This is a genomic window from Agromyces sp. NDB4Y10 (assembly GCF_001620055.1).
Lineage (GTDB): Bacteria > Actinomycetota > Actinomycetes > Actinomycetales > Microbacteriaceae > Agromyces > Agromyces indicus.
The window spans coordinates 1-57,671 of sequence record NZ_LQGY01000024.1 but is presented as its reverse complement, the minus strand read 5'-3'; the positions used below and the strand labels follow the sequence as shown (position 1 = coordinate 57,671).

Genomic DNA, 57,671 nt, shown 5'->3' with positions numbered 1-57,671 from the left:
AGGAGAACGGCTGATCATGGCCGCCCTCAACGTGAGCGTCGTCTCGGCGGACCAGGAGGTCTGGTCCGGCGAGGCGGCCATGGTGGTGGCGCGCACGGTCGAAGGCGAGATCGGCATCCTGCCGGGTCACGAGCCGATGCTCGCGATCCTCGCCGGCGGCGAGGTGCGCGTCACCCTGCCCGGTGGTGAGAAGATCACCGCCAACGCGGAGGACGGATTCCTGTCCGTGCAGTCCGACGCCGTGCAGGTCGTGGCCTCGCGGGCCGCGCTCGCCTGAGAGGCTGCGGATGCAGGGGGAGCAGCCGTTCGACCGCCAGTTCGGTGACCTGAGCGTCACCCAGCTCATCGTGATGGCCGGGCTGCCGGGCGCGGGCAAGTCGACGATCGGTGAGATCGTCGGCGCCCGCCTCGGCGCCACGGTCGTCTCGGTCGACCCGATCGAGTCCGCGATCCTCCGTGCGGGGATCGACGCCGACCAGCCGACCGGCCTCGCCGCGTACCTCGTGGCCGAGCAGATCGCCGAGAAGGAGCTCGAATCCGGGCGCACGGTGATCGTCGACGCGGTGAACGCCGCGGAGTCCGCCCGACTGCAGTGGCGGGACCTCGCCCAGCGCAACGACGTCCGCCTTCGCGTGATCGAGGTCGTCTGCTCGGACGAAGCGCTGCACCGGCAGCGTCTCGAGAAGCGCGAACGACACCTCCCGCACCTCGACGAGACCACCTGGCGTGCCGTGGAGCAGAGCCTCGAGGGGTACGCACCCTGGACGGGGCCGTCTTCGGCGCTGCCGCGCGTGACGATCGACAGCGCGCAGTCGCTCGGCGCGAACGTCGACGCCGCGCTGGCGTTCATCGGCTCGTAGTGCTGCTCCTGCTGCCGCCGTCCGAGACCAAGCGCGACGGTGGGACCCATGGTCCGTTCGAGCCGTCGCAGCTCTCCTTCCCGACGCTCGCGGAGCCGCGGGCCGAGGTGGTGGCGGCGGTGACGTCGCTCGCCGAGGATCCCGACGCGATGATGCGCGCCCTGAAGCTCGGACCCCGCCAGGCCGGGGAGGTGGAGCGCAACCGCACGCTGCGGGAATCGCCGACCATGGCGGCGATCGATCGCTACACCGGCGTCCTGTTCGACGCCCTCGATGCGCCGACCCTCGGCGAGGAGGCGCGTCGGTACGCCGCGTCGCACCTGGCGGTGCACTCGGCGCTCTTCGGGCTCGTCGGCGCGCTCGACCGCATTCCCGCGTATCGCCTGTCCCACGACTCCCGGCTGCCGGGTCTCCGACTGAAGTCGCTGTGGCGGGAACGCATCGCCGAGGTGCTCTCCGACCACGCGGGACTCGTGGTCGACCTGCGGTCGGAGGGGTACGCCGACCTCGGACCGGCTCCCGCGCGCCGCGACTCCGTCTACCTGCGCGTCGTCTCCGCCGACGCGCAGGGGCGTCGGCGTGCGCTGAACCACTTCAACAAGCGCGCCAAGGGCCTGTTCGTGCGGGCGCTGCTCGGCGACCAGCCGGTCCTCCACGACCGGGACGACCTCATCCAGTGGGCCCGTGCCGCAGGCTTCACCCTCGACGCAGGAGCCGCCCTCGACGGGGCTCGGCCGGACGAGCTCGAACTCGTCGCCTGACCGGGGCCCGTCCGTGCCGCAGCGCCCGAGCCGTCAGCGCCGCGGAGCGTCCTCGGCTCCGGCTCCGGCTCTGAAGCATCCGGCCACGTGGTCGTCGACCATGCCGGTCGCCTGCATGAGCGCGTACATCGTCGTGGGTCCGACGAATCGGAAGCCGTGCGAGCGGAGCGCGCGGCTCATGGCGGTGGATTCCGTCGTCACGGCGGGCACCTCGGCGAAGGAACGAGGCGCGCGCCCGCGTCGCGGAGGCGCGAACCGCCACAGGAAGCGGTCGAGGGGCTCGTCGAGGGCGAGCACGGCACGGGCGTTCGAGATGGTCGCCTCGATCTTGCCGCGGTGTCGGATGATGCGGGCGTCGGCGAGCAGACGCTCGACGTCGGCCTCGTGCATCTCCGCCACTCGCTCGGGAGCGAAGTCGTGGAAGACCTCGCGGAACGCGGGACGTCGCCGGAGGATCGTGATCCAGGACAGCCCGGCCTGGAAGCCCTCGAGGCAGAGCTTCTCGTAGAGGCGCACGGGGTCGTGTTGCGGACGGCCCCATTCCTCGTCGTGGTACCGCCGGTACTCGGGATCCGCCGCCCCCCACGCGCAGCGGGCGAGACCGTCTTCGCCCAGGACCACGTCGACGGAGGTCGTCATGCGGCGAACCCGATGCGTTCGTGAGCGAGCAACCACAGCTTGGTGGGGACGCCCTCCCCGCCCGAGTATCCCGTGATCCGCCCGTCGGAGGCGAGCACGCGGTGGCACCCCACGATGATCGGCACGGGATTCGCCCCGACGGCCCCGCCGATGGCGCGAGCCGAACCCGGGCGGCCGACGGCGGCAGCCAGCGCGCCGTACGACGTGGCCTCGCCCCACCCGAGCCGCCCGAGCTCCGACCAGACCGCCTGCTGGAAGGGCGTACCCACCAGCCGGACCGGGAGGTCGAACTCCGTGCGCGTGCCCGCGAAGTACTCCGTGAGTTGGCGGCGTGCCGACTCCAGCAGGGGATTGGGGCGCTCCGGCTCGTCGTCGTGGGGGAGCGTCCCGTCGCGCTCCATGGTGAGCGAGGTCAGGTGCGTGTCATCGGCCTGCAGCTCGATGCGGCCGACGGGGCTGTCGAAGCGAAGGAGGTACGGGGAGGTCATGCTTCGAGGCTAGCCGCGGCATCCGTCATCGACTGGCGGGAATCGGACACTGCTCGTGCGGCGTCCGAGACCGCGGCCTGTGGAGGAGGGGTCCGACCGGTCCTCCCCAGGCGGCCATGGCGCCGCGCCGCCCACCGGCAGGATGCGCCGCCTCCGAGGCGGTCGCCCGTCGCCGACGCTTGGCGCATGACGACGATCATCCGCGCCGGCTCGGCGCACGACTTCCTCGCCCTCGTCCCCGCCCTCGTGGGCTACCGTCCCGCCCGATCCGTGCTCTGCGTGGCGTTCAGCGGCAACCGCACGGGCGGGGTGCTGCGCCACGACCTTCCCGCAGATCCGGAATCGGCCGACGCGCTCGTCTCGACGATGGTCGGCACGATGTGCCGGCTCGCCGAGGCCGATGCCGTCGTCCCCATCGTGTACACCGACCGGGAATTCGCGGAGGACGGCGGCATGCCGCATCGCGACCTGCTCGAGGCGATCGTCCGACGGGCCGAGGAGGCCGGCTTCCTGGTGCGGGACGCGTTGTGCGTCGCCGCGGACGCCTGGGGTTCGCTGCTCGACGACGACCTGCCGTCCGGAGGGCGCGAGCTCAGCCTCGTCGCCGAGAGCGCGCTCGCCGCACGGGCGGAGGAGCACGGGCCGGTCGCGGACTCGCCGTCGACGCTCGCGCGCCTGCCGGAACCGGACCCGCTGGTGAGCGGCGAGATCGCCCGCCTGCTCGGCGAGCTCGACAGCCCGGTCGACGGCGCGGACGAGGTCGTCGAGTGCGAACGGCGGCGGGCGGCGCTCGACGAACTCGAGCGCGAACTGGGCGACGCGCTCGATCCCGTCGTCGCCGCGGAGCAGCTCGCGCGGGGCGAGATCGCCTCGCCTGCCGGCCTCGCCTGGCTCGTGCACCTGCTCGACCGGCCCATGTTCCGCGACGCAGTGCTCCTGCAGGTGGCCTTCGGTGCGGTGATCGGGGAGCTCGCCCTCGACTCCGCCGAGGACGCCGCGCTCCGCGCACGCGACGCGGATGCCAGCCTCGAGGAGCTCATGCGGCGCGAGTTCGACGAGGCCGATGCCGAGTCGGTCGACGCGTTCCTCACCCGCCTGCTGCTCGGCCAGGCCGCCGCCAGGCCCGAGCGCCGACGCATCGAACGGGCGCTCGAGACGCTCACCGTCGCCACCGCGAACGCTCCGGTATCGCACCGCGCCGGCGCGCTGTGCGTCGCGGCATGGCTGTCGTGGGCGCTCGGCCGCGGCTCGGCTGCGGGCGCGCTCATCGAACTCGCCCTCGAGTCGGACGCCGAACACGGCATGTCCCAGGTGCTCGCCCGCCTCTTCGGATCCGGCACGCTGCCGGAGTGGGCGTTCCAGCCGCCGGCGGATGCCGCATGGGAGCGCCGGACGGGTCAGTGACCGGTGAACGGGCCGATCATCCTCGCCAGCATGGAGGGCCGCCTGGTCGCGCGCTCCTCGGCGTCGGCGATCGCCATGCCGGTGATGCCGAGGTTCGCGAGCACCCAGCGGATGGGCTCCGGCTCCCAGAGCGGCGAGCGATGGTTCGCCCACGGCAGCTCGGTGAGATCGCTGCGACGCCCGAGCACGAGGTCGGCGAGCGTGCGTCCGGCGAGGTTGGTCGTCGAGAGGCCGTCGCCCACGTACCCGCCGGCGAAGCCGACTCCCGTGCGCGGGTTGTAGCTGGCGGTCGCATGCCAGTCGCGCGAGATGCCCAGCGGTCCGCCCCAGCGATGGGTGATCGCGGCATCCCCGACGGCGGGGAACAGGTCTCGGAGCGCGCGGCGGAGATGGGTGAAGACCGCGTCCGAACGCTCGAAGCGTGGGTCCACGGCGCTGCCGAAGTGGTAGTGCGCGCCCCGTCCGCCGAACGCGACGCGATTGTCGGCGGTGCGCTGGCCGTAGACCAAGAGGTGCCGGAAGTCGCTGAACGTCTGGCCGTGCTGGATCCCGATCTCGTCCCAGACGGCGTCGGGGAGCGGCTCGGTGGCGATCATGAGCGAGTAGATCGGCAGGATGCGCCGCCGTACGCGGGGGAGACCGGGCCCGTACCCCTCGGTGGCCACGATCACGTGGCGCGCGGTGAGGGTCCCCTCGGCGTCGCTGCCGTCGAGCGCTCGGAACCGCACGCGCCCGGCCGCGAAGTCGACGACCTCGGTGCGTTCGAAGATCGCGACGCCGCGCGCCTCGAGGACACGGGCGAGTCCGCGCACCAGCTTGGCGGGATGGACCCTGGCGGTGGCCGGGTCGAACACCGCCGCCGGGACTCGCCCGTCGAGTCCGACGGCACCGAACCGGTCGGCGACGGCGTCGGCATCCCAGTACTCGAGCGCGTCGACGCCGAACCGGTCGGCCTCGAGCACCTCCGCCCGCGCCGCACCGCGCTGGACCTCGTCACGGGCGAACAGCACCGTCCCGCCCTGGGCGAAATCGCAGTCGATGCCCTCGACGTCGACCACGCGCCCCACCTCGGCGACGGTGTCGACCATCGCCCGACGCATCGCCACGGCCGCGTCGCGGCCGTGCGAGCGTTCGAGCGAACTCGCCGACCTTGGGAACAGCGCCGAACACCAGCCGCCGTTTCGACCCGACGCGCCGAAGCCGGCGATCTCCCGTTCGAGCACGGCGATCCTCAGGTCCGGATCGGCCGCATTCAGCGCATACGCGGTCCAGAGCGCCGTCAGGCCGCCGCCGATGAGGCACACGTCGAATCGCGCGTCCCGCGTGAGCGCCGCGCGCGGGCGGAGGTCGTCCAGCCCGCGCGCGGCGAGGTCGTCGAGCCAGAAGCTCGCGCGGCGGTACCCCGCCGGAACGGCATCCGTCGCGTCGCCGACCGCCGTCATCAGAGGCGGCTCCACGCCTCGGTGAGGACGCCGCGGAGGATCTGCTCGATCTCGCGGAACTCCGACGGTCCGATCGTCAGGGGCGGTGCCAGCTGGATGACGGGGTCGCCGCGGTCGTCGGCGCGGCAGTACAGGCCCGCGTCGAAGAGCGCCTTCGACAGGAACCCGCGGAGCAGGCGCTCCGACTCGTCGTCGTCGAAGGTCTCCCTGGTGGCCTTGTCCTTCACGAGCTCGATGCCGAAGAAGTAGCCGTCGCCGCGCACGTCGCCGACGATCGGCAGGTCGAGGAGCTTCTCGAGCTCGGCGCGGAACAGCGGCGAGTTCTCGCGGACCCGCTCGTTGAGTCGCTCCTCCTCGAAGATGTCGAGGTTCTCGAGGGCGACGGCCGCCGAGACCGGGTGTCCGCCGAAGGTGTAGCCGTGGTAGAACGACGTCGTGCCGGACTTGAACGGCTCGTAGATCTTCTCGGAGACGATCGTCGCGCCGATGGGCGAGTAGCCGGAGGTCATCGCCTTGGCGCACGTGATCATGTCGGGCACGTAGCCGTAGGCGTCGCACGCGAACATGTGGCCCACGCGACCGAACGCCGCGATGACCTCGTCGGAGACCATCAGCACGTCGTACTTGTCGCAGATCTCGCGCACGCGCTGGAAGTAGCCGGGCGGCGGCGGGAAGCATCCGCCGGAGTTCTGGATCGGCTCGAGGAAGACGGCGGCCACGGTCTCGGGGCCCTCGAAGAGGATCATCTCCTCGATGCGGTCGGCGGCCCAGCGTCCGAAGGTCTCGATGTCGTCGGTGGGGCCGCCCATCTCGGCGGCGCGGTAGAAGTTGGTGTTGGGCACGCGGAACCCGCCGGGGGTGAGCGGTTCGAACATCTGCTTCATCGCGGGGATGCCGGTGATGGCGAGGGCGCCCTGCGGCGTGCCGTGGTACGCCACGGCACGCGAGATGACCTTGTGCTTGGTCGGGATGCCGCGCAGCTTCCAGTAGTACTTCGCGAGCTTGAAGGCGGTCTCGACCGCCTCGCCGCCGCCGGTCGAGAAGAAGACGCGGTTCAGGTCGCCGGGGGCGTAGTCGGCCAGGCGGTCGGCGAGCTCGATGGCCGCGGGGTGCGCGTACGACCAGATGGGGAAGAACGCGAGCTCCTCCGCCTGGCGTGCGGCGACCTCGGCGAGCCGACGGCGGCCGTGGCCGGCGTTCACCACGAAGAGCCCGGAGAGCCCGTCGAAGTACTTGCGGCCGTTGATGTCGAAGACATGGTGCCCGTCACCGCGCGTGATGATCGGGACGCCGTTCTCCTCCATCGTGGACTGGCGGGCGAAGTGCATCCACAGGTGGTCCTTCGCCTTCTGCTGCAGCGCGGCGTCGTCGAAGCCGGCCGAACCCAGGCTCGGGGCTGCATCGAGGGTGGTCATCGGATCTCCTTCCGGGCGGCCCGCGGTCAGCGGGTGCCCCAGTTGTAGAACTGCTTCTGCAGCTTCAGGTAGACGAACGTCTCGGTGGTCTGGACGCCGTCGAGGTTGCGGATCCGCGAGTTCAGCAGGGTGATGAGCTGGTCGTCGTTCTCGCAGACGACCTCGGCCATGAGGTCGAAGCTGCCCGCGGTGAGGACGACGTAGTCGATCTCCGGGATCTCCGCGAGCGCCTCCGCGAGCGCGCGCGTGTCACCGGTCGCACGGATGCCGATCATCGCCTGGCGGGTGAAGCCGAGCTGCATCGGGTCGGTCACCGCGACGATCTGCATCACGCCGGCCTCGGTCAGGCGCTGCACGCGCTGGCGCACGGCGGCCTCCGAGAGGCCGACGGCCTTGCCGATGTCGGCATAGGAGCGGCGACCGTCGGCCTGGAGCTGCTCGATGATCGCCTTCGAGACGTCGTCGAGTTGCACCGGCCGATGGCCGGACGTGCGGTTGCCGTTCGACATGCGTCCGATCATGACAGTCGCTTCGTCCATCCACAAGTGATTCCGTCGAGATGTGCGCGATTCGCAACGGATTCCATCGTCAATGCCCTTCCGATCAACGATTCGCCGTGGCACGATGGTGCGCATCGCGAGCGCCGCGCCGGGCACCCCCACGCCTCCGACCGCGGCATCCGCCCCACCCACCGGAGGACCCCGTGACCGAGACCCTGCGCAACTTCATCGGCAACGAGTACGTCGACGCCCGCGGCGAGGAGGTGCTCGACCTCGTGGATCCCGCGACCGAGGAGGTATACGGACGGGCACCCGTCTCGACGGCAGCCGACATCGACGCCGCCTACGCGGCGGCGTCCGCGGCGTTCGACGCCTGGGGCCGTACCACGCCGGCCGAACGACAGCTCGCACTCACGCGCATCGCCGACGCCATGGAGGCGAGGGCCGACGAGTTCGCCGACCTCGAGTCGCAGGACACCGGCAAGCCCCGTGCCACGCTCGTCGCCGACGAGATCCTCCAATCGGTCGACCAGCTGCGGTTCTTCGCCGGCGCCGCCCGCAACCTCGAGGGACGCTCCGCGGGCGAGTACGTCGCCGACCACACCTCGTTCGTGCGCCGCGAACCCATCGGCGTCATCGGCCAGGTCGCCCCGTGGAACTACCCGCTCAACATGGCGGTGTGGAAGGTGGCCCCGGCGATCGCCGCCGGCAACACCGTCGTTCTCAAGCCGTCCGACACCACGCCGCTGGCCACGCTGAAGCTCGCCGAGGTCGCCGCGGAGTTCCTGCCCGCCGGCGTCCTCAACGTCGTCACCGGCGACCGCGCCACCGGCGCGGCCCTGCTGCAGCACCCCACCCCCGAGATGGTGGCCATCACCGGCTCCGTCCGCGCCGGCATGGAGGTCGCGCGCGCCGCGGCATCCGACCTCAAGCGCGTGCACCTCGAGCTCGGCGGCAAGGCGCCCGCGATCGTCTTCGACGACGTCGACCTCGAGCAGGCGGCCGAGGGCATCGTCGCCGCCGCCTACTTCAACGCCGGCCAGGACTGCACGGCCGCGACCCGCGTGCTCGTGCACGAGTCCGTCCACGACGAGCTCGTCTCGGTGCTCGTCGAACGCGCACGTACCCACGCCCGCACCGGCGGCCCCCGCGAGGACGGGGTCTTCTTCGGTCCGCTCAACAACCCGACCCAACTCGCCAACGTCGCCGGCTTCGTCGACCGGCTGCCCGACCACGCCGACATCGCCACGGGCGGCCGACGGCAGGGCGACCGCGGGTACTTCTGGGAGGCGACCATCGTCACCGGGCTCCGACAGGAGGACGAGGCCGTGCAGCGCGAGATCTTCGGGCCCGTGCTGACCGTCCAGCCGTTCCGCGAGGAACGCGACGCCGTCGCCATGGCCAACGGCGTCGACTACGCGCTCGCCGCCTCCGTCTGGACCCGCGATCACGGCCGCGCCATGCGCTTCGCGCGCGACCTCGACTTCGGATGCGTGTGGATCAACACGCACATCCCGTTCGTCTCCGACATGCCGCACGGCGGGTTCAAGCACTCCGGCTACGGCAAGGACCTCTCCCAGTACGGCTTCGAGGACTACACGCGCATCAAGCACGTCATGAGCTTCATCGGCTGACCGGCGGCGCGGTCGGTGGGACACTGGTTCCCATGGTCGAGGGGGCAGTGCGCAGCAGGATCGACCCCGAGGCGCCCCAGTGGGACGTGGTGGGGGGGGCCCGCTTCATCGTCGCGCTCGCGGCGCCGGCGCCCGACCGGGTGACCAGCGCGATGGCCGCCCTGGCAGGCGACGAGTCGGTCGAGGTCGAGGACCTCGTCGCCCGCATCCCGATGGGACCCGCCGGGATCGAGGACCTCGCCCTCGTGTGGTGGCCGCGGGGCGGCGACCCGCTCACGGCGCTCGTGCGCGGCCGAGCCGTCGTCGACCTCGCCTCGCCCGGCGGTGCCCGCCGGCTCGACGCGCGCGGCATCACGCCCTGGCATCTCGCCGAGTTCTCGGCCGTCACGCGGCTGCGGATCGCGGCCGCCGGCTCGCCCCTCGAGGCCGTCCGGCACGCGGCCGTGGCCGGCGAGGGGGTACCGTCGCAGCGCGCCGCGTTCCGGGCCGCCGCGATCGAGTGGGCGTGGCGGGAACTGCCCGAGCGCGCCGACCCGTACGCGCTCGACGCCGACACGGTGCTGGCCCGCCGTCCGCCCGCGGACGCCGCGCCCGATCCCGACACCGTCCGCTCCCTCCGGCACGCGCCGCCGACCGCGCCGATGCCCATCGTCGAGGACGCCGACACGATCCGCTCGCCCGCGCGAAGCGGCTCGACGAGCACCGTCCGGGTGCCGCGCCCCGAGCTCGTCATCGAGGACGACACGGTCGCCGCCCGGGACGACGACGCCGGCGACACCCTCGAGCTGCCGATCCCCGCGACCGCCTACCGCGTCGTGGGCGGTCCGGCCGGGGTGATCGACGCGCCCGTGATCATCGGGCGCAGCCCGAGCCCGCCGCGGATGCCGCAGGGCGACGTCGTGCTCGTCCGCGTCGAGTCGCCCGCCGAGGTCGTGTCAGCGACCCATCTCGAGCTCCGCCGTGAGGGCGGCCGCGTGGTCGCGACCGACCTCCGGTCGACGAACGGCACCATCGTCAACTCCGCCGCGGGCGTCCGGCGGCTCCGGCCCGGGGAGTCCGTGGTCGTGGCCGCGGGAACGACGCTCCAGCTCGGAGGGGATACGATCGTCGAGATCCTCACGGACCTCGGAGGCATCGACGCATGACCTCCACCGGACAGGGGCGGACCAGGTGACGCAGATCGGCAACGGCAACAGCCGGCACCGCGTCGCGCTGCCGGACGGCACGGAGGTGACCCTCTCGTGGGCGGCGGCGACCGACACGGGACTGCGTCGCGCCGTGAACGAGGACAGCTTCGTCGCGCAGGCCCCGCTGTTCGCGGTGGCCGACGGGATGGGCGGCCACGCGGCCGGCGACTTCGCGAGCGCCGCCGTCGTCACGCGCCTGGCCGAGCACGGCGGCAAGCCCGCCGTCGGCACCTCGGACATCGACGCCGCGCTCCAGCTCGCCGTGCAGGACATGGGGCGCGGCGCGGGCGTGACGGACGAGGGCAGCGGCACCACGGTGACCGGCATCGCGCTCGGCGTGATCGGCGACCAGCCCGCCTGGATCGTGTTCAACATCGGCGACTCGCGCGTCTACCGGCTGGTCGGCGGGGTCCTGGAGCAGCTCACGGTCGACCACTCCATCGTCCAGGAGCTCGTGGACGCGGGTCAGATCTCGCGCGAGGAGGCGGACACGCACCCGCACTCCAACGTGATCACGCGAGCGGTCGGGTTCCACGAGGCACCGATCCCCGACTACCGGGCCATCGCGCTCGAGGAGGGCATGCGTCTGCTGGTGTGCTCCGACGGGCTGACCAAGGAGCTGACCTCCTACGGCATCCGCCACTTCCTCATCTCCGGGCGCCGGCCCGAGCAGGCGGTGCACCAGCTCGTCGAGGCCGCGGTCGGCAACGGCGGGCGCGACAACATCACCGTCGTCGTCGTCGACGTGCTGCGGGTCGAGCGCCCCGGCGCAGGCGAGACCGGGACCGCGTGAAGTCACCGCGCCCCGCGGCATCCGCCGACCTACAATAAGGCGATGCACCGGGCGGGAGCCGCGCGCCGGAGATGCTGCCGGTGCCCGAGCCCGCAGGGAGGAACGTGACGAGGCGACTTCCGTCCACGCCGCCGAACCTCCCCGGGTTCTCGTTCATCCGGGTGCTCGGAGCCGGCGGCTTCGCCGACGTCTTCCTCTACGAGCAGAACATGCCGCGGCGCCTGGTGGCGGTGAAGGTGCTGCTCGCCGAGGTCGTGAACGACGACGTCCGGCGGATGTTCCAGGCCGAGGCGAACCTCATGGCACAGCTGTCGAGCCACCCGTCGATCCTCACCGTGTACCAGGCGAGCGTCGCGGCGGACGGACGCCCCTACCTCGTCATGGAGTACTGCTCGGCCACGCTCGGCCAGCGGTACCGGGCCGTGCAGCTCCCGATCGCCGAGGTGCTCTCGATCGGCGTGCGGATCGCGAGCGCGATCGAGACTGCGCACCGGCAGGGCGTCCTGCATCGCGACATCAAGCCGTCGAACATCCTCACCACCGCATACGGCCACCCCGTCCTCGCCGACTTCGGCATCGCGGCCACGCTCGGCCAGGCCGAGGCGAGCGACGCGGTCGGGCTGTCCATCCCGTGGTCGGCACCGGAGGTGCTGCTCGACGAGGTCTCGGGCACGGTGGCGAGCGAGGTGTGGTCGCTCGGCGCGACCGTGTACTCCCTCCTCGCCGGACGGAGCCCGTTCGAGGTGCCCGGCGGCGACAACGGCACGCGGGCGCTCATCGCCCGGATCGAACGGACCAAGCTCCCGCCGACCGGTCGACCCGACGTTCCCCGCAGCCTCGAAGCGGTCCTCGCTCGGGCGATGTCAAAGCGACCCGCGGACCGCCAGGCGGGCGCCCTCGAGTTCATCCGCGACCTCCAGTCGGTCGAGGAGGAGCTGAACCTGCCGCAGACGCCGCTCGAGGTGGCCATGGACGACTGGGCGCTCGCGACCGCCGTCGACCTCGACGAGCGCACCCGACTGGGCGCCGGCAGTTCGGCGGATGCCGCGGCGTCCCGGTCGCGTCGTCGCCGGTCGTCCGCCACGCGAGCCGGCGCGGCGACCGCCGACTCGCGATCCCGGGGGACCGCCCGCGGCTCCGGGGCGCGGCGCGCGACCGCACCGCCGCCGCCTCGTCGGCTCATGTGGGGCGTCGGCATCGCGGCGGCCGTCTTCGTGGGACTCGTCGCAGCGGGACTGCTCACCGTCGCCCGGGGGGCGGCGTCGATCCCGGTCGTCTCCGACGTGCGCGCCGAGGTCGTGGGCGAGAACGTCGTCTTCTCCTGGGATGACCCCGGACTGCGGCCGGGCGACACGTACATCGTGACCGTCGGCGGGAGCGACCGTCCTCCGCAGCGGGAGACCGTCGCGACGGCGCCGGCCGATGCGGGCGCGTCGGTGTGCGCGACGGTGTCGGTGTCGCGCGACGGCCGCTCCGGTCCGCCGAGCGCCGAGCGATGCGTGGAAGCGGGGGCGCCGTGATCGACGTCGCCGAGATCTGGCGGGCCCGCCGCGGGCCGCTCCTGACCGGCACGGCGGTCGGCGTCGTCGTGGCCGTCGTCGCCGGGGTGGCGGTCGCCTCGGGCGGCTACTCGGCGCAGCGCATCGATCTCGGCGACGCTTCGGTGTGGGTGGCCAACCAGACCTACGAGTCCGTCGGCCGGGCCAACACGGCCGTCGGCGAGCTCAACGCCGTCGTCGAGGCGGGCGGCGCCAGTCCCGAGATCGTGCAGCGCGGCGCGACCGTGCTGGTCCTCGACCGGGACCGCTCGAGCGTCGGCATCGTCGATCCGGCCACTGCCGCCGTCGCCGACACCGTCTCGATGCCGCCCGCCGGCGCCGAGATCGCCCTCGCCGGCGACCGGGTCGTGGTCACGGCCGACGGCGACCTGTGGGTCGAGCCGATCGAGCAGTTCGGCGACTTCAGGAGCGAGGACGAACCCGCGTTCGAGTTCGGCGCCCAGTCCGTGACGTCGGTCGACGAGGCGGGACGCGTGTTCGGCTACACCCCGTCCACGGGCGACCTCCGGCAGGTCGACGCGACGGCGCCCGAGAGCCCGGTCGACACGTGGCAGGTCGGCCCGATCGATCGACCCGAGAACGCGCAGGTGACCTCGGTCGGCGGTCGCTGGGCGGTGTGGGACGCCGGTGCGCGACTGCTGCACCTCGACGGTCGGTCGGTGGACCTCTCCGACGTCGCCGCGAGCGGTGAGCGGACGGTCCTCCAGCGGCCCTCGCTCGACGGCGACGGGGTCCTCCTCGCGACCCGCGAAGGACTCGTCGAGGTGCCCTTCGACGGCGCCGAGCCGATGATCCTGGCCGACAGCATGACCGGGAGCCCGGCGCGCCCCGTCCGCCACGGCGAATGCGTCCACGCCGCCTGGGGCGGCGGCACGGCGTGGCGGGCCTGCGACGGTGCGACCGGCCAGCCCACGCCCCTCGGCCGGCGCATCGCCGCGCCCGGTCCGCGCTTCCTCGCGAACGGCGACGCGCTGGTGCTGAACGACCCGCAGACCGGGGCGACCTGGTCGGCCGCGGGCGACTACGAGCTCATCGACAACTGGGCGAAGCTGATCGAGATCGAGCGGGACGAGCGCCGCGTCGAGCAGAACGATCCCGACTCGCCCGTGGCGACCGAGAAGAGCCAGGTCCCACCCGTCGCCGTCGACGACGAGTTCGGCGCGCGTCCGGGGCGGGCGACGCTGCTGCCCGTGCTGCTGAACGATTACGACGCCAATGGCGATGTCCTCGTCGTGCGCAGCACCTCGGGGAACCTCCCGGCCGGCGCGCGGGTCGACCTCGTCTCGAACGGGCAGCAGCTGCAGCTCACGCTCGACGAGACGGTCACGGGCGTTTTCGACCTCCGCTACGACATCGACGACGGTCGCGGCGGCGTCGCCCAGGCGCTCGCGCGGGTCACCGTGCGGGAGCCGGACGAGAACGGCCCTCCGGCGCAAGTCCGTCCGGTGAGCGCAGTGGTCGAAGCCGGCGGCCGGGTGAACACCCCGGTGCTCGGCGAGTGGGTCGACCCGGACGGCGACCCCATGTTCCTCCGCGCCGCCACGGCGAGCGACCCGGACGACGCGACCTCCACCGCCGACGGCGTGGTGGTCTTCGACGAGCGCGGCGGCGAGGGCGACCGTCGCCGCGTCGGTCTCATCGTGTCGGACGGGCGCGACGAGGGCACGGGCACGCTCGAGGTTCGGGTCCGGGCGCCGGGCGAGGCGCCGCTCATCGCGGAGTCGTTCGTGGCGCTCGCCACGGCGGGCGAGGAGATCCGGCTCGAGCCCCTCCGCCACGTCCGCGGCGGTTCGGGAGAGGCCCGGCTCTCGGCGGTTCCGTCCAAGCCCGAGGCCGACCTGGCACCGGACTTCGACAAGGGCACCTTCCGGTTCTCGAGCGCCGCCGTGCGCACCCATTTCCTCGAGTACACCGTGACCGACGGCGGTCAGACCGCGACGGGCACCGTCCGCGTCGAGGTCGCCGCCCCGCCGGAGCGCGACACCACCCCGATCACCGTGCCGCACACCGCGTTCCTCCGCCAGGACCAGCCCGTGGAGGTCGACGTCCTCGCGGGCGACATCGATCCGACCGGCGGGCTGCTCGTCATCACCGGGCTGGGGGAGGCGCCCGACGACCCCGGCGTGCGCGTCGAGGTGATCGAGCACCGGATCCTGCGCGTCAGCCTCACGAGCCCGCTCGAGCAGGGATCGGCGACCTTCGGCTACCGCGTCAGCAACGGGCTGGCCGATGCCGAGGGCACGGTCACGGTCGTGCAGGTGCCGCCGCCCGGCATGCCGCAGCCCCCCGTCGCCGCGCCCGACACGGCATCGGCGCGCACGGGTGATGTGATCGACATCCCGGTGCTCGACAACGACCAGCACCCCGACGGCGAGGCGCTGGAGCTCGACCCCGAGCTGGTGTCGGCGCCGTCGGCCGGTCTGCTGTTCGCCGCGGGCAACCGGCTCCGATTCCAGGCGCCCGGCGAGCCGGGCGTCTTCGAGGCGTCGTATCGCGTCCTCGGTCCGGACGGGCAGAACGCCACGGCATCCGTCGCGATCACGGTGCGCGAGGCCGACCCGGCGACGAACTCCCCGCCCGTCCCGGCGACCGCAACGGCCCGCGTGCTCGCGGGCGACACGGTCCGCGTCCGGATCCCACTGGCCGGCGTGGACCCCGACGGCGATTCCGTGCAGCTGCTCGGTCAGGAGTCGAATCCCGAGCGGGGTGCCGTCGTCGACCGCGGCACCGACTGGCTCGAGTACGAGGCGGGGGAGTACTCGGCCGGCACGGACACCTTCGAGTACTCGGTCGTCGACGCGCTCGGCGCACGTGCGACCGGCGTCGTCCGCGTCGGCGTGGCGCCGGGTCTCGACGGCGTGCGCGCCCCGGTCGCCCTCGACGATCGCATCACCGTCCGACCCGGTCGCTCGCTCGCCGTGCGCGTGCTCGCGAACGACTCCGACCCGGACGGCGCGTCGCTCTCGATCGTGGGAGTCGAGCCGAACACCGGCAGCGCCACCGCCGAGGTGGACGGCGACGTGATCCGCGTCGACGTGCCCGCCGGCGAGGGCGACCACAGCTTCATCTACACCGTCGAGAACGAGCGTCTCGGGGCGACCACGGCCTTCCTCCGCGTCGACGCGCGCGACGATGCGCCCCTGATCAGGCCCGAAGCCGCCGACGTGGTGCTGAGCCTCAGCGACGTGCTCGACGAGGAGCGCGTCGACGTCGACATCCTGGGCGAGGTGTTCATCGCGGATGCCGACCAGCGCGACGCCCCGGTCTCGCTGGTCGAGGGGTACGACGGCGGCGCACGGGTGACCTCGGACGGCTCGATCGAGGTCGAGGTGCAGGACCGGCGCCGCATCATCCCCTACTCGGTCGGCCACCCGGACGACCCCGACCTGCGCGCGTTCGCCTTCATCTGGGTTCCCGGCCGCGACGATGCCCTCCCGCAGTTGCGGCGCGACGCCCCGCAGGTGCGCGTCACCACCGGCGAGGAGGTCGTGCTGGAGCTCGAGGACCACGTCGTCGCGGCGTCCGGGCGGCCGGTCCGGTTGACGGATGCCGCGACCGTGCGGGCCTCGCACTCGGACGGCAGCGACCTGGTCGTCGACGCCGACACCCTCCGCTTCCGCAGCGAGGCGGGCTACTTCGGCCCCGCGTCGATCTCGTTCACGGTCACGGACGGGGCGTCGGCCGACGACCCGGACGGGCGCACCGGCACGATCGTCATTCCGATCGACGTGCGCCCGAACGAGGACCAGCCACCGACGTTCGTCGGCGGCATGATCGACTTCGAACCCGGCCAGTCGCGGACCATCGCCCTGGAACGGCTGACCAACCGACCCGACGACGAGGGCGGCGCCGAGCTGGCGTACCGCGTCGTCGGCGACGTGCCCGAGGGGTTCGAGGCCTCGGTCGACGGCGGAGAGCTCCGCCTGCGCGCCGCTGAGGCGACGCCCCACGGCACGCGCGGCGCCATCACGATCGCGGTCGTCGACGGTGACGTGGAGGGCACGCCCGGGCGGATCGAGCTGCGGGTCGTCCCCTCCACCCGCCCCCTCGCGCAGCCGGCTCCCGACACCGCCGTCGCGCCGCGCGGCCGCAGCACCACGGTCGACGTGCTCGCGAACGACGCCGCCGGCAACCCGTTCCCGGACACGCCGCTGCGGGTGATCGCGGTGCGCGGCCTGGATTCGGGGGACCTCCCGGCCGGGGTGTCCATCACGCCGAACGCGGACCGCTCGCGGCTGTCGATCACCGTCTCCGCCAACGCGGCGCCCGTGAACACCGTCGTCCAGTACCAGGTGGCCGACGCCACCGGCGACCGCAGCCGGTACGCCTGGGGCACCGTGACGGTCTCGGTGCAGGACCGCCCCGACCCGGTCAGCGACGCGCGCCTGACGGGCTTCGGCGACGGCGCGCTCGACGTCGCGTTCGGCGCCGGCGCCTTCAACAACTCGCCGATCCAGGGCTACCGCATCTCGCTCGCCGACCCCCGGGACGGCCGCGAGGTCGCGGCGACCGAGTGCGGCGCGACGACGTGCACGGTCGCCACGCCGGGCAACGGACCCGAATCGGCCGTCCGCGTGCGCATCCAGGCGCGCAACGGCATCGGCCTGTCCGACCCGGTCGAGCTGCCGAGTCCGGTCTGGTCGGACGTGGTGCCCGGGCCGGCGTCCGGCCTGCGCGCCATGCCGCTCGACGGACGGCTCCGCATCGAGTGGGCGCCGGTGTCGACCGGTTCCGGCAGCCCCGTCAGCACCTACGTGGTCACCGTCGCGGGCTCGCCGGTGGAGGTCTCCGCGTCGCGCGTCTGCACCGCCACCCGGTGCGCGACCGAATCGCAGCAGCTCGCGAACGGCAGCAGCGCGGCCGTGTCCGTGAGCGCGCGCAACGGCGCGTTCCCGGCGCTCGCCCAGTGGACCGAGGCGACCACCACCGGGACGCCCTTCGGCGCGCCGATCCCGGGTGACATCGCCGTGGCCGCGGATCCCGCCGCCGGGGCCGTCGTGGTGTCGTGGACGCCGTTCGCCGGCAACGGCGACGCCATCGGCGGCTACTACGTCGAGCGCCTCGTCGAGGGCGAGTCCGGCGTGCCCACCGGCGCGCAGGCGTGCTCGGTCACGCGGCCGGCTCCGGGTACGGTCGTCGCACCCACGGCGGGCGGCACTGTGGCCGAGGTCGTCAGGGTGGGCCCGGATGTCTCGAGCGTGTCGTTCACGGGAACGTCGACCGAGTCCGCGCGGTACTCGTTCATCGTGTGGGGTCACAACCGGGCCGGCTGCGTGCACACCGCCGTCGCCGGGACGGTGGTCCGGCCCGCCCCCGGGGCCGTCTCGGGCGTGGACAGCGCGATGGACTGGCTGAACGCCGAGACGTGGGACCGCTACGTGTCGAACGTCGACGCCGGCACCCGGCGCCTGCAGATCATCGCGGTCGACGCCAACGGCGTGCGCATCGGGACGCCGCGCGACTTCTCCGGCTCGGGGTGGCTTCGCGCCCTGCTGAACCGGCCGTTCGGCGAGACCGCGCGGTTCCAGGTCCGTGCCTGCTCGGTGTGGGGCTCGTGCGGGCCCTGGTCCGAGACGCAGCCGTCCGGCGAGACGCCGTCGCTCACCTTCGCCCTGCCGGGGCGCGCGTACGATCCGGCGAGCGTGACGTGGACGTGGACCGCCGATCCCGCGAACGGCGGGCTGCCGGCCGCGTACCGGTGCGGTGTCGTGGGCGGTTCCGAGAGCCGGGCGGCGCAGTCGCCGACCTCGTGCCAGGTCCCCGGCGCCGCCCCGGGCGACCGCGTCTGGTTGGATGTTGAGGTCGCGGGCGTCACCGCGAGATTCGAGGCCCGATGAACTCGCAGGGAGCAGGAGCACGCATGACCATGACCCCTGAGGACGCGACGCGGTTCGCCGCGGACCTGGACCGACTGGTGGGGGCGGTCGAGGAGGTCCTGCTCGGCAAGAACCGCGTCATCCGCCTCGCCTTCACCGCGCTGCTCAGCGAGGGGCACCTGCTCCTCGAGGACGTGCCGGGGACCGGCAAGACCTCACTGGCCCGCGCGATGGCGCAGTCCGTCGCGGGGTCGAGCAACCGGGTCCAGTTCACTCCCGACCTCCTGCCGGGCGACATCACGGGCGTGTCCGTGTACGACCAGCGCACCGGCGCGTTCGAGTTCCATCCGGGTCCGATCTTCGCGAACATCGTGCTCGCCGACGAGATCAACCGCGCGAGCCCGAAGACCCAGTCCGCACTGCTCGAGGTCATGGAGGAGGGCCAGGTCACCGTCGACGGGCAGACCCACCCGGCCGGCCGGCCGTTCATGGTGATCGCCACGCAGAACCCCGTCGAGCAGGCCGGAACGTACCGGCTGCCCGAGGCGCAGCTCGACCGCTTCCTGATGCGGACCTCGATCGGCTACCCCGATCACGCCTCGACCATCCGGATCCTCGAGGGAACCGACCAGCGCGCCCACGACCACCGCGTCGAACCGCGGCTGGGCGCGGCGGACATCGTTCGGATGGCGGCGCTCGCGCGGACCGTGTACGTCGATCCGACCATCCACGACTACGTGTCCCGACTGGTCGAGTCCACGCGGACCGCGAAGGAGGTGCGGCTCGGCGTCAGCGTCCGCGGCGCACTCGCGCTCGTGCGGGCGGCGAAGACCCATGCGGCCGGTCGAGGCCGGCACTACGTCGTGCCCGACGACGTGAAGGCGCTGGCCGAGCCCGTGCTCGCCCATCGCCTCATCCTCGACCCCGAGGCCGAGTTCGACGGGGTGACCGCGTCGAACATGATCGCGCAGGTGCTCATCGAGACCCCTCCGCCGTCGGCGAGGCAGGCCGGGTGACGTTCCAGACCCGCTCCACGATCCCCGAGGAGGCGGCCACCGAGGGCCTGCTCGCGGTCGTGATCGGGCGCGCGGTCGCGGCCGTGCAGGCTGCGGCATCCGTCGTCGGACGATGGTGGGCGACGGCCCGCGGCGTCGTCACCCCCCTCGGCTGGGGCGTGGTCGCGGCCGCAGCGGCGGCGCTCGTCATCGGCTACGGCTGGGGATGGGCGGAACTGGTCGTCATCGGCTGGGGATTCGGCCTGCTCGTCGCGCTCGCCTCGGCGTATCTCGCCGGCCGCGGCGCGGGCAGCATCGACCTCTCGCTGCCCGTCGCGCGCGTCGCCGTCGGCGAGGAGGCGGAGGCGCGGCTCGTCGTGCGCAACCCCGGCCGCCGGCGGTTCGCGGCGGCCCGCCTCGAGCTCCCGGTCGGGGACCGCGTCGTCGCGAAGGTCCTGCCGCCGCTCGCGCACGGCGCGGTGTTCGACGAGCGCGTCGCGATTCCGACCCGCCGTCGCGGCATCGTCGAGGTGGGCCCGGTGCAGACCGTCCGCGCCGATCCGATCGGCCTGATGCGTCGCGAGATCGAGTGGTCGGGCGTGCGAATGCTGCACGTCCACCCCCGCACGATCGCGGTCTCGCCGCTCAGCACGGGCTACCTCCGCGACCTGGAGGGCACGGCGACCCGCGACCTCACGATCAGCGACATCTCGTTCCACGCGCTGCGCGAGTACCAACCCGGGGACGACCGGCGCTTCATCCACTGGCGCAGCTCGGCGAAGACCGGAACGTTCATGGTGCGGCAGTTCGAGGAGACCCGTCGCAGCCGCATGATGGTCGTGCTCGACCTCGCGGCCGACGCCTACGACGAGGAGGACGACTTCGAACTCGCCGTCAGCGCGGCCGCTTCCCTCGGGGCCCGCGCCATCCGCGACGCCCGGAGCATCAGCTTCGTCGTGTCGGGTCGTGCTCGGAGCGCCCGCCGCGCCTCGGACGACGGGGACCGGCGCCGCGGCCCCGCCATGCGGGAACTGGCGACCGCCTCGCGCGACCGGCTGCTCGACGGGCTCTGCGTCGTGGAGACCGACGCGCGCGCCGCCGGACTCGCCGAGACCGTCCGATCCGCATCCGAGTCGGTGACGGGGGTCTCGCTCGCCTTCCTCGTCACGGGAGCCGCCCGTCCGGTCGCCGAACTCCGTCACGCCGCCTCCCGCCTGCACCCCGGCGTCGAGGGCGTCGTCGTGCGGTGCAGCGCCGAGGGCGAGGCGGCGGCGCGTTCGATCGGCGCCCTCACGGTGCTCGATCTCGGCTACCTCGACGACCTGCGCGCGATGATCGCGAGATCGGCGTCGGTGGCATGAGCGAGCGGATCATCGGCCCGGAGCGGTTCGGCGGCGCCGAACCGGTCCGGCGCACCGGGCGTCGGCGGGAGCGGTGGGCGGTCGGGCGTGCGTCATCGCCGCGCTCGGCCCTGGTCTCGGTCGTGATGGTCGCGGCGATGACCGCCGCCGCGATGGTGCCGTGGTGGCCGGTGTACGAAAGCCGTTCGTTCGTGGTGGCCGCGGCCGTGGCGATCCTCGTGGGCTCGGCGATCGGCGTGATCGGCGCCGTACGGCGGTGGCCGTCGTGGGCGGTGGTCGCCGCCGTGGCCGGCGCCTACCTGGTGCTCGGCGTGCCGGTCGCGGTGCCGGGCCGGGCGTTCGGGACCGTGCTCCCGACCTCGGAGGGCCTCGTCGAGCTCGTCGCCGGCACGGCGCTGTCGTGGAAGCAGCTCGTCACCATCGCCGTCCCGGTCGGCAGCTACCAGGCCCTGCTCGTCCCGCCATTCATCCTCGGACTGATCGCGACCACCGCGGCAGTGTCGATCGCCCTGCGCACCGCGCGGCCCGCGGCCGCTGCACTCCCTCCGGCACTCCTGCTCGTCGCGGGCATCGCGCTCGGCGTGATCCACGATGAGCTCGCCGTCCAGTCCGGGCTCGCGTTCCTCGTGGCGTGCGTGGCCTGGCTCGTCCGGGTCGGACTCGCGTCGCACCGGGCGATCATCGGCGAGCGGCCTTCGGAGGCCGCGCTCGCGGGGGTCCGCCGCATCGTCGGAGCGAGCGCCCTCGTCGCAGTCGCACTCGTGGGGGCCACCGCCGCCGCCTTCGTCATCCCGCCCGGCCCCCGCGAGGTCGTGCGCGCGCAGCTCCAGCCGCCGTTCGAACCCGACGACTTCGACAGCCCCCTTGCCGGCTTCCGCCGCGCCTTCGATCCGGATGTCGCAGCCACCCCGATGCTCGCCGTCAGCGGCCTTCCCGACGGGGCCGGGCTGCGCGTGGCGACGCTTGACACGTACGACGGCATCGTCTACTCCGTCGGCGGAGCCGACCGCTCGGCGGCATCCGGCCAGTTCACCCGCCTGCCGTTCCGGCTCGACCAGACCGGGACGCCCGGGCAGTCGGTCGAGATCGCGGTCGAGGTGCTCGGCTACGACGACGTGTGGGTGCCGGGGATCGGGCGGCTCGAGCGCATCCGCTTCCGGTCGCCGAGCGATCGCGCCCCGGCCCTCACCGAGGAGTTCCACTACAACGACGTGACCGGCACGGGCGGCGTCCGGACCGGCCTACGTGAAGGCGACCGGTACGAGGCACGGTCCGTCGCCTCGATCGACGACGTCGATCTCGCCGAGCTGCGGCCGGGCGGCGCGGTGCTGCCGGAGGCGCCCGACCCGCCCGAGGAGCTGCTGCAGCTCCTCGACTCGTGGGCGCCGGCCTCCGATCCGCCGGGCGTCCGACTCGCGAAGGTCATCGACGGGTTCCACGGCCAGGGCTACGTCAGCCACGGCGTCGGCGACGACAAGCCGAGCCGATCCGGTCATTCCCTCGACCGCATCGCGGAGCTCGCGACCGTCAAGCCGATGCTCGGCGATGGCGAACAGTACGCGGTGGCCGCCGCCCTCATGGCGCGCGCGATCGGGTTCCCGGCCCGGGTCGTGGTGGGCTACCTCCCCGGCGAGGACCCGAGCGAGGACGACGCGGGCAGGCGCGTGTTCCGCAGCGACGAGCTGCAGGCGTGGATCGAGGTGCAGGCCAGCACGGGAGCCTGGATCCAGGTCGACCCGAATCCCGAGCGTCGCCCGGTTCCCGAACGGCAGCCGGACGAGCCCACCATCGTCTCCCGGCCGCAGTCCGCCCTCCCACCGCCCGAGGAGCGGACCCCGATCGACGACCTCGTCGTCGAGCCGGATACGGGGGCCGACGACCGAGACGACGATCGCGCCGCGTGGCTCGAGGCCCTGCTCGCCGTCGCCCGCGTCGTCGGCATCGGGCTGGCCGCCCTCCTCCTGACCCTCAGCCCGTTCCTCGCGATCGTGCTCGCCAAGGCGCGCCGACGCCGCATCCGGCGGCGGGCGCCGACTCCCGTCGAGCGCATCGAGGGCGGCTGGCACGAGTTCACCGACACCGCCGCCGACTACGGCTACCCCATCTCTGCGGGCGCGACCCGCGCCGAGCAGGCGGCCACCGTCGGCGGGTTGGAGCCGCTCGTGCTCGCCGCGGTCATCGACCGAGCCGTCTACGCGCCGGACGGCCCGGACGAGGGCGACGACGAACGCATCTGGTCGGCGGTCGACGAGCTGCAGCAGCGCATCGCCGCCCCACGATCGTGGCGAGAGCGCCTGCGCGCGGCCGTCTCCCTCGCCTCGTTCGGCCGCTACGCTGGCAATCGAAGGGAGGCGGCTCGTGACCTGCCGGATCTGCGGCGCTGACCTGCCCGAGGGCGCGATGTTCTGCGGCGAGTGCGGCAGCTCGACGTCGGCCACGCCCGAGTCGCGTCGACCGGTCGACCCACGGCCGGGCGACACCTCCGTCCTGCACCGCTCGGAGAGCGGCGTGATCAGCATCCCCGTCGTCGGGGGACCCGTCGGTGCCGAGCGCCGGGCCGAGCCGGAGGTCTCCCCACCCGGTCCGGACGCGACGCCGTCCGGACTCGCGGGCGGCGTGACCTGGCCCGCCGAGCCCCCGGTTCCGGCGGGGCCTGCCGAGCCCGCCGAGCCCGCGGGGGACCCCGACGCCGGGTCCGCCGTCTGGGTACTGCGCTTCACGACCGGCGAGGTCGTCAGCGTCTCCGGCTCGGGGCTCGTCGGGCGGCGGCCGATGCCGCAGCCGGGGGAGCGGTTCGCGCACCTCGTGCAGATCGTCGATCGGGGACTGTCGGTGTCGAAGACGCACCTCGAGTTCGGCGAGCATGACGGCGACCTCTGGGTCGCCGACCGGTTCTCATCCAACGGCACGGTCGTCCGTCGGCCGGGCGAGGGCGGGGTGCGCTGCGAACCCGGGCGGCGGGTGCTCGTCCCGCGCGGCAGTCGCGTCGAGATCGGCGAGCAGGCCTTCACCGTCGCCTGACCCGTCCTCCCCAGCGCCGCAGGATGTCGCCGACGCACCACTGGGCCCCGATCCGCGTGACGACGGGTGACCGGGGTGCTGGGCTGGACCGGTGTCCGATCCGAGCCACTGGTCCCCGCCCGGCCTCATCCCGCTCGCCCTCCCGCCGCGGCCCCCGGAACCGACTCGGCCCGGGTTCCCCTGGATCGCGTCGGCTGCGCCCGTCGTCGGTGCGACGGCGATCTGGGCGGTCACCGGATCGACGTTCGCGCTGCTGTTCGCCGTGCTCGGTCCACTGGTCGCGGTCGCCTCGATGCTCGACGGGCGCCGCCAGTCCCGTCGCGAACGCCGGCGGTCGGCAGGCGAGCGCCGAGCTGCCCTCGAACGGCTCCGACAGGAGATCGCGCTCCGACACGACCTCGAGCGCGAGGCGGCCTGGCGCCTGGCGCCCGGCGCCCGTCGCGTGATGGAGCGAGGCATCCCGGCGTGGCGGGCCACCGAGCCGGGGCCCGTGGTCCTCGGCGCCGCGACGCTGCCCAGTCGGGTGCGAATCGACGGCATGCCGTCCGATGACGACGACGCCGACCTGCTGCGGTCGGCGGGTCGGCTCGCCGAGGCGCCGCTGACCGCGGAGGTGGACGGCGGACTCGGCTTCACCGGTCCCCGGAGTCTCGCGCTCGCCGCGGCGCGGGCGGCGCTCGTGCAGTGCGCGGACGCCGTGCCCCCGGGCACGATCGCGATCGAGGCGCCCGGCACCGAGCCCTGGCAGTGGATCGCAGGCCTCCCGCACGTGACGGTGCCGGCTCGAGCTCGACTGCGGGTCATCGACGGCGCCGCTGCCGCCGTCAGTCGCGAGGCGGACGGCGACCGGGTGCACCTCATCGCGGTCGGCGCCACCCCCGATGAGCTTCCCCCGGGTCTCGCCACGGTCGTCGAGCTGAGGCACCGCGGACTCGCCGTGGTCGGACGCGGAGCGGCCATCCCCGTCGTCCCGGAACTCGCCGGCACCGTCGAAGCGCGAGCCTGGGTGGGACGAGCCGCCATCGCAGGTCGCCGGGCGGGCATGGACGGTGCGGCGGCGCTGCCGGCCCGGGTCGCGCTGTCCGAGCTCGACCTGGCTCCGGCAGCCGGTGATCGGTCGAGCCTGCGGGTTCCGGTCGGTGCGAGCGAGTCCGGCCCGCTCCACCTCGACCTCGCCACTGGACCGCACGCGCTCGTGGCCGGGACCTCGGGCAGTGGCAAGAGCGAGTTCCTGGTCACCTGGGTGGCGGCCCTCGCGGCCATCCACCCGCCCGACCGCGTGGCCTTCCTCCTCGTCGACTTCAAGGGCGGGGCGGCGTTCGACCCGGTCGCCGCGCTTCCGCACGTGACGGGTGTCGTGACCGACCTCGCCGAGTCGGAGGCCGGGCGGGCGGTGGCGAGCATCCGCGCCGAACTCCGGCATCGCGAGCACGTCCTGGCCTCCGTGGGTGCGCGCGACCTCGCGAGCCTGGGGCCCGACACAGTGCTCCCTCGCCTGGTCGTCGTCATCGACGAGTTCCAGGCCATGGTCGAGCGGTTCCCGGAGCTGGGGGCCGTGATCGCCGACGTCGCCGCGCGCGGCCGATCGCTCGGGGTGCACCTGATCCTCGCCTCGCAGCGCCCGAACGGCGTCGTGCGGGAGAACGTGACCGCCAACTGCGGGATCCGGGTCTCGCTGCGCGTGCTCCAGCGAGCCGACAGCACCGCGGTGGTGGGAACCGAGGCGGCCGCGTCGATCGAGGCGAGCACGCCGGGGCGAGGGATCGCGGATGCCGGTGACGGGCGCGTCGTCCGGTTCCAATCGGCGCTCGCCGATGACGCCGCGATCCGATCGGCCGCCGATCGCCACGCCGCGGTCGCCCTGCCGCGCCGCCCGTGGCTCGATCCGCTCCCACGCTCGCTCACGCTCGGCAGCGTCGGTGCCGTCCTCGGTCCGGAGCGTCCGGATCCCGATGCGATCCTGCTCGGCGTGGCCGACGAACCGGATCGTCAGCGCCGGGTTCCGATCGAGTGGCGTCCCGCGAGCGACGGACCGCTGGCCGTGCTCGGGGCGCCGGGCTCCGGTCGGACCGCACTGCTCGCAGCGATCGCCAACCAGGTCGCCGAACGGCGCGGTCCCGACGGGGTGCTCCGGATCGAGGGTCCCCGGAGCGCCGTGTGGGACGCGCTCGACGAGCTCGATCGTGCGCTCGCCGACGGTCGGCGCCTTCCCGCGCTCGTCGTGCTCGACGGCCTGGACTCGTGTTTCGCCGCGTGGCCCGACGAGGCGCGCTTCACCGGGATCGCCCGGGTCGAATCGATCCTGCGGGGCGTCCGCGACCTCCGGTCGGCCGTCGTCGTGTCGGCGGCCCGGCTCACGGGGCTCGGTGCCGGCGTGCGCGACGCCCTGGGATCGACCGTGCTCCTGCGGCACCCGACGCGTGCCGACCTCGTGCAGGCGGGCGGGGACGGGGCCCCCTGGGAACCCGACGCGGTGCCGGGCTCCGGGCAGTGGCACGGTCTCCGAGCCCAGTTCCTCGCCGCACCGCGGCCGCCGGCGGGGACGCCGCGCCCGCCGCTGCCCTACGAGCCGGCGCGGCATCCGTTGACGGCCGTCTGCTCGCGCACGCCGAGAGCGGACGCCGCCGCGATCGCCGCCGCATGTCCGGAGGCGGAGGTGGTGCTGCTGGGCGACGGTCCCGAGGCAGCCGCTCGTGCGACGGCCGTGCTGCAGCACGGGCCCGAGCCCGGATCGACGCGGATCGTGGTGGGCGACGCCGAGTCGTGGACGACGAACTGGGCCCTCGCGGCGCATGCGCGCGGTCGCGCCGCGATCGTCGTGCACGGCGGGACGGGGGAGTACCGCGCACTCGCCCGGGACGCCGCTCCGCCGCCGCTCCTCGACGACCACCGTCGGCAGTGCTGGGTGGTCCCGCCGGAGGCCCCGCCGGAGCGCCGATCTTGGATTCCGCGGCACGACTGATTCCGACGCTCTCGGCGCGATCGGGCACTGATTCCGTGCGTGACGACGCGAGAAATTAACGATTCGGACATCAACTCGTGATTTCCGCCACGCAGTGTGGCATCATCTTCGCACCCCTGCACGAACATCGAAGCCGATGAGGAGCCCCCGCGTGACCAGCCGACCCCTTCCCCAGGACCCAGTCGTCCGCGCTCTGATCGCCCAGGCCCGGCAGGCGCAGCTCACCCGTCGCACGCTGCTCGCGGGCGGCGCCGCCGGCGCGTCCGCGCTCGCGCTCGCCGCGTGCTCCACGGGCGGCGGCCAGGCTCGCCCCACCGCGGCCGCCGACCGCTCCGACAGCGACAAGACGCTCAACTGGGCCAACTGGGCCGCCTACATCGACGAGGACGATGCGGGCAACTACCCGACCCTCGACCGCTTCGAGGAGGAGACGGGGATCTCCGTCAACTACGAGGTCGCGGTCGACGACAACAACACGTACTACGGCAAGGTCAAGGACCAGCTCGCGCTCGGCCAGGACATCGGCGCCGACACCGTCTGCCTCACCGACTGGATGGTCTCGCGCTGGATCCGCCTCGGCTACACGCAGGAGCTCGACCACGACAACATCCCGAACATCGCGAACCTGACTCCGGCGCTGCAGAACCCCGACTTCGACGAGGGCCGGAAGCACTCGCTGCCGTGGCAGGGCGGGTTCGCGGGCATCTGCTGGAACACCGAGAAGGTGCCGGGCGGGCTCCGCGAGGTCCAGGACCTCTGGAGCGCCGACCTGAAGGGGCGCGTCGGCGTCCTCTCCGAGATGCGCGACACCATGGGCCTGATCATGCTGCAGAACGGCGTGGACATCTCGGGCGACTGGGGCGACGCCGAGTTCGAGGCGGCCATCGAGACCCTCGACGAGCAGGTCGCCAACGGGCAGATCCGCAACATCAAGGGCAACTCCTACCTGGAGGACCTGAAGAGCGAGGACACGCTCGCGGCGATCTGCTGGTCGGGCGACATCACCGTCCTGAACGCCGAGGCGGGCGACAAGTGGCAGTTCGCCATCCCCGATGCGGGCGGCACCCTCTGGAACGACAACTTCCTCATCCCCGTCGGCTCGCCCCGCAAGACGAACGCCGAGACGCTCATCAACTACTACTACGACCCCGCGGTCGCCGCCGAGGTCGCGGCATGGGTGAACTACATCACGCCCGTCGTGGGCGCGCAGGAGGCCGCAGCGGCCATCGACCCCGAACTCGCCGAGAACCAGCTCATCTTCCCGAACGAGGAGACCCTCTCCAACGCGTACATCTTCCGTGCGCTGTCGGGCGCCGAGGAGCAGAAGTACCAGGCGCAGTTCCAGCAGATCCTGCTGGGGTCGTGATGTCCGGTCGCGAGTTCGCCGAGCGCGGCGCCGACCTCGAGCTGGTCGGCATCCAGAAGCGCTTCCCGGGATTCACCGCCATCGAGGAGCTCGACCTCACGATCCCCGCCGGGTCCTTCTTCGCCCTGCTCGGTCCGTCCGGCTGCGGCAAGACGACGACCCTGCGGCTCGTCGCCGGGCTCGAGGAGCCCACGCAGGGCCGCATCCTGATCGGCGGCAGGGACGTCACCGACACCAAGGCGCACCAGCGCCCGGTGAACACGGTGTTCCAGAGCTACGCCCTGTTCCCGCACATGTCGATCATCGAGAACGTCGCGTTCGGGCTGAAGCGTCGCCGCATGGACGACCCGATGGGCAAGGCGCACGAGGCGCTGAAGCTGGTCGAGCTCGACCACCTCGCGCAGCGGCGTCCCGCCCAGCTCTCCGGCGGCCAGCAGCAGCGCGTCGCCCTCGCCCGTGCGATCGTCAACCGTCCCGCCCTGCTGCTGCTCGATGAGCCGCTCGGCGCGCTCGACCTGAAGCTGCGCCGGCAGATGCAGCTCGAGCTCAAGACGATCCAGGAGGAGGTCGGCCTGACCTTCCTCCACGTCACGCACGACCAGGAGGAGGCCATGACCATGGCCGACACCGTGGCCGTGATGAACAAGGGCGCGATCGAGCAGATGGGCGCGCCCGAGGAGCTCTACGAGCTGCCGCGCACCGCCTTCGTCGCGAACTTCCTCGGCAAGTCGAACCTCTTCACCGGCGACGTCGTGGGCACCACGAGCGAGGCGCTCTCGGTCGACGTCGCGGGGCACCGCATCACGGTGCCGGTCGCCCGGGCCCAACGCCACCAGGGTCTCGTGACCGTCGGCGTGCGACCCGAGAAGGTCGCGCTCCATCTCGAGGCGCCGGATGCCGCATCCACCCGGAACGTGCTCGGCCCGGGCCGGGTCATCGACGTCTCCTTCGCGGGCGTCAGCACGGAGTACATCGTCGCCGTCCCCGGCGCCGGCACGCTGTCGGTCTTCGCGCAGAACGTCGGGTTCGGTCCCGTCGCGCACGAGGGCGACGAGGTGTGGGTCAGCTGGCAGGTCGAGCACGGCTTCGGCCTCGCCGACGAGCCGGAGGAGTCCGACCGGTTCCCGGCCGACGACGACACCCGGTCGATCGCGGTGCAGCGGCGCGAGGCGCTCATCTCGGAGCTCGAGGGCAGCTGATCCATGGCCTTCGCAGCATTCGCGACGACGGAGGCGCAGCCGCAGGCACCCCGCAAGCGGAGCCGCATCGCGCTGCTCCTGCTCCTGCCCGGCATCCTCTACCTCGTCCTGTTCTTCCTCACGCCGCTGATCTCGCTACTGCTGACGTCGCTGCAGGCGCCGTCGGAGTTCGGCGACATCGGGATGTACGACTACGCGTTCAACTGGCAGAACTACGTCGACGTCGTCAACGCCTACTGGCCGCACATCCTGCGTTCGTTCGGCTACGCCCTCGCGGCGACGGTGCTCGCCCTGGTGATCAGCTACCCGATCGCCTACTTCATCGGCGTCAAGGCGCGGCGCCGCCCTCTGCTGCAGAGCCTGCTGCTCGTGCTCGTGATCGCTCCGTTCTTCATCAGCTTCCTGCTCCGCACGCTCGCGTGGAAGCAGATCCTGTCCGACGAGTCGATCATCATCACGTCGCTGAAGGCCCTCTCCCTGCTGGCGCCCGACGCGTACTTCACCGGCACGCCGTTCGCGGTCATCTTCGGCCTGACCTACAACTTCATCCCGTTCATGACGCTGCCGCTGTACACCACGCTCGAGCGACTCGACACCCGGTACCTCGAGGCGGGCAGCGACCTGTACGCGAACCCGGTCACCGTCTTCCGCAAGGTGACCATCCCGCTGTCGATGCCCGGCATCGTGGCCGGCACGCTGCTCACCTTCATCCCCGCAGCGGGCGACTACGTGAACGCCAGCCGCGACTTCCTCGGCGGGCCCGACACGCAGATGATGGGCAACGTCATCGAGGCGAACTTCCTCGTGCTGCTCAACTACCCGGCGGCCGCAGCGCTGTCGATCATCCTGATGGCGGCGATCCTCGTGCTCGTCGGCGTCTACGTGAAGCGATCCGGAACGGAGGACCTGCTGTGAGCGGCGAAGCACAGGCCGGGGCGGTCCTCGGCGGACTGGCCGGCAGCGAGGAACTCGAGCAGCGGCGACCGCCGCAGGCGCCGCGCCGCCGGCGCGTCGGACTCGGCGACTGGCTGCTGCCCGTCTACGTGACCATCGCGTTCGTGTTCCTGCTCATCCCGATCGCGTACACGTTCGTCTTCTCGTTCAACGACTCGATCAAGTCGAACATCTCGTGGCGCGGGTTCACCTTCGACAAGTGGCTGAACGTCTGCAACGTCGAGGGCGGGGCGGTCTGCGAGGCCTTCGGCAACAGCATCGTGATCGCGCTCGTCTCGACGGTCGCCGCGACGACGCTCGGCACGATGATCGCGATCGCGCTGGTCCGCTACCGGTTCCGGGCGCGCTCGGCCATCAGCCTCCTGCTGTTCCTGCCGATGGCGACGCCCGAGGTCGTGCTCGGCGCGGGGCTCGCCGCGCAGTTCCTCGCGGTCGGCGTGCCCAAGGACATGCTGACGATCATCCTGGCCCACACGATGTTCTGCATCAGCTTCGTGGTCGTGACGGTGAAGGCGCGCGTGGCGAGCCTCGACCCGGCGCTCGAGGAGGCGGGCCGCGACCTCTACGGCTCGCCGCGCGCGGTGTTCTGGCGCGTGACGTTCCCGCTGCTCGTGCCGGGGATCATGGCGGCGGCGCTGCTCGCGTTCGCCCTGAGCTTCGACGACTTCATCATCACGAACTTCAACTCGGGTTCGGTGACGACGTTCCCGAAGTACGTGTACATCTCCGCTTCGCGCGGGATCCCCGCCGAGGCGAACGTCATCGCGTCGGCGGTGTTCATCCTCGCGCTGGCGATCGTGGTCATCGCGCAGGTCTCCCGCGCCGCACGCGCCAAGCGATTGGCGAACGCCGCGGGCTGACCCGCCCCGACGCAGCGACGAGCGGATGCCGCGACCCGAGCAGGGCGCGGCATCCGCTCGGTCGTCCAGGCGTCGGCTGCGTGCGCGGGGTCCGGTTCGCCGGCGCCGACTCAGACCGTCGCGCGGATCCGGCCGACCACGGCGCCGCCGCCGAGGACCTCGAGGCCGAGGGCGGGCTCGGCCGCGTCGACGGCCGACGCCTCGAGCGCTCCCGCGGCGGCGAGCAGGCGCGCGGCGACGATCGCGAGGGCGCGCGGGGAGCCGTCGAGGATCTTGAGCGCGACCGTGGTGCCGTCGGGGGCGGTCATGACCTGGACGCCCTCGGCGCCGAACTTGGCGAAGACGCCGAGCCGCTCGATCGCGACGGTGTCGGTGCGGCCCGGGCCGGCGACGGCCCAGCCGTTGGCGCGCACCGCCTCGGTGAGCGCCGCCGCCTCGCGGAACAGCGCGAACGGCGAGGAGGTCGACGACGTGGTGATCTTCTGGATCCCACGGGCGAGGGCGGTGAGGCTGAGGGCGTGCACGGGCGCGCCGCAGCCGTCGATCACCGTGGCGGCGGGACGCTCGCCGGTGAGCCGCTCGACCACGTCGAGCACCCGCTTCTGCAGGGGGTGGTCGAGGTCGAGGTACCCGTCGAGGGGCCACTCGTTGGCGTGGCAGGCGAGCAGCATCGCGGCGTGCTTGCCCGAGCAGTTCATCGTGATCGACTCGGGCCGCAGCCCCTGCCGCACGAGCTCGTCGCGCGCCTCGCGGTCGGTGGGGTACTCGGCGGGGCAGCGGAGCGCGGACGCGGGCAGGGCGGCCCGCGCGAGCAGCGCGCGGACGAGCGCGACGTGGCGCGCGGTGCCGGTATGGCTCGCGGTCGCGATGGCCGCATCCTCACCGCGGAGGCTCACGCCCGAGGTCATCGCGGCGACGGCCTGGAACGGCTTCATGCTCGAGCGGGGGAGGATCGGCGTCCGCACATCGCCGAGCGTGCGGACCACCTCGCCGTCGGGCGCGAGCACGATCGCCGAGCCGACGTGGCGGGACTCGGCGAAGCCGCCCCGCTCGACCACGGCGAGCTCGACGGCATCGGAGGCGCGGAAGGTGCCCTCCACGTTCAGGCGAGGGTCGCGAACGCGTCGTCGAGCACGCCGAGCGCGTCGGCGATGAGCTCGTCGGTCATGCGCAGGCTCGGGAGGAAGCGGAGGACGTTGCCCCACGTGCCGGCGCTGAGGAACAGCACGCCCTGCTGGGCGGCGTGCGCGACGAGCGCCGACACCGCCCCGGGGTTCGGCTCCTTCGTCGTCTCGGCGGTGCCCGGCTTCACGAGCTCGATCGCGATCATCGCGCCGCGGCCGCGGATGTCGCCGATCACGTCGTACTTCTCGCGGAGCCGATCGAGCCCGGCGGTCAGGGTCGCCTCGATGCGGCGGCCCTCGGCGAGCAGGTCCTCCTGCTCGATCGCCTCGAAGACGGCGACCGCGGCGGCGCACGCCACCGGGTTGCCGCCGAAGGTGCCACCGAGCCCGCCGGGCTGCGACGCATCCATGATCTCGGCGCGACCGGTGACGGCGGCGAGCGGCATGCCCGCGGCGATGCCCTTCGCGGTGAGCACCAGGTCGGGCACCCAGCCGAAGTGCTCGGCGGCGTAGTAGCGGCCCGTCCGGGCCATGCCCGACTGGATCTCGTCGGCGATCATCACGACGCCGTTCGCCGTGCACCACTCCTGCAGCGCCGGGAGGAACCCGTCGGCGTAGACCATGAAGCCGCCCTCGCCCTGGATCGGCTCGACGACGAGGCAGGCCAGGTCGGTGGCGCCGACGACCTTCTCGAGGTAGCCGATGGTGCGCTCGGCCGCCTCCTCGCCCGAGAGCCCGTCGCGGAAGGGGTAGGAGCTCGGCGCGTGGTAGACGTCCCCCGCGAGCGGACCGAAGCCGGTCGCGTACGGCATGGCCTTGTAGTTCATGGCCATCGTGAGGTTCGTGCGGCCGTGGTAGGCGTGGTCGAGCACGGCCACGGCACGGCGGCCGGTGTGCTTGCGGGCGATCTTCACGCCGTTCTCGACCGCCTCGGCACCGGAGTTCACGAGCACCGTCTTCTTCGGGAAGTCGCCGGGGGTGTGCTCGGCGAGCAGCTCGGCGACGCGCACGTACTCCTCGTACGGCGTGATGGTGAAGAGCGTGTGCAGTACGTCGCGCGCCTGCCCGGTGATCGCCTCGACCACGTTGGCGGGCGTGTGGCCGGCGGTGGTCACGCCGATGCCGGCGCCGAAGTCGAGGAATCGGTTGCCGTCGACGTCGACGAGGATCGCGCCGTTCGCGCGCTCGATGTAGACGGGCAGCACGCTCGAGACGCCCGAGGACACGACCGCGGTGCGCCGGGCGTGGAGTTCCTGCGACTTCGGGCCGGGGATGGCGGTGACGACCCGTCGCTCCTGCGGCACGGCGGCGGCCTGCGCGCTCGACTCGGCGGGGAGGGACTCGACGGGGATCTGGGTGTCAGTCATGGTCGGACCAGCTTATCGCCGCGGACCCGACGGGCCGTCGGCGGGCTCGTGCAGAATCGACGACGAGGCGGCATCCGCTGCCGGGAGGAGGCCCCATGCTCGGCGAGCACCGGTACGCGATCGAACTCGAGTGGCAGGGCGACCGAGGCGAGGGCACGGCGTCGTATCGCGCCTACGGGCGGCAGCACGTGGTGCGCGCCGAGGGCAAGTTGCACGAGATCGCCGGCTCGAGCGACCGGGCGTTCCACGGCGACCGCGACCGCTGGAACCCCGAGGAGCTCGTGCTGGCGGCGCTCAGCCAGTGCCACATGCTCTCGTACCTCCACGTCGCGACCAATCATGGCGTGGTCGTCGTCGGGTACTCGGATGCCGCGACGGCGACGATGCAGGAGGACGGTCGGGGCGGCGGGCGCCTCGTCGAGGCCGTGCTGCGCCCCCGCGTCACCGTGGCGGATCCGTCCATGCGCGAGCTCGCCGACGCGCTGCACCACGAGGCGTCCGAGAAGTGCTTCATCGCCGCGTCGGTGAACTTCCCGGTCCGCCACGAGCCCGTCGCCGTCGTGCGCGGGGTCGACGACTGACCCGGCGGGTCAGCCGGCCGCGCGCGGATCGGCGTCCGGCACCGGGGGCACCGCCGGCGGGCAGGTGTAGCCGCCGACCAGCCGCGAGCAGGGCGGGAAGTACGCCGGGAGCCGCTCGGCCTGCGGGTCGCCGAACCAGCGGTGCCAGAGCCGCCAGAAGTTGAGGTTCCCGTACGCCGAGCAGTCGTCGCCGCCCGACGGGTCGGCGAGCACCGCCTCGTTCGGCTGGTACGGCGTGTAGTTGTAGAGGTTCGCGGTGGCCTGGTTGCGGATGCGGACGGTGCTCGACCCGCACGCGGCATCCGGGTGGTACCCGACCTCGACCGAACCCACCCGGTACTGCCGGTCGGGCTCGGCGGTGTACTGCCGGAACTGCCAGCCCGCCCGGTAGACCTGGTTGAAGAAGCCGAAGTAGCGGGCATCGCAGTCGGCGTCGTCGGGGCACGCGTAGCCGGTCGCGCGCTCGTAGCCGAACACGCTGGGACGGGTGAGCAGCGACTGCTCCTTCTGCAGGAGCACGAGCAGCACGCGCGGGCTCACGCCGCAGGCCTCCGCGACCGCGGCGATGATCCGGCTCGCGGGCACCGCGTCGCCGCCCTCGACGGCATCGCAGTGGCGGGGCCCGACGGCCGGCACCGGCGCGACCGGTTCGACGTGGTCGGCCAGGCACGGCACGTCGTCGACGGGGCGGCAGTCACGCGCCTCGAGGAACTCCTGGATCTCGCGCTCGTCCATCGCCCGGCCGTCGAAGAACGCGTCGTCGCTCACGATGAAGCCCGGGTCGAACGCGTCGGTCGAGGGGATGCGGCGCTCGGACGGCTCGTCGCCGCGGTCGAACCCGGGCTGCGGCGCGCACCCGGCGAGCACGAGGGCGACGGATGCCGCGATCGCGGCGATCCACGTGCGCACCCTCGTCCTCATCGGCACGACCCTAGCGAAGGGCGCTTCCCGAAGGCTGAACGCGCGATCAGACCCGCTCGCGCGGTGCGACGCGGTCGGCGAGGCGCGCGAGCGTGCCCTGCGGCGGGGCCTCGTTGTAGGCCTCGGCGAGATCCTGTCCGGTCAGGGCGTGGATGGCGGCCATGATCTCGTCCGTCGCGGCGCGGCGTGCGCGACCCGAGGTCGCCGCGCCGTGGCGGCTGACGTCGATCGGCGCGCCGAAGTGCACCTGCACCGGCCGCACGCGCGGCATCCGGGAACCCACGGGCTGGATCTCCTGCGTGCCGACGAGTCCCACCGGGACCACGCGGGCACCCGTGGTCAGGGCCAGCCAGGCCACCCCCGTCCGGCCGCGGTAGAGGCGCCCGTCGAGCGAGCGCGTGCCCTCCGGGTACAGCGCGAACGCGCTGCCGGACTCGAGGATCCGCCGCCCCTGGTCGAGCGCCGCCTGCGCCTGCGCGCCCGCGCCGCGCTCGACGCTCACGGCGCCGATCGCCGTGAAGAAGGTGCGAGACAGCCAGCCCTTCACGCCCGTGCCGGTGAAGTAGTGCGACTTGGCGAGGAACTGCACGGGGCGGGGTGCGGCGAGCGGGATCACCACGCTGTCGACGAAGGACAGGTGGTTGGAGGCGAGGATGACCGGTCCGGACTTCGGCACGAGCTCGGCGCCCGTGATGCGCGGCCGGTAGATGAGGCGGACGAGCGGGCGGAGGACGCCTCGGACGATGCCGTAGACGGGGCCCGGCTTCGACCGCGGGGCGGGAACGGCGTCGGCCTCGATCTCACTCACGGTCCGACGGTACGCCACGGCCCATGCGCGCAGCGGAATATCCCGCGGGCTCGGACGCATGCCGCAGGTGCGCCATCATTGGCGCATGGACCTCACCGAGCACGACGTCGTCGCCCTGGGCGACACGGGCGCCAGCGCCGTGGTCGTCGTCGGCGGTCGACGGGCTCCCGCCGTCGAGGCCGTGCTCCGCGCCCACCTGGCCGACTCGGCCGACGTGCCCGCGGACGACATCGAACTCGACCACGGCTGCGCGGAGTGCGGCGCACGGCACGGCAGCCCGACGGTGGTCTACCCCACGACCGCGGCCGGCGGGCGCTGGTACGCCGATGCCGGGATCGCCGGCAGCGTCGTGGTCGCGGCCGTCGGCACGCGGCATCCGCTCGGGGTGGGCCTCGAACCGGCGACCATCGCGTCGGCGCCGCTCGTCGACGAGGCCGCGCTGCACCCGGAGGAACGGGAGCGCCTCGCCGACCTCGATCCCGTGGCGCGCCCGCTCGTCCGCGCGCAGCTGTGGGCGCGGAAGTCGGCGCTGCTCCGGGCGGTCGGCCACGTGGGCGTCATCGAACCCGCGCTCCTCGCGGTCTCCGACCCGGTGCACGACGACGGGATCGGACGGATCACGCGCACCCTGCCGGAGTTCGGGTCGCGGTGGGATCGGGTGCGGTTGCACGACGTCGCCGTGCCGGGACGGGTCGCGGCATCCGTCGCCGTGCTGCCGCGCGACTGAGCGCACCCCCGGCCTAGAGTGGTCGCGTGCGCAGCGTCATCATCCTCGGGTCCACGGGTTCCATCGGCACGCAGGCGCTCGACGTCATCCGCGCGAACCCCAACCGCTTCGACGTGGTGGGGCTCGCCGTCGGCTCCAACCGCGCCGAGCTCGAGCGCCAGGCCGAGGAGTTCGGCGTGGAGCACACCGCGGTCGGCGTCGAGGAGGCCGTGCAGCTCGTGCGCAGCGTCGACGCCGACGTCGTGCTGAACGGCATCACCGGATCGGTGGGCCTCGGCCCGACGATCGCGACCCTCGAGCGCGGTATGACGCTCGCCCTGGCGAACAAGGAGTCGCTCATCGTCGGCGGCGACCTGGTGACGCGGCTCGCCGCGCCCGGGCAGATCGTGCCCGTGGACTCGGAGCACTCCGCCATCGCGCAGGCGCTGCGCTCGGGCACCGACCACGAGGTGCGCCGGCTCGTGCTCACGGCGTCGGGTGGACCCTTCCGCGGGAGGACGCGGGACGAGCTCGGCGACGTGACGCCCGCCGACGCGCTCGCGCACCCCACGTGGGACATGGGGCTCGTCGTGACGACCAACTCGGCCACGCTCGTGAACAAGGGCCTCGAGGTCATCGAGGCGCACCTGCTCTTCGACGTCGACTACGATCGCATCGACGTGGTCGTGCACCCGCAGTCGATCGTGCACTCGATGGTCGAGTTCATCGACGGCTCGACGATCGCGCAGGCGTCGCCGCCCGACATGCGGCTGCCGATCTCCCTCGGCCTCGACTGGCCGCACCGCGTCGCGGCCGCCGGGCGTCCGCTCGACTGGACCACGGCGCAGCAGTGGACGTTCGAGCCGCTCGACGAGGCGGCGTTCCCGGCCGTGCGGCTCGCCAAGCAGGTGGGCCGGGCGGGAGGCGAGTACCCGGCCGTCTTCAACGCCGCCAACGAGCAGGCCGTCGCGGCCTTCCACGACGGGCGCATCGGCTTCACCGACATCGTCGACACCGTCGGCGACGTGGTCGAGTCGCACGAGGCGTCCTCGGGCGAGCTCAGCGTCGACGCGCTCGCCGAGGCCGAGCGCACCGCGCGACGGCAGGCCGACCTGCGCATCGCGCGGCGCTGATCGCGTCCCGTCGCGGGTCGTCGGCGCGACCACGCGACCGGTGCCCGCCCGAGGCATCCGCTCACAGCGCACGGACAGCGCGCACCGAGCCGCCGGCCCTACGATGACGGGGTGGAAACCGTGCTCGCCTTCGTCGTCGGCGTCCTGATCATCGTCGTCGGCCTCGCCGTCTCCATCGGCCTGCACGAGATCGGACACCTCGTGCCCGCCAAGCTCTTCGGCGTCAAGGTGACGCAGTACATGATCGGCTTCGGCCCGACGATCTGGTCGAAGCGGCGCGGCGAGACCGAGTACGGCATCAAGGCGATCCCGCTCGGCGGCTACATCGCGATGATCGGCATGTTCCCGCCGGGCAAGGGCGAGCAGGCCGGCGAGGGGAGTACGAGCTTCCTCCGCGGCATGGTGCAGGATGCGCGCGCCTCGAGCGCCGAGTCGATCACCCCGGGCGACGAGCACCGCGCGTTCTACCTGCTGCCGGTGTGGAAGCGCGTCATCGTGATGTTCGGCGGCCCGCTGATGAACCTCCTGCTCGCGATCGTGCTGTTCGCGATCCTGCTCATGGGGTTCGGCGTCGCACAGCCGTCCACGACCATCGGCTCGGTCTCCGAGTGCGCGCTCCCGGCCACGAGCGAGCGGCAGACCTGCGAACCCGGTGATCCCGAGGCGCCCGGCGCCGAAGCCGGCCTGCAGCCCGGCGACGAGCTCCTCTCGGTCGATGGCACCGCCATCGCCTCGTGGACGGAGTCGACCGCGATCATCCGCGACCACCCCGGTCAGCCCATCGACGTGGTCGTGCTGCGCGACGGCGAGGAGGTGACCCTCGAGGTCACGCCGCTGCTCAGCGAACGGTACGTCACCGACGAGCGCGGTCGGGTCGTGACGGATGACGCGGGGGAGCCGGTCACGGTCGAGGTCGGCTTCATCGGCATCGGGCCGGCGTCGGAGACGGTGCGGCAACCCGCGACGGCGATCCTGCCCACGGTCGGCGAGAACATCACGGGCGTGGCGAACATCATCCTGAACCTGCCCCAGCGCATGGTGGACGTCGCCGAGGCCGCGTTCGGACCCGAGGAGCGCGACGCGAACGGCCCGATCAGCGTCGTCGGCGTGGGCCGCGTCGCCGGCGAGGTCGCGAGCCTCGATGAGGTGCCCGTGGCCTCGCGCGCGGCCTTCCTCGTGGGCCTGCTCGCCTCGCTCAACGTGGCGCTGTTCGTGTTCAACCTGATCCCGCTGCTGCCGCTCGACGGCGGGCACATCGCGGGCGCGCTGTGGGAGGCGATCCGCCGCGGATGGGCCAAGCTGCGCCGGCGACCCGATCCGGGTCCCGTCGACCTCGCACGCCTCATGCCGCTGACCTTCGCGGTGGTGATCGTGCTCGGCGGCATGAGCGCGCTGCTCATCTACGCCGACATCGTCAAGCCCATCAGCGTGCTCTGATCAGGCCAGCGAGCGTCGGAGGGCGTCCGCCTGGTGGCGGTGCCCGACCGTCTCGTAGCCGACGATGACGACCACCGGCGAGAGCGCCGCGAGCACGATGCCCGTGCCCATGCTCGCCCCGGCGGCGACGGCCCAGACCGCGCCGGCGAGCGGGGCGAGGCTCGCGACGAACAGGCCGATGTGGAAGGGGTCGAACTCCCGGAGCAGCAGGCTGTAGAGCGTGAAGAGCGCGACCGAGAACACGGCCACCGGGACGACGACCGTGAGCAGCGCGGCGGTGTCGTCGATGTGCGCCACGCCCTCGATGACGTAGGCGGCGACGTGGAGCCCGGCCCCGGTGGCCGCGATCGAGGCGAAGATCACGATGTGCCCGTATCCCCAGACGAAGCCGCGTTCGCGGTGGCGTGCGAGCACGCTGCCCGACGGCATGATGAAGTACACCCACCACAGGCCGAACGCGAGCATCGTGCCGCCCACGGTGACGAGGACCGCCTCGAGGTCCCATCCCTGTTCCTCCACCACGGCGCTGATGGCGAGGATGGTGCCGAGGACGACCTCGCCGAGCGTGATGATCACGAGCAGGCCGTACCGCTCGGCGATGTGGTGCGCGTGCCACGGGGTGCCGGTGCCGGCGTGCTCGGCGATGATCGGCCCGGCCATCTCGAAGGCGACGAGCAGGACCCAGGCGACGATGGCGCCCTCGAGCGGCGGGTCGACGATGAGCAGTGCGATCCAGCCGGCCTGCGCGATGGCGATGAGCACCGCGTACCGGATCGCGGTGCGCCGATGCGCCGGGTCGTGGCGGGCCGCCCGGAGCCAGAGCGCGAGCACGGCCACGCGCATGATCACGTAGCCGATGACGACCACCGTGTTCTCGAGTTCGCCGCCCGCGTCGATCGAGTCGAAGGTGGCGGGAATGCCGAGCGCGAGCAGGATCACGCCGATCATCACGACCATGGTGGCGACGCGGAAGAAGACGTCGTCGTTGTCGTACGCCGAGGCGAGCCACGCGTAGTTGATCCACGCCCACGAGATCGCGAACACTGCGAACACGAACCCGAACACGGCGGGCACGACGTGGCCGAGCTCGAGGAGGTGGGCGGTCTCGGTTCCGGCCTGGGCGAACGCGACGACGAAGACCAGGTCGAAGAACAGCTCGAGCGGCGTGGCCGAGCGGTGCGGCTCGTCCGGGTCGCGCCCGGTCATGCGACGGATGCGGTGATCGAGCCGTGCCGGCACGGATGCCGCGTGCCCGGCGTCGTCGGTGGTGGTCTCGCTCATACGACCCCTCTCGGGGCGGGCGCGCGCCCGCGTCGTGCTGACATCATGCCTCAGCGACGACGCGGACGCGTCACCCGGTCGGAACGGACCTAGCGGGACAGCAGCAGCGCCTCGCCCTGGCCGCCGCCTCCGCAGAGCGCCACGGCGGCCCGGCCGTCGCCGCGGCGGGCCAGTTCGAGCGCCGCGTGGAGCGCGAGGCGGGCCCCGGACGCGCCGATGGGGTGCCCCAGGGCGATCGCGCCGCCGTGGACGTTGACCTTCTCGTGGTCGAGCGAGAGGTCCTTCATCGACTGCAGCGACACCGCCGCGAACGCCTCGTTGATCTCGACGAGGTCGAGGTCGCCGGCCGACCATCCGGCACGGTCGAGCGCAGCGGCGATCGCGTTGGACGGCTGCGAGTGCAGGGAGTTGTCGGGACCGGCGACCTGACCGGAGGCCCCCACGACGGCGAGCCAGGGCAGGCCGCGCTCCTCGGCCCACGCGCGGCTCGCGACGACCACGGCCGCCGCGCCGTCGGAGATGGGCGAGGAGTTGCCGGCGGTGATGGCGCCGCCCTCGGCGAACGCCGGGCGGAGCCTGGCGAGCGTCTCGGGCGTGGAGTCGGGGCGGACGCCCTCGTCGGTCGTGACGACCACGGGGTCGCCCTTGCGCTGCGGGATCTCGACGGGCACGATCTCGTCGTCGAAGAGGCCGTCGGCCTGGGCGCGGCCCGCGCGCACGTGGGAGGCCGCGGCGATCTCGTCCTGTTCGGCGCGCCCGAGTCCGTAGCGTTCGTTGAAGCGCTCGGTCGAGGAGCCCATCGACTCGTGGTCGAAGGCATCGGTCAGCCCGTCGTGCGCGGTGGTGTCGAGCAGTTCGATCGATCCGTAGAGGTGGCCCTTCCGGGAGCCGGGCAGCACGTGGGGCGCGTTGGTCATCGACTCCTGGCCGCCGGCGACGACGACGTCGGCCTCGCCGAGTCGGATCATGCGCGCGGCATCCGTCACCGCGACGAGACCGGAGAGGCAGACCTTGTTGATGGTCATCGCGGGCACGCGCCACGGGATGCCCGCGGCGACCGCTGACTGCTTCGCGGGATTCTGCCCGGCCCCCGCCTGGAGCACCTGGCCCATGATGACGGCGTCGACGTCGTCGGGGGAGACGCCGGCCTTCTCGAGGGCGCCGCGGATGGCGACGGTGCCGAGTTCGACGGCGGTGCGGGTGCCGAGGCTGCCGGCGATGCGGCCGAACGGGGTGCGGGCGCCGGCGACGATGACGACGTCGGGGAAGCTCATGTCGGGTGGACTCCTTCGTCTCGGGATGCTTCGAGTCTATGCCCGCGGAGGGTCGCCGCCGCCGCCGTGCGGCCGCCGAGGCCCCCGATCGACGATGCACAGGACTGCACATCCGTACTGCGAATCTCCGCCTTGACTCTGCGTGGACGCACATCGGTACGGTGGCGGAAGTCGCACTGGAGCGGCGGCTGCCGCGGCGGTTGCCCCGAGGAACGGAAGACGCATGACCTCACTGACCGGACGGCGCGCGCTCGTGACCGGCGGGGCGAGCGGCATCGGGCTCGCCTGCGCCGAGACCCTCGCCGATGCCGGCGCCCACGTCATCATCGCCGACCTCGACGGCGAGGCCGCGGCGGCCGTCGCAACGCGGCTCGGCGGCGAGGCCTGGACCGTCGACCTCGGCGACACCGCCGCGCTCGCGGACCTCTCCCTCGACGTCGACATCCTCGTGAACAACGCGGGGCTGCAGCACGTTCGCCCCATCGAGCAGTTCGAGCCGGAGCGGTTCTCGCTGCTCCTGCGGGTCATGCTCGAGGCGCCGTTCCTGCTCATCCGCGCCGCGCTGCCGGCCATGTACGAGCGGGGGTTCGGGCGGATCGTCAACGTCTCGAGCGTGCACGGGCTCCGCGCGTCGCCGTACAAGTCCGCGTACGTGTCGGCCAAGCACGGCCTCGAGGGCCTGTCGAAGGCGACCGCGCTCGAGGCCGGACGCCACGGCGTCACCTCGAACTGCGTGAATCCGGGGTACGTGCGGACCCCGCTCGTCGAGCGGCAGATCGCCGACCAGGCGGCGGTGCACGGCATCCCCGAGGAGGACGTCGTCGAGCGGGTCATGCTCACCGAATCGGCGATCAAGCAGCTCGTCGAGCCCGGCGAGGTGGCGAGCCTCGTGCGCTGGCTCGCGAGCGACGACGCCCGCATGGTCACGGGCGCGAGCTACACGATGGACGGCGGTTGGAGCGCCCGGTGAGCCGCGGCGGCTGCCCGACCGGCCCGCGGCCCTGTACCCTCGCGATCGGGTCGCGGCGTTCGCAGAACGGATGCCGGCGCCCCGCGGTCGCGAATCGCTGACAAGGAGGTCACACGATGACACTGGACAAGACCGTCGGATCGGCCGAGGAGGCCGTCGCCGACATCCCGCACGGCGCGTCGCTCGCCGTCGGCGGGTTCGGGCTCTGCGGCATCCCCATGGTGCTGATCCAGGCCCTCCTCGAGCGGAAGGTCGGCGACCTGTCGGTCGTCTCGAACAACTGCGGCGTCGACGACTGGGGTCTCGGCGTGCTCCTCGGCGCCGGACTCATCCGGAAGATGACCTCGTCGTACGTCGGCGAGAACAAGGAGTTCGAGCGGCAGTACCTCTCGGGCGAACTCGAGCTCGAACTCACCCCGCAGGGCACGCTCGCCGAGAAGCTCCGCGCGGGCGGCGCGGGCATCGCCGCGTTCTACACGCAGACCGGCGTCGGCACGCAGGTCGCCGAGGGCGGACTCCCGCAGAAGTACGGGGCCGACGGTTCGATCGCGGTCGCGTCGAAGCCGAAGCCCGTGCAGACGTTCACGGTGCGCGGCGAGGAGCACGAGTTCGTGCTCGAGGAGGCCATCACCACCGACTTCGCGCTCGTGCACGCGCTGAAGGGCGACCGGCACGGCAACCTCGTGTTCGACAAGTCGGCGCGGAACTTCTCGCCGCTGGCCGCGATGGCCGGCCGGATCTGCATCGCCCAGGTCGAGGAACTCGTCGAGCCCGGCGAGATCGACCCCGACGCCGTGCACCTGCCGGGCATCTTCGTCGACCGCGTCGTCGAGGTCGGCGCCGACATCGAGAAGCGCATCGAACGCCGCACCGTGCGAGAGGGGAACTGACCATGGCGCTCACCCGCCTCGAGATGGCCGCGCGTGCGGCGAAGGAGCTCGGCGACGGCTCGTACGTCAACCTCGGCATCGGCCTGCCCACGCTCGTGCCGAACTACGTGCCCGACGGCGTCACCGTGGTGCTGCAATCCGAGAACGGCATCCTCGGCGTCGGTCCGTACCCGACCGAGGACCAGGTCGACCCCGATCTGATCAACGCCGGCAAGGAGACCGTCACCGTGCTGCCCGGCGCGGCCTACTTCGACTCGGCCACGAGCTTCGGCATGATCCGCGGCGGCAAGGTCGACGCGGCGATCCTCGGCGCGATGCAGGTGTCGAAGGACGGCGACCTCGCCAACTGGATGATCCCGGGGAAGATGGTCAAGGGCCCGGGCGGCGCGATGGACCTCGTGCACGGTGCACGACGCCGCATCGTACTCATGGAGCACGTCGCGAAGGACGGCTCGCCGAAGATCGTCGACTCCTGCTCGCTGCCGCTCACCGGCAGGGGCGTCGTCGACCGCATCATCACCGACCTCGCCGTGATCGACGTGACGCCCGACGGGCTCAAACTCGTCGAGCTCGCGCCCGGCGTGACCGTCGACGAGGTCGTCGAGAAGACCCAGCCGCCGCTCGACACGTCCGCGGTGGCCGCGCTCGCGTGAAGCGGGGAAGCGATACCGATCCGTGACGCGGGGGTGCGCCGGCCGGCGCACCCCCGCTGCCATGCTGGCGTCGACGGTTCCCCACCGCCCTTCCGAACAGGAGCTCCGTTGACCCGACCCGCGCGCCGCACCGCTCTGGCCACCCTCGTGCTGATCGCGGGCCTCGCGCTCGTCGGGTGCACGGCCGAGCCCGCAACAGCCCCCGCCACCACGCCGACGCCGACGCCGGCCGAGACGCCGGTCACCGAGACGCCGACGCCCGACGCCGACGGCGGGGAGGTCGCCGCCATCCTCGTCCGCGCGGACGCGGTCGAGTACCTCGACGCCTCCGGCGCACCGGTGCGGGACACGCGGGATGCCTACGCCGACCCGGTCGACGCCGCGCTCGCCCGGCTCACCGAGCTGCTCGGGGACCCCGTCGTCGAGACCTACGAGTCCCGGTACACCGAGGGCATGGGCACGCTGCACCGCTGGGACGGCCTCGCCATCGAGGAGTTCCCCGCCGGTATGGTGGCCGACGTCCCCGATGCGCCGACCTGGGGCGTCCGGCTCGAGTCCGCGTCGGCGGGCGGAATCGACCTCCTCGCGATCGACGGCATCCGGGTCGGCGATCCCGTCCCGGCCGGCCTCGAGAGGTCGGCCTGCAACTCGGCGATGGCCGAGACGGTCGGCACGCAGGGCGTCGAGGTCGACGGCAGCTCCACGGTCGTCGTCGTCCGCGCGCCCGTCTACACCGACGTCTGCGAGTGAATCGGCGGGGCCGTCCGCGCGCAGGATAGATGCCCCGTGCCGTGTCCGCCAGTCCCTCGCGGGCGCCGAGGTGCGGTGCGCACGATGGTGGGATGACCGACGCACAAGCCGTCCACGACGATCGCATCGCTCCCGACCCCGAGGACGCGCGGAAGCCCGACTCCCCGCCCGAGGTCTCGAAGCGGTCGTGGAAGTACGTGATCCGGAAGACGTTCCGGGAGTTCGTCGACGACCAGTGCCAGGACAGTGCTGCCGCGCTCACGTACTACGGTGTGCTCGCGCTGTTCCCGGGGCTGCTGGCGCTCACGTCGCTGCTCGCGCTCGTCGGCCAGGGCGGCAGCGCGATCGACGAGCTGCTGCGGGTGCTCGAGGGCGTGGCGCCGCCCGAGGTGCTCCAGGTGCTCAGCGAACCGCTGCGGAACTTCGCCGACTCGCCGGCGGCCGGACTCGGCTTCGTCACGGGTCTCGTGATCGCGCTGTGGTCCGCGTCCGGCTACGTGGGCGCGTTCGGCCGCGCCATGAACCGCATCTACGAGATCGAGGAGGGGCGGCCGTTCTGGAAGCTCCGCCCGATCCAGCTCGGCGTGACCGTCGCGGCCGTCGTGCTGGTGGCCGTGGTCGCCGTGATCCTCGTCGTCTCCGGACCCGTGACCGAGGCCATCGGGTCGGCGCTCGGGCTGGGCGAGTCCGTCCGGATCGTCTGGGAGATCGCGAAGTGGCCGTTGCTCGCGGTCATCGTCGTCGTCATCGTCGCGCTGCTCTACCACGCGACCCCCAACGCCAAGCAGCCGAAGTTCCGCTGGATCAGCCTCGGCGCGCTGCTGGCGATCATCGTGCTGGTCATCGCGTCCGCGGGCTTCGCGCTCTACGTCGCCAACTTCTCGAACTACGACCGCACCTACGGGTCGCTCGCGGGCGCCATCGTGTTCCTGCTGTGGCTCTGGATCGCGAACAACGCCCTCCTGTTCGGCGCGGAGTTCGACGCCGAGCTCGAGCGCGGACGCGAACTGCAGGCGGGGATCCCCGCCGAGGAGCGGATCCAGCTCCCGCCGCGGGACACCCGGAAGATGGACAAGGCGGAGGAGAAGCGCAAGGAGGACGTCCGCATCGGCCGTCGCCTCCGCGAGGCGAACACCGCGGCGAAGCAGCGCGCCGAGGCGCGCGGCGACGGCGACGGGGAGGATTCCGGGCGGTAGGACGCCGGCCGCGAAGCATCCGTTCGATTGAGGTGCCGCCCAGCGGGGCCGCCCTAAACTGACACCGTGCCTGCTGTGAATATCGGAATGCCGAAGGTCCCCGAAGTCCTGGCCCCCCGACGCAAGTCGCGCCAGATCAAGGTGGGCAAGGTGCTCGTCGGCGGTGACGCGCCCGTGAGCGTGCAGTCGATGACCACCACGCCGACGCCGAACATCAATGCGACCCTCCAGCAGATCGCCGAGCTCACCGCCTCCGGCTGCGACATCGTCCGCGTCGCCGTGCCGAGCCGCGACGACGCCGAGGCGCTCCCGATCATCGCGAAGAAGAGCCAGATCCCGGTCATCGCCGACATCCACTTCCAGCCGAACTACGTGTACGCCGCCATCGACGCCGGCTGCGCCGCGGTGCGCGTGAACCCGGGCAACATCCGCAAGTTCGACGACCAGGTCGGCGAGATCGCTCGGCGCGCCAAGGAGGCGGGCGTCTCGATCCGCATCGGCGTGAACGCCGGCTCGCTCGACCCGCGCCTGCTGCAGAAGTACGGCAAGGCGACCGCCGAGGCGCTCGTCGAGTCGGCCGTGTGGGAGGCGAGTCTGTTCGAGGAGCACGACTTCCACGACTTCAAGATCTCGGTCAAGCACAACGACCCGATCGTCATGGTGAAGGCGTACCGGATGCTGGCGGAGCGGGGCGACTGGCCGCTGCACCTCGGCGTGACCGAGGCCGGCCCGGCGTTCCAGGGCACCATCAAGTCGGCGACCGCGTTCGGGATCCTGCTCGGCGAGGGCATCGGCGACACCATCCGCGTGTCCCTGTCGGCGCCGCCCGTCGAGGAGGTGAAGGTCGGCCTGCAGATCCTGCAGTCCCTGAACCTCCGCGAGCGCAAGCTCGAGATCGTGTCGTGCCCGTCGTGCGGCCGCGCCCAGGTCGACGTGTACAAGCTCGCCAACGACGTGACCGACGGCCTCGAGGGCATGAGCGTGCCGCTGCGCGTCGCGGTCATGGGCTGCGTCGTCAACGGCCCGGGCGAGGCCCGCGAAGCCGACCTCGGCGTCGCATCCGGCAACGGCAAGGGCCAGATCTTCGTCAAGGGCGAGGTCATCAAGACCGTCCCCGAGTCCGAGATCGTCCAGACCCTCATCGCCGAGGCGAACCGCATCGCCGACGAGATGGGCGCCGACGCGCCCGTCGGCACCCCGCAGGTCGTCACGTCCTGATCGGTCCGGGCGCGGCATCCGCCGTCGGTAGAATTCCCGGGTGCCCACACGCCTGACGAACTTCTTCCTCCGCACGCTCCGCGAAGACCCCGCCGACGCGGAGGTCACGAGCCATAAGCTGCTCGTCCGCGCCGGCTACATCCGCCGGCAGGCGCCCGGCGTGTTCGCCTGGCTGCCGCTCGGCCTGCGGGTGAAGGCGAAGATCGAGCGCGTCATCCGCGAGGAGATGGAGCGGGCGGGCGCGCACGAGGTGCACTTCCCGGCGCTGCTCCCGCGTGAGCCGTACGAGCAGACCGGCCGGTGGACCGAGTACGGCGACGCGCTGTTCCGGTTGAAGGACCGCAAGGACGCCGACTACCTCCTGGCGCCCACGCACGAGGAGGTCTTCACGCTGCTCGTGAAGGACCTCTACTCCTCGTACAAGGAACTGCCGCTCACGATCTACCAGATCCAGGACAAGTACCGCGACGAGGCGCGTCCGCGCGCGGGCCTCCTCCGGGGCCGTGAGTTCACGATGAAGGACGCGTACTCGTTCGACGTGAGCGATGCGGGCCTCGACGCGTCGTACCAGGCGCAGCGCGACGCCTACGAGCGCATCTTCCAGCGCCTCGGCCTCGACTACGTGATCGTGCAGGCCGACGCCGGCGCCATGGGCGGGTCCAAGAGCGAGGAGTTCCTCCACCCCACTCCCGTCGGCGAGGACACCTTCGTCCGCTCGGCCGGCGGCTACGCCGCCAACGTCGAGGCGTTCACGACCGTCGCGCCCGAGCCGATCCCGTTCGACGACCTGCCGCCCGCGGTGATCCTCGACTCGCCGAACACGCCGACGATCCAGACGCTCGTCGACCTCGCCAACGACCGCTACCCGCGCCCCGACGGGCGCCCGTGGACGGCGGCCGACACGCTGAAGAACGTGGTGCTCGCCCTCACCCACCCGGATGGCACGCGCGAGCTCGTCGTCGTCGGCATCCCGGGCGACCGCGAGGTCGACGCCAAGCGCGTCGAGGTGGCCTTCGCGCCGGCCGAGGTCGAGGCCGCGACCGAGGAGGACTTCGCGCGCAATCCCGGGCTGGTCAAGGGCTACATCGGGCCGTGGTCGCCCGACGGAGCCGTGCTCGGGGCCGAGTCCGTCACCGGCATCCGCTACCTCGTCGACCCGCGCGTCGTCGACGGCACCGAGTGGATCACCGGGGCCAACCTCGACGAGAAGCACGTGTTCGGCCTCGTCGCGGGACGCGACTTCGTCGCCGACGGCACCGTCGAGGCGGCGAACGTGCGCGCCGGCGACCCGGCCCCCGACGGCTCGGGACCGGTGGAGCTCGCCCGCGGCATGGAGATCGGCCACGTGTTCCAGCTGGGCCGCAAGTACGCCGACGCGCTCGGCCTCAAGGTGCTCGACGAGAACGGCAAGCTCGCCACCGTGACCATGGGCTCGTACGGGATCGGCGTGACCCGCATCCTGGCGATCATCGCCGAGCTGCACAACGACGACAAGGGCCTCATCTGGCCCGCCGCCGTCGCCCCCTTCGACGTGCACGTGCTCGCGACCGGCAAGGACGCCGCGGCGTTCGAGGCGGCCGAGCGCATCGTCGCCGACCTCGAGGCGGCCCGGTTCGAGGTCCTCTTCGACGACCGTCCGAAGCTCTCGCCGGGCGTGAAGTTCGCCGACGCCGAGCTCATCGGCGTTCCGAAGATCGTCATCGCCGGCCGCGGGGTCGCCGACGGCGTCGTCGAGGTGTGGGACCGGGCGACCGGGGAACGCACGAGCGTGCCGATCGACGGCGTGGTCGCGGCCCTCGGGTCCTGACCCGCACCGCGCTCCGCGAACGCGAACGCCCCCGAGCCCTCACGGGCCGGGGGCGTTCGCGCATCGTGGTCGGTGCGCCTCACATCTTGGCGTAGCGGGCCCGGGCGAAGCAGAAGATGCCGTAGACCACGAGCCCGGCCCCGACGAGCCAGAGGATGACCACGCCGAACGGCAGGTCGGACAGGCTCTTCAGCGCCGCATCCAGACCTCCCGCGGCCTCTGCGTCCGCGGTGACGGCCGCGACGACGAACAGCACGCCGACGATGCCGACCGCGATGCCCTTGGCGATGTACCCGACGGTGCCGAAGACGAGGATGCCGCGCCGGGCGGCGCCGCTGCCCGGCAGCTCCAGGTGCTCCTCGAACTTGCGCGTCGCACCGCGGTAGACGAAGGCGACGCCGACGCCCGCGACGACGAGGCCCACGAGCACCAGGAGGAACACGCCGCCCGGCGTGGCGAGCAGCTGCGCGCTGAGCGTCTGGGTGGACTGGTCGCCGTCCGACCGCCCGCCGAGCGCGTAGACGAGGGCGGTGACGCCGATCGTGACGTAGGCGATCGCCGTGCCGACGTACTTGACCCGGTAGCCCCACTTCTTCTTCGAATCGGGGTCGCGCACGAGGAAGGCCTCGGCCACCTGCCAGAGCCCGAGCGCGAACAGGCCGAGCGCGATGAGCCACAGCAGCACGAGCCCGAACGGCCAGCTGGCGACCTGCTGCATGGCCCCGCCCTGGTCGGCCTCCCCGCCGGCGCCCTGCGCGACCGAGATGGCGATCGTCCCGATGACGATGTGGACGATCCCGAGGACCACGTATCCGATGCGGGCGAGGGACTTGAGGATGCGGGAGTTCTGCGCCGCGTTGGCGGCCGACTTGCCGGTAGCCGAGCTCATGCGCTCAGCGTAGTGAGGGGAGGCCCTCGAACGGCAGTGGCCGCCGAGTGCTTGCCCGCGCGGTTCGCGCAGTGCTAGGGCGAGCGGTCGCCGGTCCGCCGTTCCCGCGCCGGTCGGGCGGCGTTCACCCCGGCGTCGACGTGCGGACGCCGGACCGTCACCGCGCCCCGCGAGGCTCGGCGCGTCCCCGCGACCCGAACCGCGCCCGACCTGCGCGCCTGAACGAGGAGCTGCCATGGCCCTGCCCGACCTCCGACTGTCCGTCGTGGACCACGCACGCGGCAAGCGATCGCCCGTGACGTGCCGACTGAAGTGCGCCGACGCGTGCCTCGGCCCCGAGTGCAACACGTCCGCGAACCCCGAGTTCCGCTCGCTCGCCTCGGCCGCGCTGTCGCGGCGCGCCCTGCTCGGCATGGGGGCGGCCGGGGCGGTCGCGATCGCCGTGGGCGACGCGTTCGGCGCGGCGCCGGCGCAGGCGGCCCCGGGCAGGGGTGCCGTCGCGGCATCCGGACTGCCCTTCGAGCCGATCGCCCCCGTCGCGTCGACCGTCGACGAGTTCACCGTGCCCGCCGGATACCGGTGGTCGGCGCTCGTGCGGTGGGGCGACCCGATCTTCCCGGACGCACCCGGCTTCGACCTCGCGAACCAGACCCCGGCCGCGCAGGCGCGCCAGTTCGGCTACAACGTCGACTACATCGACGTCATCGCCGACGAGGGCGGGCTCACGGGCGTGCTCGTCGCGAACCACGAGTACGTGAATCCCGCGATCATGTTCCCGCCGTCGAGCGATCCGGCCGAGCTCCGCATGCGCAGCGAGATCTACAAGGCGGCGCAGGGCATGGCCGTCGTCGAGGTCGAGCGCGATGCGATCGGCGCGCCTTGGCGCATCGTCGTCGGGGGTCGCCGGAACCGCCGGCTCACGGTCGACAGCGAGTTCGCGCTCACGGGTCCGGCCGCGGGCTCCGACCTCGTGCGCACGGCGGCCGACCCGTCGGGCCGGACGGTGCTCGGCACGCTGGGCAACTGCGCGGGCGGCACGACGCCGTGGGGCACGGTGCTCTCGGGCGAGGAGAACTTCAACGGCTACTTCTCCGCACCGGCCGACACGCCCTCGCGGGCGCGATACGGGTTCCGTCAGGCACCGACCTCCACCGGGTGGGAGACGTGGGACCGTCGCTTCGACGGCACCGCGCCGGGGTACGAGAACGAGGCGAACCGGTTCGGCTACATCGTCGAGATCGACCCGCAGGACCCGACGTCCACGCCCGTGAAGCACACCGCGATGGGGCGTTTCAAGCACGAGGGCGCCAACGTCCGCATCGCCGAGGACGGCCGCGTGGTCGCGTACATGGGCGACGACGAGCGCGGCGACTACCTCTACAAGTTCGTCTCGAAGCACCGCTACAACCCGAATCGAGCGGATGCCGCGGCCCGGAAGCAGAACCTGCGACTGCTCGCCGAGGGCGACCTGTTCGTCGCCCGGTTCTCGGGCGACTCGCCGGCCTCCGAGATCACCGGAACGGGCGCCCTGCCCTCCGACGGGGCCTTCGACGGCACGGGGGAGTGGATCGCGCTGACGCGGAAGGGGCGCAGCGCCGTCCCCGGCATGAGCGTCGAGGAGGTGCTCGTGCACACGCGCCTCGCCGCCGACCGGGTCGGGGCGACGAAGATGGACCGCTGCGAGGACGTCGAGCCGCACCCGACGACCGGGCGGGTGTACGTGGCCTGCACGAACAACACGCGTCGCGGGCTCGACTACGCGGTCGACGAGGCGAACCCACGCGCCGCGAACCGCGACGGCCACGTCATCGAGCTGACCGAGCTCGACGGGCAGGGCGGCACCCGGTTCTCGTGGAGCATCCTGCTGCTCTGCGGCGACCCCGCGGGCATCTCGCAGACCTACTTCGCCGGCTACCCGAAGGAGCTCGTCTCGCCCATCTCGTGCCCCGACAACGTCGCGTTCGACGGCGAGGGCAACCTCTGGATCTCCACCGATGGCGCGCCGTCGACGATCCGGAAGAACGACGGGCTGTTCAAGGTGCCGCTGGAGGGACCCGAGCGGGGGCGCGTGCAGCAGTTCCTCTCGGTGCCGCGCGACGCCGAGACGTGCGGGCCGATCATCCGCGACGACGAGGGCATGGTGTTCGTGGCTGTGCAGCACCCGGGCGAGGACGGCACGTTCGCGGCGCCGACCTCCCGGTTCCCCGACTACGGCTCGACGGCACCGGGCGCGGCCGCTGCGCCGCGTCCGTCGGTGGTGCAGGTCTGGCGCGGCTGACGCCGAGCAGGGGGCGACGGATGCCGCGGCGGCATCCGTCGCCTCTCGTGCTCAGTCCTCGTGGTGCAGGTGGTCGCGGTGCTTCGTCGCCTGCCGGCGCGCGGTCGCCACGTCGATGGGGCCGGTGACCGAGCGCTCGTCGGTCCAGCACTCGATGCCCGTGACGTCGGGCATGAGGTCGCGCGTGAACACCGGGTCGCGGCCCTGCCGTCGCTGGTGGGTGTAGTCGCGCATCAACCGGAACGCCAGGCCCGACAGCAGGCCGATCGCGATGAGGTTCACGAGCGCCATCAGCCCCATGATGCCGTCGGCGGTGTTCCAGATGAGGTCGCTGCCCGCGATCGAGCCCACGAAGATGGCCACCACGACGAGCGAACGGTACGTCGTGAGCACCCACGGCCGCGTGGTGATGAACTCGATGTTGGACTCGCCGTAGTAGTAGTTGCCGAGGATCGACGAGAAGGCGAGGAGGAACACGACGACCGTGAGCAGGATGCTCGCCCAGCCGCCGAGGTTCGCCACCATCGCGTCCTGCGTGAGCCCGATGCCGCGCTCGGCGTTCGCGAGGTCGGGGTTCGAGACGAGGATGATGAACGCCGTGATGGAGCACACGAGGAAGGTGTCGAAGTAGACCCCGAGGGTCTGCACGAGGCCCTGCTTGACCGGGTGGGTGACCGCGGCGCTCGCGCCCGCGTTCGGCGCCGAACCGAGGCCGGCCTCGTTCGAGAACATGCCCCGCTTGACGCCGGTCATGATGATCGTGCCGAGGGCGGCGCCGAGGAGTTCGTTGTAGCCGAAGGCCTGCGTGAAGATCGACGCGAACACCTCGGGCAGGCGCGTGATGTTCATGGCGACGATCACGAGTCCGACGAGCAGGTAGATGAGGGCCATGAGCGGCACGACGGCCTGCGTCACGTGCGCGATGCGCCGCACGCCGCCGAAGACGACGAGTCCGGTCAGCGTCGCGAGGACCGCCCCGACGGCCCAGGCGACCCAGCCCGCAGCCCCGTCGGGCGCGACCGTCGAGGTGAAGCTCGCGCTGATGGTGTTCGCCTGCAGCGACGAGAAGGCGAAGGGGAAGCAGAGGATGAGGATGACCGCGAAGAGGATGCCGGCCCAGCGCGCCTTGAGGCCGCGCTCGATGTAGTACGCCGGGCCGCCGCGGAAGCCGTCCTTGTCGCGCACCTTGAACAGCTGGCCGAGGGAGGACTCGACGAACGCCGACGCCCCGCCGATGAAGGCCATGAGCCACATCCAGAAGATCGCGCCGGCACCGCCCACCGCGATGGCCGTGCCGACGCCCGCGATGTTGCCCACGCCCACGCGGGACGCCGCCGAGATCGTGAAGGCCTGGAACGCCGAGACGGACTGCGGGCGGCCCGTCTCGTCGCGGGGCGTCTTGTCGGTGAGCGTGCGGAACATCTCCGGGATGAGCCGGAACTGCACGACGCCCGAGCGCACCGTGAAGTAGATCCCGAGGATCGCCACCACGGGCAGCACGATCCAGGTCCAGAGGGTGTCGCCCGCGGCGAGCACGAGGTCGTTCAGCGCATCCATGCGCCCAGCATGCCAGTCGGGCGGCCGATCGCCCGCGCATCACGGGCGGGTGCGTGCCGGGCGGCCGAGGTCAGCGCGGTGGTGCCGTGCGCCGGAGGCGCTCGTGCGCCAAACGCTCGACGGCGTCGGCGGCCGCCCCGGCGGCATCCGCCTCCCGCAGTCTGCGGCCGAGTCGGGCGGCCCCGGCCCGCGCCCCGTCGTCGGCGAGCATGGCCGTCACCACTCGGGCGATCCGCTCGGAGGGTGCCGATTTCGGGAGCACGATCCCGGCCCCGACGCGTTGGACGGAGCGGCCGATCAGGGGCTGGTCGAGCAGGGGGTGCATCGGCATGGTGATCACGGGCAGGCCGTGCGCGAGGGCGCGGAAGGTCGTGGAGTGACCGCCGTGCCCGATGAGGAGCGACGCCCGCGGGAACAGCTCGCCGTGGTCGACTCGCTCGAGCACGCGCACGTTCCGCGGCACCCGCAGCGGTCGGTCCGGCGGCAGGCCCCCGAGCGTGAGCACGCCGCGGACCGGCAGCGAGCCGAGCGCGTTCGCGATGCGCTGGTAGGCCTCCGTCTGGCCGGGGAACCACGTGGTCGAGAGGCTCACGACCACGAGCGGGGGAGCGGCGAGCTGCGGTTCGACCGCCGCGCCGGCCTCGATCGGGCCGACCCACTCCGACGCCTGCGCGAGCGGCGTCCGCCGCGCCGACGCGGGGTCGAGCGCAACGTCCGAGGTCACGATGCGTCCTGCCGCGCGCGACCACGCGGTCAGCGGGTCGGTGCCCCGCAGCCGGGCCGCGACGCCGACGGGGCCGCGTCGGTACGACCGCTGCCAGAACTCCAGGTAGGTGTGGAAGAGCACGGCCGTCGGGACCGAGACGGCTCCCGCGCCGCGCACCGACGAGGACATGAGGCAGTCCACGATCGCGGCGTCCGAACCGGCGGTCGCCCGGCGGACCTCGTCCTCGAGGGCCCGGTCGGCGGCCAGCCGGGTGGTCTCGGCGATCGCGGCGGGCACGGAGCGGCGCACGCCGGAGTCCCAGAAGTCCAGCGACGCGAGCGGGCGGAATCCGTGCCCCGCGCGTGCGACCGAGGCGGCCTGGCGCCGGTGGCCCAGCACCTCGACGCGATGGCCCCGGCCTGCGAGCTCGTCGGCGATGCGGAGCGCCGGCGGGACGTTGCCGCCCGCGTCGACGGTGACGATGGCGATGGCGATGGCGGACATGGCGATCTCCCTCAGTGCGCGGTGTCCGGGTCGAGTCGGCGGGTGACGGATGCCACGAGCGCGAGCATGCGCTCGAGCGTCTCGTCGCGAGTGCGGCCGGCGTCGCGCCGCCACAGCTTCCACACCGAGAGGTCGGTGGCGGCCACGAGCAGGTCCACCGCCCGTTCACGACGGTCGACGGGCAGCCGGCCGAGGGTGTGCGCGAACGTGCGTGCGACCCATTCGCGGTGCAGTCGGCGCCCGCCCGCCGTGATCTCGGCGGCCAGCGGTTCCCACCGTTCCTGGCCCACGAGCAGCAGGACGCCGTCGCCCCGGGCCTCGTAGTGGTCGACGAGGGCGGCGACGGTCGCGGGCACGTCGTCGGGATCGATCCTCCGCTCGGCGAGGACGTGCGCGGTGGCCCGCTCGCGGGCCGCGGCGAACAGGTCGTCGCGCGTGCCGTAGGCGCGGAGGACCGTCTGCACCGAGACCCCCGCGCGCTCGGCGATCGCCGGCAGCGTGCATCGGGCGAGCGGCCGGTCTCCGGCGAGTGAGACGACCGCGTCGAGGATGCGCTCGCGGGTCTGCTGCACTCGGTCGGCCCGGACGCGCATGGTGTACGCGCGAGTGGATTTCATGTCAGTCCCCATTAACGCTGAACTCTGTTTCGGTGTCAATACCCGTACACACGGAATCTCCCGTCCTGCGGATGAGGTCGTCCACGGCATCCGCTACGCTTGAGTGTTCCGCCCGGTGGGGGAGCGGACCCGAGAGTTGAATAGAGGAGGCCGGAATGGACATCGACCTCAGCGTGCTCCGCATGATGGAGCGCGAGAAGGAGATCCCGTTCGACGAACTGGTGCAGATCATCGAGCAGGCGATCCTGATGGCCTACCTCAAGCACACCAACCCCGCGCAGCACGGGCACGCCAACCCGCGCGGCGCCCGCGCCCACCTCGACCGCAAGACGGGTCACGTCTCGATCTACGTGCCCGAGCTCGACGACGAGGGCAACGTCATCGGCGAGGCCGAGGACTCGCCGAGCGACTTCGGCCGCATCGCCGCGTTCGCCGCGAAGCAGGTCATCAACCAGCGCCTTCGCGACCTCGCCGACGACGCCGTGCTCGGTGAGTTCCGCGGGCGCGAGGGCGACATCGTCGCGGGCGTCATCCAGCAGGGCCCCAATCCGCGGATGGTGCACATCGACCTCGGCACCGTCGAGGCGATCCTGCCCCCCGAGGAGCAGGTGCCCGGCGAGGAGTACCCGCACGGCCAGCGCATCCGCGTGTACGTCACGAGCGTCGCGAAGGGCGCCAAGGGGCCGTCGATCACGGTCTCGCGCACGCACCCCGCACTCGTGCGCAAGCTCTTCGCGCTCGAGGTCCCCGAGATCGCCTCGGGCGTCGTCGAGATCGTCTCCCTCGCCCGCGAGGCCGGACACCGCACCAAGATCGCCGTCCGCGCGAACCAGCCCGGCGTGAACGCCAAGGGCGCGTGCATCGGCGAGCTCGGCCAGCGCGTCCGTGCGGTCACCGCCGAGCTCGGCAACGAGAAGATCGACATCGTCGACTGGAACGAGGACCTGGCGACGTTCGTCGCGTCGGCGCTGTCGCCGGCCAAGGTCACGAGCGCCTTCGTGATCGACGAGGGCACGCGTGCCGTGCGCGCGCTCGTGCCCGACTACCAGCTGTCGCTCGCGATCGGCAAGGAGGGCCAGAACGCCCGCCTGGCCGCCAAGCTGACCGGCGCGAAGATCGACATCCAGCCGGACTCGGTCCTCGACCAGGCGTGACTCGGCCGCGCTCCGGGCGTTGTCCGGAGACGCACAGGCCGGAGGTGTAGGATGGATCCCGTCAGAACGTGCATCGGATGCCGTTCGCGCGCTCCGCGGTCCTCACTTCTGAGGGTCGTCGCCCAGCAATCCCGAGTCCTCGCCGATACGTCGGCGGTGCTCCCCGGGCGGGGTGCGTGGCTCCATCCGACGCTCGAGTGCCTCCGACTCGCCCAGCGACGCCGCGCCTTCGGGCGCGCGCTCCGCGTGACCGGCGAGCTGGACACATCCGATCTGGAGAACAGGCTGAACGGCTAATGGACAACTCATGAGCGGCTCGAAATGAGACCCGTCCGTCATTGATGGTCCCCCTGTTTCGGGGTGGACCCGGAACAGGAGAGAAGTGGCTGCCAAACCACGCGTACACGAGATCGCCAGCGAACTCGGCGTCGACAGCAAGGTCGCGCTCGAGAAGCTGAAGGAGATGGGCGAATACGTCAAGGGCCCGTCGTCCTCGATCGAACCCCCCGTCGCCCGTCGCCTGCGGGCCGCCCTCGAGGCGGTCGGCGGCGCGAGCAAGCCCGCCGAGGCGCCCAAGGCCTCGTCGGCGAAGCCGGGCCCCAAGCCCGGTCCGAAGCCCCCCGCAGCGCCCGAG

Annotated in this window: 49 protein-coding genes (1 of these 49 running past the window's edge); 34 read left to right on the top strand and 15 right to left on the bottom strand. The window is 72.5% G+C overall.

From position 1 onward, the window contains the following. The 4 genes in view from atpD to AVP42_RS06025 are tightly spaced (at most 10 nt apart) and all read left to right on the top strand, a layout consistent with a single transcriptional unit that may run on beyond the window. Nucleotides 1–14 carry the 3' portion of a F0F1 ATP synthase subunit beta gene (gene atpD / locus AVP42_RS06040; RefSeq protein WP_067947103.1) on the top strand. Its footprint begins 1,444 nt before the window's first position, so 14 of the gene's 1,458 nt are visible here — the last part of the coding sequence; the start codon falls outside the window, past its left edge; the stop codon is at nt 12–14. 2 nt (nt 15–16) lie between these two features. Further along, a complete protein-coding gene (locus tag AVP42_RS06035) occupies nt 17–277 on the top strand; it encodes a F0F1 ATP synthase subunit epsilon (RefSeq protein ID WP_067947101.1) in 261 nt (86 codons plus the stop codon). Nucleotides 278–287: 10 nt separating this feature from the next. Further along, complete coding sequence (locus AVP42_RS06030) at nt 288–860, top strand: ATP-binding protein (RefSeq protein ID WP_067947099.1); 573 nt, start codon at nt 288–290, stop codon at nt 858–860. Beyond that, entirely contained in the window at nt 860–1,621 is a 762-nt protein-coding gene (locus AVP42_RS06025; protein ID WP_067947097.1) for a YaaA family protein, read from the top strand. Before AVP42_RS06030 ends, AVP42_RS06025 begins: the two co-directional genes overlap by 1 nt. Nucleotides 1,622–1,654: 33 nt before the next feature. On the opposite strand, the gene AVP42_RS06020 is transcribed toward AVP42_RS06025, so the two are convergent. Together AVP42_RS06020 and AVP42_RS06015 are read right to left on the bottom strand one after the other, a co-directional pair. Beyond that, complete coding sequence (locus AVP42_RS06020) at nt 1,655–2,260, bottom strand: DNA-3-methyladenine glycosylase I (RefSeq protein ID WP_067947095.1); 606 nt, start codon at nt 2,258–2,260, stop codon at nt 1,655–1,657. Next, the gene (locus AVP42_RS06015; RefSeq protein WP_067947093.1) at nt 2,257–2,748 is read right to left on the bottom strand and encodes a methylated-DNA--[protein]-cysteine S-methyltransferase; all 492 of its coding nucleotides are present in this window, start codon (nt 2,746–2,748) and stop codon (nt 2,257–2,259) included. Before AVP42_RS06015 ends, AVP42_RS06020 begins: the two co-directional genes overlap by 4 nt. A gap of 186 nt (nt 2,749–2,934) precedes the next feature. Here AVP42_RS06015 and AVP42_RS06010 point away from each other — a divergent pair, with 186 nt between their 5' ends. Continuing rightward, nucleotides 2,935–4,152: a DUF4192 family protein gene (locus tag AVP42_RS06010; protein WP_067947091.1), complete on the top strand. Its 1,218-nt coding sequence runs from the start codon at nt 2,935–2,937 to the stop codon at nt 4,150–4,152. Here AVP42_RS06010 and AVP42_RS06005 read toward each other — a convergent pair. The 3 genes from AVP42_RS06005 to AVP42_RS05995 are packed head-to-tail and all read right to left on the bottom strand — an operon-like array spanning nt 4,146 to nt 7,518. Continuing rightward, nucleotides 4,146–5,594 (bottom strand): FAD-binding oxidoreductase, encoded by a 1,449-nt coding sequence (locus tag AVP42_RS06005; protein ID WP_067947089.1) that lies wholly within the window; start codon nt 5,592–5,594, stop codon nt 4,146–4,148. The genes AVP42_RS06010 and AVP42_RS06005 overlap by 7 nt on opposite strands. Next, nucleotides 5,594–7,009 carry an aspartate aminotransferase family protein gene (locus AVP42_RS06000; RefSeq protein WP_067947087.1) on the bottom strand — a complete coding sequence of 472 codons (1,416 nt, stop codon included), beginning with the start codon at nt 7,007–7,009 and terminating at the stop codon, nt 5,594–5,596. The genes AVP42_RS06005 and AVP42_RS06000 overlap by 1 nt, the downstream gene beginning before the upstream one ends. 26 nt (nt 7,010–7,035) lie before the next feature. Beyond that, nucleotides 7,036–7,518: an Lrp/AsnC family transcriptional regulator gene (locus AVP42_RS05995; RefSeq protein ID WP_067947159.1), complete on the bottom strand. Its 483-nt coding sequence runs from the start codon at nt 7,516–7,518 to the stop codon at nt 7,036–7,038. A 194-nt stretch (nt 7,519–7,712) separates the two neighbouring features. Between AVP42_RS05995 and AVP42_RS05990 the strand changes: the two genes are divergently transcribed. The 14 genes from AVP42_RS05990 to AVP42_RS05925 all read left to right on the top strand — a co-directional run bounded on the left by AVP42_RS05990 (nt 7,713) and on the right by AVP42_RS05925 (nt 31,216). Next, on the top strand, nt 7,713–9,143 hold the full coding sequence (locus AVP42_RS05990; RefSeq protein ID WP_067947085.1) for a gamma-aminobutyraldehyde dehydrogenase: 1,431 nt from the start codon (nt 7,713–7,715) through the stop codon (nt 9,141–9,143). A 32-nt stretch (nt 9,144–9,175) separates the two neighbouring features. Next, nucleotides 9,176–10,288 carry an FHA domain-containing protein gene (locus AVP42_RS05985; protein WP_067947083.1) on the top strand — a complete coding sequence of 371 codons (1,113 nt, stop codon included), beginning with the start codon at nt 9,176–9,178 and terminating at the stop codon, nt 10,286–10,288. A gap of 25 nt (nt 10,289–10,313) precedes the next feature. Continuing rightward, complete coding sequence (locus AVP42_RS05980) at nt 10,314–11,123, top strand: PP2C family serine/threonine-protein phosphatase (protein WP_067947081.1); 810 nt, start codon at nt 10,314–10,316, stop codon at nt 11,121–11,123. A gap of 104 nt (nt 11,124–11,227) precedes the next feature. After that, a complete protein-coding gene (locus AVP42_RS05975; RefSeq protein WP_231878555.1) occupies nt 11,228–12,643 on the top strand; it encodes a serine/threonine-protein kinase in 1,416 nt (471 codons plus the stop codon). Continuing rightward, nucleotides 12,640–18,519 (top strand): Ig-like domain-containing protein, encoded by a 5,880-nt coding sequence (locus AVP42_RS05970; RefSeq protein ID WP_157356747.1) that lies wholly within the window; start codon nt 12,640–12,642, stop codon nt 18,517–18,519. Before AVP42_RS05975 ends, AVP42_RS05970 begins: the two co-directional genes overlap by 4 nt. Nucleotides 18,520–18,542: 23 nt before the next feature. Next, nucleotides 18,543–19,514 carry a MoxR family ATPase gene (locus AVP42_RS05965; protein WP_067947076.1) on the top strand — a complete coding sequence of 324 codons (972 nt, stop codon included), beginning with the start codon at nt 18,543–18,545 and terminating at the stop codon, nt 19,512–19,514. After that, nucleotides 19,511–20,854 carry a DUF58 domain-containing protein gene (locus AVP42_RS05960; RefSeq protein WP_067947074.1) on the top strand — a complete coding sequence of 448 codons (1,344 nt, stop codon included), beginning with the start codon at nt 19,511–19,513 and terminating at the stop codon, nt 20,852–20,854. The genes AVP42_RS05965 and AVP42_RS05960 overlap by 4 nt, the downstream gene beginning before the upstream one ends. Further along, nucleotides 20,851–23,238 (top strand): transglutaminaseTgpA domain-containing protein, encoded by a 2,388-nt coding sequence (locus tag AVP42_RS05955; protein ID WP_067947072.1) that lies wholly within the window; start codon nt 20,851–20,853, stop codon nt 23,236–23,238. Before AVP42_RS05960 ends, AVP42_RS05955 begins: the two co-directional genes overlap by 4 nt. After that, complete coding sequence (locus AVP42_RS05950) at nt 23,213–23,875, top strand: zinc-ribbon domain-containing protein (protein WP_067947070.1); 663 nt, start codon at nt 23,213–23,215, stop codon at nt 23,873–23,875. The genes AVP42_RS05955 and AVP42_RS05950 overlap by 26 nt, the downstream gene beginning before the upstream one ends. A 91-nt stretch (nt 23,876–23,966) precedes the next feature. Next, entirely contained in the window at nt 23,967–26,837 is a 2,871-nt protein-coding gene (locus tag AVP42_RS05945; protein WP_067947068.1) for an FtsK/SpoIIIE domain-containing protein, read from the top strand. A gap of 136 nt (nt 26,838–26,973) precedes the next feature. Beyond that, entirely contained in the window at nt 26,974–28,203 is a 1,230-nt protein-coding gene (locus tag AVP42_RS05940; protein ID WP_067947066.1) for a PotD/PotF family extracellular solute-binding protein, read from the top strand. Next, a complete protein-coding gene (locus AVP42_RS05935; protein WP_067947065.1) occupies nt 28,203–29,402 on the top strand; it encodes an ABC transporter ATP-binding protein in 1,200 nt (399 codons plus the stop codon). The genes AVP42_RS05940 and AVP42_RS05935 overlap by 1 nt, the downstream gene beginning before the upstream one ends. 3 nt (nt 29,403–29,405) lie before the next feature. After that, the gene (locus tag AVP42_RS05930) at nt 29,406–30,317 is read left to right on the top strand and encodes an ABC transporter permease (RefSeq protein WP_067947063.1); all 912 of its coding nucleotides are present in this window, start codon (nt 29,406–29,408) and stop codon (nt 30,315–30,317) included. A 113-nt stretch (nt 30,318–30,430) separates the two neighbouring features. Continuing rightward, nucleotides 30,431–31,216, top strand: coding sequence for an ABC transporter permease (locus AVP42_RS05925; protein ID WP_231878557.1), 786 nt, complete (start codon nt 30,431–30,433; stop codon nt 31,214–31,216). Nucleotides 31,217–31,326: 110 nt separating this feature from the next. Here the strand turns inward: AVP42_RS05925 and AVP42_RS05920 are convergent, their stop codons facing one another. Both AVP42_RS05920 and gabT read right to left on the bottom strand, forming a co-directional pair. Then, entirely contained in the window at nt 31,327–32,316 is a 990-nt protein-coding gene (locus AVP42_RS05920; protein ID WP_157356746.1) for an asparaginase, read from the bottom strand. A 2-nt stretch (nt 32,317–32,318) separates the two neighbouring features. After that, nucleotides 32,319–33,707 (bottom strand): 4-aminobutyrate--2-oxoglutarate transaminase, encoded by a 1,389-nt coding sequence (gene gabT, locus AVP42_RS05915; protein WP_067947062.1) that lies wholly within the window; start codon nt 33,705–33,707, stop codon nt 32,319–32,321. 95 nt (nt 33,708–33,802) lie between these two features. Here gabT and AVP42_RS05910 point away from each other — a divergent pair, with 95 nt between their 5' ends. After that, nucleotides 33,803–34,288 carry an OsmC family protein gene (locus tag AVP42_RS05910; RefSeq protein WP_067947060.1) on the top strand — a complete coding sequence of 162 codons (486 nt, stop codon included), beginning with the start codon at nt 33,803–33,805 and terminating at the stop codon, nt 34,286–34,288. A gap of 9 nt (nt 34,289–34,297) precedes the next feature. On the opposite strand, the gene AVP42_RS05905 is transcribed toward AVP42_RS05910, so the two are convergent. Together AVP42_RS05905 and AVP42_RS05900 are read right to left on the bottom strand one after the other, a co-directional pair. Next, entirely contained in the window at nt 34,298–35,209 is a 912-nt protein-coding gene (locus AVP42_RS05905; protein ID WP_067947058.1) for a hypothetical protein, read from the bottom strand. A 46-nt stretch (nt 35,210–35,255) separates the two neighbouring features. Further along, the gene (locus tag AVP42_RS05900; RefSeq protein WP_067947152.1) at nt 35,256–36,017 is read right to left on the bottom strand and encodes a lysophospholipid acyltransferase family protein; all 762 of its coding nucleotides are present in this window, start codon (nt 36,015–36,017) and stop codon (nt 35,256–35,258) included. Nucleotides 36,018–36,102: 85 nt separating this feature from the next. On the opposite strand from AVP42_RS05900, the gene AVP42_RS05895 reads away from it, so the two are divergent. The 3 genes from AVP42_RS05895 (at nt 36,103) to AVP42_RS05885 (ending at nt 39,293) form a co-directional block, all read left to right on the top strand. Next, on the top strand, nt 36,103–36,744 hold the full coding sequence (locus tag AVP42_RS05895) for a hypothetical protein (RefSeq protein WP_067947056.1): 642 nt from the start codon (nt 36,103–36,105) through the stop codon (nt 36,742–36,744). A 26-nt stretch (nt 36,745–36,770) separates the two neighbouring features. Further along, a complete protein-coding gene (dxr, locus tag AVP42_RS05890; RefSeq protein WP_067947054.1) occupies nt 36,771–37,856 on the top strand; it encodes a 1-deoxy-D-xylulose-5-phosphate reductoisomerase in 1,086 nt (361 codons plus the stop codon). A gap of 111 nt (nt 37,857–37,967) precedes the next feature. After that, a complete protein-coding gene (locus tag AVP42_RS05885) occupies nt 37,968–39,293 on the top strand; it encodes an RIP metalloprotease (protein WP_231878554.1) in 1,326 nt (441 codons plus the stop codon). Here the strand turns inward: AVP42_RS05885 and AVP42_RS05880 are convergent, their stop codons facing one another. Then, nucleotides 39,294–40,574 (bottom strand): low temperature requirement protein A, encoded by a 1,281-nt coding sequence (locus AVP42_RS05880; RefSeq protein ID WP_082847039.1) that lies wholly within the window; start codon nt 40,572–40,574, stop codon nt 39,294–39,296. An 89-nt stretch (nt 40,575–40,663) separates the two neighbouring features. Then, entirely contained in the window at nt 40,664–41,848 is a 1,185-nt protein-coding gene (locus AVP42_RS05875) for an acetyl-CoA C-acetyltransferase (protein WP_067947052.1), read from the bottom strand. A gap of 223 nt (nt 41,849–42,071) precedes the next feature. On the opposite strand from AVP42_RS05875, the gene AVP42_RS05870 reads away from it, so the two are divergent. From AVP42_RS05870 to AVP42_RS05840, 7 genes are all read left to right on the top strand, one after another. Next, complete coding sequence (locus tag AVP42_RS05870; RefSeq protein ID WP_067947050.1) at nt 42,072–42,818, top strand: 3-hydroxybutyrate dehydrogenase; 747 nt, start codon at nt 42,072–42,074, stop codon at nt 42,816–42,818. A 116-nt stretch (nt 42,819–42,934) separates the two neighbouring features. Continuing rightward, on the top strand, nt 42,935–43,708 hold the full coding sequence (locus AVP42_RS05865) for a CoA transferase subunit A (RefSeq protein WP_067947048.1): 774 nt from the start codon (nt 42,935–42,937) through the stop codon (nt 43,706–43,708). Between the two features lie 2 nt (nt 43,709–43,710). Next, on the top strand, nt 43,711–44,361 hold the full coding sequence (locus tag AVP42_RS05860; protein WP_197466970.1) for a CoA transferase subunit B: 651 nt from the start codon (nt 43,711–43,713) through the stop codon (nt 44,359–44,361). 108 nt (nt 44,362–44,469) lie between these two features. Continuing rightward, a complete protein-coding gene (locus AVP42_RS05855) occupies nt 44,470–45,111 on the top strand; it encodes a hypothetical protein (protein WP_067947046.1) in 642 nt (213 codons plus the stop codon). A gap of 92 nt (nt 45,112–45,203) precedes the next feature. Beyond that, nucleotides 45,204–46,307, top strand: coding sequence for a YihY/virulence factor BrkB family protein (locus AVP42_RS05850; RefSeq protein WP_067947044.1), 1,104 nt, complete (start codon nt 45,204–45,206; stop codon nt 46,305–46,307). 87 nt (nt 46,308–46,394) lie between these two features. After that, nucleotides 46,395–47,525 (top strand): flavodoxin-dependent (E)-4-hydroxy-3-methylbut-2-enyl-diphosphate synthase, encoded by a 1,131-nt coding sequence (ispG, locus tag AVP42_RS05845; RefSeq protein WP_067947042.1) that lies wholly within the window; start codon nt 46,395–46,397, stop codon nt 47,523–47,525. 40 nt (nt 47,526–47,565) lie between these two features. Then, nucleotides 47,566–49,332, top strand: a complete 1,767-nt coding sequence (locus AVP42_RS05840) for a proline--tRNA ligase (protein WP_197466969.1) — start codon at nt 47,566–47,568, stop codon at nt 49,330–49,332. A 79-nt stretch (nt 49,333–49,411) separates the two neighbouring features. Here the strand turns inward: AVP42_RS05840 and AVP42_RS05835 are convergent, their stop codons facing one another. Then, nucleotides 49,412–50,221, bottom strand: coding sequence for a DUF1206 domain-containing protein (locus AVP42_RS05835; RefSeq protein WP_082847038.1), 810 nt, complete (start codon nt 50,219–50,221; stop codon nt 49,412–49,414). A gap of 235 nt (nt 50,222–50,456) precedes the next feature. Here AVP42_RS05835 and AVP42_RS05830 point away from each other — a divergent pair, with 235 nt between their 5' ends. Next, nucleotides 50,457–52,499, top strand: coding sequence for a PhoX family phosphatase (locus AVP42_RS05830; RefSeq protein WP_067947040.1), 2,043 nt, complete (start codon nt 50,457–50,459; stop codon nt 52,497–52,499). 51 nt (nt 52,500–52,550) lie between these two features. Here AVP42_RS05830 and AVP42_RS05825 read toward each other — a convergent pair whose 3' ends face one another. From AVP42_RS05825 to AVP42_RS05815, 3 genes are all read right to left on the bottom strand, one after another. After that, on the bottom strand, nt 52,551–54,056 hold the full coding sequence (locus tag AVP42_RS05825) for a sodium:alanine symporter family protein (protein ID WP_067947038.1): 1,506 nt from the start codon (nt 54,054–54,056) through the stop codon (nt 52,551–52,553). A 70-nt stretch (nt 54,057–54,126) separates the two neighbouring features. After that, nucleotides 54,127–55,266, bottom strand: coding sequence for a glycosyltransferase (locus tag AVP42_RS05820; protein ID WP_067947035.1), 1,140 nt, complete (start codon nt 55,264–55,266; stop codon nt 54,127–54,129). Between the two features lie 11 nt (nt 55,267–55,277). Further along, entirely contained in the window at nt 55,278–55,883 is a 606-nt protein-coding gene (locus AVP42_RS05815) for a TetR/AcrR family transcriptional regulator (RefSeq protein ID WP_197466968.1), read from the bottom strand. Nucleotides 55,884–56,038: 155 nt separating this feature from the next. Between AVP42_RS05815 and nusA the strand changes: the two genes are divergently transcribed. From nusA to AVP42_RS05800, 3 genes are all read left to right on the top strand, one after another. After that, nucleotides 56,039–57,037, top strand: a complete 999-nt coding sequence (nusA, locus tag AVP42_RS05810) for a transcription termination factor NusA (RefSeq protein ID WP_067947032.1) — start codon at nt 56,039–56,041, stop codon at nt 57,035–57,037. Nucleotides 57,038–57,088: 51 nt separating this feature from the next. Further along, a complete protein-coding gene (locus tag AVP42_RS05805) occupies nt 57,089–57,334 on the top strand; it encodes a YlxR family protein (RefSeq protein ID WP_067947030.1) in 246 nt (81 codons plus the stop codon). Between the two features lie 85 nt (nt 57,335–57,419). Then, nucleotides 57,420–57,671 (top strand): translation initiation factor IF-2 N-terminal domain-containing protein (locus AVP42_RS05800; protein WP_157356745.1); only part of this gene is annotated, 252 nt, incomplete at its 3' end.

Coding starts and splice junctions, on each gene's coding strand:
- AVP42_RS06035 (WP_067947101.1), top strand. CDS start 17: ATGGCCGCCCTCAACGTGAGCGTCGTCTCGGCGGACCAGGAGGTCTGG.
- AVP42_RS06030 (WP_067947099.1), top strand. CDS start 288: ATGCAGGGGGAGCAGCCGTTCGACCGCCAGTTCGGTGACCTGAGCGTC.
- AVP42_RS06020 (WP_067947095.1), bottom strand. CDS start 2,260: ATGACGACCTCCGTCGACGTGGTCCTGGGCGAAGACGGTCTCGCCCGC.
- AVP42_RS06015 (WP_067947093.1), bottom strand. CDS start 2,748: ATGACCTCCCCGTACCTCCTTCGCTTCGACAGCCCCGTCGGCCGCATC.
- AVP42_RS06010 (WP_067947091.1), top strand. CDS start 2,935: ATGACGACGATCATCCGCGCCGGCTCGGCGCACGACTTCCTCGCCCTC.
- AVP42_RS06005 (WP_067947089.1), bottom strand. CDS start 5,594: ATGACGGCGGTCGGCGACGCGACGGATGCCGTTCCGGCGGGGTACCGC.
- AVP42_RS06000 (WP_067947087.1), bottom strand. CDS start 7,009: ATGACCACCCTCGATGCAGCCCCGAGCCTGGGTTCGGCCGGCTTCGAC.
- AVP42_RS05995 (WP_067947159.1), bottom strand. CDS start 7,518: ATGTCGAACGGCAACCGCACGTCCGGCCATCGGCCGGTGCAACTCGAC.
- AVP42_RS05985 (WP_067947083.1), top strand. CDS start 9,176: ATGGTCGAGGGGGCAGTGCGCAGCAGGATCGACCCCGAGGCGCCCCAG.
- AVP42_RS05965 (WP_067947076.1), top strand. CDS start 18,543: ATGACCATGACCCCTGAGGACGCGACGCGGTTCGCCGCGGACCTGGAC.
- AVP42_RS05955 (WP_067947072.1), top strand. CDS start 20,851: ATGAGCGAGCGGATCATCGGCCCGGAGCGGTTCGGCGGCGCCGAACCG.
- AVP42_RS05940 (WP_067947066.1), top strand. CDS start 26,974: ATGAGGAGCCCCCGCGTGACCAGCCGACCCCTTCCCCAGGACCCAGTC.
- AVP42_RS05935 (WP_067947065.1), top strand. CDS start 28,203: ATGTCCGGTCGCGAGTTCGCCGAGCGCGGCGCCGACCTCGAGCTGGTC.
- AVP42_RS05930 (WP_067947063.1), top strand. CDS start 29,406: ATGGCCTTCGCAGCATTCGCGACGACGGAGGCGCAGCCGCAGGCACCC.
- gabT (WP_067947062.1), bottom strand. CDS start 33,707: ATGACTGACACCCAGATCCCCGTCGAGTCCCTCCCCGCCGAGTCGAGC.
- AVP42_RS05910 (WP_067947060.1), top strand. CDS start 33,803: ATGCTCGGCGAGCACCGGTACGCGATCGAACTCGAGTGGCAGGGCGAC.
- AVP42_RS05905 (WP_067947058.1), bottom strand. CDS start 35,209: ATGAGGACGAGGGTGCGCACGTGGATCGCCGCGATCGCGGCATCCGTC.
- AVP42_RS05895 (WP_067947056.1), top strand. CDS start 36,103: ATGGACCTCACCGAGCACGACGTCGTCGCCCTGGGCGACACGGGCGCC.
- AVP42_RS05880 (WP_082847039.1), bottom strand. CDS start 40,574: ATGAGCGAGACCACCACCGACGACGCCGGGCACGCGGCATCCGTGCCG.
- AVP42_RS05875 (WP_067947052.1), bottom strand. CDS start 41,848: ATGAGCTTCCCCGACGTCGTCATCGTCGCCGGCGCCCGCACCCCGTTC.
- AVP42_RS05870 (WP_067947050.1), top strand. CDS start 42,072: ATGACCTCACTGACCGGACGGCGCGCGCTCGTGACCGGCGGGGCGAGC.
- AVP42_RS05865 (WP_067947048.1), top strand. CDS start 42,935: ATGACACTGGACAAGACCGTCGGATCGGCCGAGGAGGCCGTCGCCGAC.
- AVP42_RS05860 (WP_197466970.1), top strand. CDS start 43,711: ATGGCGCTCACCCGCCTCGAGATGGCCGCGCGTGCGGCGAAGGAGCTC.
- AVP42_RS05850 (WP_067947044.1), top strand. CDS start 45,204: ATGACCGACGCACAAGCCGTCCACGACGATCGCATCGCTCCCGACCCC.
- ispG (WP_067947042.1), top strand. CDS start 46,395: ATGCCGAAGGTCCCCGAAGTCCTGGCCCCCCGACGCAAGTCGCGCCAG.
- AVP42_RS05835 (WP_082847038.1), bottom strand. CDS start 50,221: ATGAGCTCGGCTACCGGCAAGTCGGCCGCCAACGCGGCGCAGAACTCC.
- AVP42_RS05830 (WP_067947040.1), top strand. CDS start 50,457: ATGGCCCTGCCCGACCTCCGACTGTCCGTCGTGGACCACGCACGCGGC.
- AVP42_RS05825 (WP_067947038.1), bottom strand. CDS start 54,056: ATGGATGCGCTGAACGACCTCGTGCTCGCCGCGGGCGACACCCTCTGG.
- AVP42_RS05820 (WP_067947035.1), bottom strand. CDS start 55,266: ATGTCCGCCATCGCCATCGCCATCGTCACCGTCGACGCGGGCGGCAAC.
- AVP42_RS05815 (WP_197466968.1), bottom strand. CDS start 55,883: ATGAAATCCACTCGCGCGTACACCATGCGCGTCCGGGCCGACCGAGTG.
- nusA (WP_067947032.1), top strand. CDS start 56,039: ATGGACATCGACCTCAGCGTGCTCCGCATGATGGAGCGCGAGAAGGAG.
- AVP42_RS05805 (WP_067947030.1), top strand. CDS start 57,089: ATGGATCCCGTCAGAACGTGCATCGGATGCCGTTCGCGCGCTCCGCGG.